Origin of the sequence: Rhizobacter sp., from assembly GCF_046595475.1 — a bacterium.
Taxonomy (GTDB): Bacteria; Pseudomonadota; Gammaproteobacteria; order Burkholderiales; family Burkholderiaceae_C; genus Rhizobacter.
In genome coordinates this window covers 1-56,414 of the sequence record NZ_JBKJOQ010000066.1, presented here as the reverse complement: position 1 = coordinate 56,414, position 56,414 = coordinate 1, and the positions used below count along the sequence as shown (strand labels likewise).

The 56,414-nt window shown below is 64.5% G+C and carries 39 protein-coding genes and 1 pseudogene; 27 read left to right on the top strand and 13 right to left on the bottom strand.

The window, feature by feature from the left end; all coding sequences use genetic code 11:
- Positions 1 to 78: 78 nt before the first annotated feature.
- A pseudogene (locus AC30QB_RS11995) lies at positions 79 to 1,413 on the top strand (S8 family peptidase); the annotation flags it as partial.
- A 706-nt stretch (positions 1,414 to 2,119) separates the two neighbouring features.
- Here the strand turns inward: AC30QB_RS11995 and ppsR are convergent.
- Entirely contained in the window at positions 2,120 to 2,941 is an 822-nt protein-coding gene (gene ppsR, locus AC30QB_RS11990; protein ID WP_489546449.1) for a posphoenolpyruvate synthetase regulatory kinase/phosphorylase PpsR, read from the bottom strand.
- A 237-nt stretch (positions 2,942 to 3,178) separates the two neighbouring features.
- Here ppsR and ppsA point away from each other — a divergent pair, with 237 nt between their 5' ends.
- From ppsA to AC30QB_RS11865, 25 genes are all read left to right on the top strand, one after another.
- The gene (gene ppsA, locus AC30QB_RS11985) at positions 3,179 to 5,578 is read left to right on the top strand and encodes a phosphoenolpyruvate synthase (RefSeq protein WP_489546451.1); all 2,400 of its coding nucleotides are present in this window, start codon (positions 3,179 to 3,181) and stop codon (positions 5,576 to 5,578) included.
- A gap of 64 nt (positions 5,579 to 5,642) precedes the next feature.
- Positions 5,643 to 5,906, top strand: coding sequence for a DUF4212 domain-containing protein (locus AC30QB_RS11980; protein WP_489546448.1), 264 nt, complete (start codon positions 5,643 to 5,645; stop codon positions 5,904 to 5,906).
- A complete protein-coding gene (locus tag AC30QB_RS11975; RefSeq protein WP_489546447.1) occupies positions 5,899 to 7,974 on the top strand; it encodes a sodium:solute symporter family protein in 2,076 nt (691 codons plus the stop codon). The genes AC30QB_RS11980 and AC30QB_RS11975 overlap by 8 nt, the downstream gene beginning before the upstream one ends.
- 158 nt (positions 7,975 to 8,132) lie before the next feature.
- The gene (gene rpsF, locus AC30QB_RS11970; RefSeq protein WP_489546446.1) at positions 8,133 to 8,504 is read left to right on the top strand and encodes a 30S ribosomal protein S6; all 372 of its coding nucleotides are present in this window, start codon (positions 8,133 to 8,135) and stop codon (positions 8,502 to 8,504) included.
- Positions 8,505 to 8,544: 40 nt separating this feature from the next.
- The gene (gene priB, locus AC30QB_RS11965; RefSeq protein ID WP_489546445.1) at positions 8,545 to 8,826 is read left to right on the top strand and encodes a primosomal replication protein N; all 282 of its coding nucleotides are present in this window, start codon (positions 8,545 to 8,547) and stop codon (positions 8,824 to 8,826) included.
- A gap of 63 nt (positions 8,827 to 8,889) precedes the next feature.
- The gene (gene rpsR, locus AC30QB_RS11960) at positions 8,890 to 9,180 is read left to right on the top strand and encodes a 30S ribosomal protein S18 (RefSeq protein ID WP_174325392.1); all 291 of its coding nucleotides are present in this window, start codon (positions 8,890 to 8,892) and stop codon (positions 9,178 to 9,180) included.
- Between the two features lie 11 nt (positions 9,181 to 9,191).
- Complete coding sequence (gene rplI, locus AC30QB_RS11955; RefSeq protein ID WP_489546444.1) at positions 9,192 to 9,644, top strand: 50S ribosomal protein L9; 453 nt, start codon at positions 9,192 to 9,194, stop codon at positions 9,642 to 9,644.
- A 137-nt stretch (positions 9,645 to 9,781) separates the two neighbouring features.
- Positions 9,782 to 11,209 (top strand): replicative DNA helicase, encoded by a 1,428-nt coding sequence (gene dnaB, locus AC30QB_RS11950; protein ID WP_489546443.1) that lies wholly within the window; start codon positions 9,782 to 9,784, stop codon positions 11,207 to 11,209.
- Positions 11,210 to 11,399: 190 nt separating this feature from the next.
- Positions 11,400 to 13,166 carry a carbamoyltransferase family protein gene (locus AC30QB_RS11945; protein ID WP_489546442.1) on the top strand — a complete coding sequence of 589 codons (1,767 nt, stop codon included), beginning with the start codon at positions 11,400 to 11,402 and terminating at the stop codon, positions 13,164 to 13,166.
- A gap of 3 nt (positions 13,167 to 13,169) precedes the next feature.
- Positions 13,170 to 16,901: a MupA/Atu3671 family FMN-dependent luciferase-like monooxygenase gene (locus AC30QB_RS11940; RefSeq protein ID WP_489546441.1), complete on the top strand. Its 3,732-nt coding sequence runs from the start codon at positions 13,170 to 13,172 to the stop codon at positions 16,899 to 16,901.
- A 78-nt stretch (positions 16,902 to 16,979) separates the two neighbouring features.
- Positions 16,980 to 17,429, top strand: a complete 450-nt coding sequence (gene gspG / locus AC30QB_RS11935) for a type II secretion system major pseudopilin GspG (RefSeq protein ID WP_489546440.1) — start codon at positions 16,980 to 16,982, stop codon at positions 17,427 to 17,429.
- Positions 17,430 to 17,446: 17 nt separating this feature from the next.
- On the top strand, positions 17,447 to 18,634 hold the full coding sequence (locus AC30QB_RS11930; protein ID WP_489546439.1) for a type II secretion system F family protein: 1,188 nt from the start codon (positions 17,447 to 17,449) through the stop codon (positions 18,632 to 18,634).
- Positions 18,631 to 20,295 (top strand): GspE/PulE family protein, encoded by a 1,665-nt coding sequence (locus AC30QB_RS11925; protein ID WP_489546438.1) that lies wholly within the window; start codon positions 18,631 to 18,633, stop codon positions 20,293 to 20,295. Before AC30QB_RS11930 ends, AC30QB_RS11925 begins: the two co-directional genes overlap by 4 nt.
- Positions 20,276 to 21,097: a hypothetical protein gene (locus AC30QB_RS11920; RefSeq protein WP_489546437.1), complete on the top strand. Its 822-nt coding sequence runs from the start codon at positions 20,276 to 20,278 to the stop codon at positions 21,095 to 21,097. Before AC30QB_RS11925 ends, AC30QB_RS11920 begins: the two co-directional genes overlap by 20 nt.
- Before the next feature lie 4 nt (positions 21,098 to 21,101).
- Positions 21,102 to 21,668 carry a hypothetical protein gene (locus AC30QB_RS11915; protein WP_489546436.1) on the top strand — a complete coding sequence of 189 codons (567 nt, stop codon included), beginning with the start codon at positions 21,102 to 21,104 and terminating at the stop codon, positions 21,666 to 21,668.
- Positions 21,665 to 22,267, top strand: coding sequence for a hypothetical protein (locus tag AC30QB_RS11910; RefSeq protein ID WP_489546435.1), 603 nt, complete (start codon positions 21,665 to 21,667; stop codon positions 22,265 to 22,267). The genes AC30QB_RS11915 and AC30QB_RS11910 overlap by 4 nt, the downstream gene beginning before the upstream one ends.
- Positions 22,264 to 22,824 carry a hypothetical protein gene (locus tag AC30QB_RS11905; RefSeq protein WP_489546434.1) on the top strand — a complete coding sequence of 187 codons (561 nt, stop codon included), beginning with the start codon at positions 22,264 to 22,266 and terminating at the stop codon, positions 22,822 to 22,824. Before AC30QB_RS11910 ends, AC30QB_RS11905 begins: the two co-directional genes overlap by 4 nt.
- Before the next feature lie 11 nt (positions 22,825 to 22,835).
- A complete protein-coding gene (locus tag AC30QB_RS11900) occupies positions 22,836 to 25,196 on the top strand; it encodes a secretin and TonB N-terminal domain-containing protein (RefSeq protein WP_489546433.1) in 2,361 nt (786 codons plus the stop codon).
- Entirely contained in the window at positions 25,193 to 25,663 is a 471-nt protein-coding gene (locus AC30QB_RS11895) for a prepilin-type N-terminal cleavage/methylation domain-containing protein (RefSeq protein ID WP_489546432.1), read from the top strand. Before AC30QB_RS11900 ends, AC30QB_RS11895 begins: the two co-directional genes overlap by 4 nt.
- A 5-nt stretch (positions 25,664 to 25,668) precedes the next feature.
- Complete coding sequence (locus AC30QB_RS11890) at positions 25,669 to 26,049, top strand: type II secretion system protein (protein ID WP_489546450.1); 381 nt, start codon at positions 25,669 to 25,671, stop codon at positions 26,047 to 26,049.
- Complete coding sequence (locus AC30QB_RS11885) at positions 26,036 to 26,512, top strand: type II secretion system protein (protein WP_489546431.1); 477 nt, start codon at positions 26,036 to 26,038, stop codon at positions 26,510 to 26,512. The genes AC30QB_RS11890 and AC30QB_RS11885 overlap by 14 nt, the downstream gene beginning before the upstream one ends.
- Positions 26,513 to 26,667: 155 nt before the next feature.
- On the top strand, positions 26,668 to 27,279 hold the full coding sequence (locus AC30QB_RS11880; RefSeq protein WP_489546430.1) for a PEP-CTERM sorting domain-containing protein: 612 nt from the start codon (positions 26,668 to 26,670) through the stop codon (positions 27,277 to 27,279).
- 110 nt (positions 27,280 to 27,389) lie between these two features.
- Positions 27,390 to 34,766 carry a PKD domain-containing protein gene (locus tag AC30QB_RS11875; protein WP_489546429.1) on the top strand — a complete coding sequence of 2,459 codons (7,377 nt, stop codon included), beginning with the start codon at positions 27,390 to 27,392 and terminating at the stop codon, positions 34,764 to 34,766.
- On the top strand, positions 34,741 to 35,787 hold the full coding sequence (locus tag AC30QB_RS11870; protein WP_489546428.1) for a hypothetical protein: 1,047 nt from the start codon (positions 34,741 to 34,743) through the stop codon (positions 35,785 to 35,787). The genes AC30QB_RS11875 and AC30QB_RS11870 overlap by 26 nt, the downstream gene beginning before the upstream one ends.
- Positions 35,788 to 35,872: 85 nt before the next feature.
- Positions 35,873 to 36,982, top strand: coding sequence for a PA0069 family radical SAM protein (locus AC30QB_RS11865; RefSeq protein WP_489546427.1), 1,110 nt, complete (start codon positions 35,873 to 35,875; stop codon positions 36,980 to 36,982).
- A gap of 7 nt (positions 36,983 to 36,989) precedes the next feature.
- On the opposite strand, the gene AC30QB_RS11860 is transcribed toward AC30QB_RS11865, so the two are convergent.
- The 10 genes from AC30QB_RS11860 to AC30QB_RS11815 all read right to left on the bottom strand — a co-directional run bounded on the left by AC30QB_RS11860 (position 36,990) and on the right by AC30QB_RS11815 (position 51,867).
- Positions 36,990 to 38,657: a phosphoethanolamine transferase gene (locus tag AC30QB_RS11860; RefSeq protein ID WP_489546426.1), complete on the bottom strand. Its 1,668-nt coding sequence runs from the start codon at positions 38,655 to 38,657 to the stop codon at positions 36,990 to 36,992.
- A 15-nt stretch (positions 38,658 to 38,672) separates the two neighbouring features.
- Entirely contained in the window at positions 38,673 to 39,992 is a 1,320-nt protein-coding gene (locus AC30QB_RS11855; RefSeq protein ID WP_489546425.1) for a sensor histidine kinase, read from the bottom strand.
- Positions 39,989 to 40,669 carry a response regulator transcription factor gene (locus tag AC30QB_RS11850; RefSeq protein WP_489546424.1) on the bottom strand — a complete coding sequence of 227 codons (681 nt, stop codon included), beginning with the start codon at positions 40,667 to 40,669 and terminating at the stop codon, positions 39,989 to 39,991. Before AC30QB_RS11850 ends, AC30QB_RS11855 begins: the two co-directional genes overlap by 4 nt.
- Positions 40,670 to 40,735: 66 nt before the next feature.
- Positions 40,736 to 42,388 carry a tetratricopeptide repeat protein gene (locus AC30QB_RS11845; RefSeq protein ID WP_489546423.1) on the bottom strand — a complete coding sequence of 551 codons (1,653 nt, stop codon included), beginning with the start codon at positions 42,386 to 42,388 and terminating at the stop codon, positions 40,736 to 40,738.
- Between the two features lie 91 nt (positions 42,389 to 42,479).
- Positions 42,480 to 43,649, bottom strand: coding sequence for a molecular chaperone DnaJ (gene dnaJ / locus AC30QB_RS11840; protein WP_489546422.1), 1,170 nt, complete (start codon positions 43,647 to 43,649; stop codon positions 42,480 to 42,482).
- A 120-nt stretch (positions 43,650 to 43,769) separates the two neighbouring features.
- Positions 43,770 to 45,722 (bottom strand): molecular chaperone DnaK, encoded by a 1,953-nt coding sequence (dnaK, locus tag AC30QB_RS11835; RefSeq protein WP_489546421.1) that lies wholly within the window; start codon positions 45,720 to 45,722, stop codon positions 43,770 to 43,772.
- Between the two features lie 90 nt (positions 45,723 to 45,812).
- Complete coding sequence (gene grpE, locus AC30QB_RS11830; RefSeq protein WP_489546420.1) at positions 45,813 to 46,337, bottom strand: nucleotide exchange factor GrpE; 525 nt, start codon at positions 46,335 to 46,337, stop codon at positions 45,813 to 45,815.
- Positions 46,338 to 46,410: 73 nt separating this feature from the next.
- On the bottom strand, positions 46,411 to 46,824 hold the full coding sequence (locus tag AC30QB_RS11825) for an RNA-binding S4 domain-containing protein (RefSeq protein WP_489546419.1): 414 nt from the start codon (positions 46,822 to 46,824) through the stop codon (positions 46,411 to 46,413).
- A 1-nt stretch (position 46,825) separates the two neighbouring features.
- Positions 46,826 to 47,875 (bottom strand): ferrochelatase, encoded by a 1,050-nt coding sequence (gene hemH, locus AC30QB_RS11820; RefSeq protein WP_489546418.1) that lies wholly within the window; start codon positions 47,873 to 47,875, stop codon positions 46,826 to 46,828.
- A gap of 53 nt (positions 47,876 to 47,928) precedes the next feature.
- Positions 47,929 to 51,867, bottom strand: a complete 3,939-nt coding sequence (locus tag AC30QB_RS11815) for a PAS domain S-box protein (protein ID WP_489546417.1) — start codon at positions 51,865 to 51,867, stop codon at positions 47,929 to 47,931.
- Between the two features lie 146 nt (positions 51,868 to 52,013).
- Between AC30QB_RS11815 and AC30QB_RS11810 the strand changes: the two genes are divergently transcribed.
- Positions 52,014 to 52,697, top strand: a complete 684-nt coding sequence (locus AC30QB_RS11810) for an HAD family hydrolase (protein WP_489546416.1) — start codon at positions 52,014 to 52,016, stop codon at positions 52,695 to 52,697.
- Here the strand turns inward: AC30QB_RS11810 and AC30QB_RS11805 are convergent.
- Both AC30QB_RS11805 and rpoD read right to left on the bottom strand, forming a co-directional pair.
- Positions 52,694 to 53,644 carry an FHA domain-containing protein gene (locus AC30QB_RS11805; protein WP_489546415.1) on the bottom strand — a complete coding sequence of 317 codons (951 nt, stop codon included), beginning with the start codon at positions 53,642 to 53,644 and terminating at the stop codon, positions 52,694 to 52,696. The genes AC30QB_RS11810 and AC30QB_RS11805 overlap by 4 nt on opposite strands.
- A 75-nt stretch (positions 53,645 to 53,719) precedes the next feature.
- Positions 53,720 to 56,119: an RNA polymerase sigma factor RpoD gene (rpoD, locus tag AC30QB_RS11800; protein ID WP_489546414.1), complete on the bottom strand. Its 2,400-nt coding sequence runs from the start codon at positions 56,117 to 56,119 to the stop codon at positions 53,720 to 53,722.
- Positions 56,120 to 56,414 lie beyond the last annotated feature (295 nt).

Here is a 56,414-nt window from a genome sequence, read left to right as displayed (position 1 = left end):
CTTGCGGGTTTGCGAGCCCGGTTGCTTCAGAATTCTGGCGCGCTACCAGGCCCCGCTCTCCTCAACCTGATCATCGTGATGCGACACCCCCACCTCCTTGCTGTAGTTTCAGTGGCTCTCCTCGCTCCCCTTGTTGGCCATGCCGGCGTCAATATCGGAACCGGGGCCACGGCGCAGGGCGTTGGGGACGCCGACTTCGTCGACCGGTTCATCGTTCGACTGCGGGATCGCGGGAGCGACCCAAGCCTCCAACTGGCCGCGATCGGCTCCCGGTTCGGCGAGCGGCTCCAGCACGTGCGGGCCATGTCCGGCGGCGCGCATGTGGTCCGCCTCGGTCGCGGCGTGCTGCGACGCGAGGCCCGCTCGGTTGCTAGCCTGCTGGCCAGCGACTCGCGTATCGAATGGATGGAGCCGGACGCCGTGATGCATCCTATGGTGGTGCCGAATGACACGATGTTCGGCCAGCAGTGGCACTATTTCGAGCCGCAGGGCGGCATCAACCTGCCGGCGGCCTGGGACATCACCAAGGGGTCGGTCCAGATCGCGATCGCCGTCATCGATACGGGTATCCTGCCCCATGCGGAACTGGCCGGCCGGTACCTCGGTGGCTATGACTTCATCTCCGATCCCGCAACGGCCAACGACGGCGATGGTCGCGACTCCAATCCTGCGGATCCCGGCGACTTCGGATGCAACGGTTCTGCCAGCAGTTGGCATGGAACCCATGTCGCCGGCACCATCGGTGCCGCCAGCAACAATGGCAATGGCGTCGCCGGCATCAATTGGGTGTCCAAGATCGTACCGGTGCGCGTGCTCGGCAAGTGCGGCGGCTACACCTCCGACATCGTCGACGGCATGCGCTGGGCTGCAGGCATCACCGTCCCCGGCGTGCCCGCCAATCCGAACCCGGTCCGGGTGGAGAACCTGAGCTTGGGTGGCGACGGTGCATGCTCACAGTCATTCCAGAGTGCCGTCAACGACGTCGTGGCCCGGGGGACGGTCGTCGTCGTGGCCGCCGGAAACTCCAATGTCGATGCCGCCGCCTCCCAGCCCGCAAGTTGCGTCAACGTCATCGCCGTCGGCGCCACCACGCGCAATGGCGGCCGAGCGGGGTACAGCAACTTCGGCTCCAAGCTGACGATCTCGGCGCCGGGCGGCGGGGGCAACGACGGAATCCTGTCGACTCTGAACGCCGGCTCCTCTTCGCCGGGTGCGGACAGTTATGCCTGGTTCCAGGGCACCAGCATGGCCGCGCCCCATGTCAGCGGAGTGGTGTCGCTCATGCTGTCCATCGATCCCTCGCTGACGCCCGCACAAGTTTCACAGCGCATCCGCCAGGCGGCTCGCCCGTTTCCGGGCGGAACCGGCGCCGATTGCAACATCACTGCCTGCGGGGCTGGCATCCTCGACGCGGCCGCCAGCCTTGCGGGCTTGTCGGGCGCACCCGCTCCGGCGCCCGCAGGGTGGACCACCGTCGCATCCGAGGGCCAGACCTTCACGCTCAACGGCACCCGCACGGTTCGCTACGGCATAGGCTCCAGCTGGGTCATCAAGGATGTCACCAACGGCGGGTCGTGTACGAACGCCTACTTTGGATCGGATCCGGCAGTCGGCATCGTCAAGCACTGTGATGTTTCCGACGCCGCACCGGCTCCGGCTCCGGCTCCGGCTCCGGCTCCAGGCTGGACCCAGATCGCCACGGAGGGTCAGTCCTTCTCGGTGGTCGGGACCCAGACCGTGCGCTACGGTAGCGGCGCGAGCTGGCTGACTCGCAGCGTGACGACCAGCGGCACTTGCAGCAACGCGTTCTTCGGCGGCGACCCCGCGTATGGCGTCTTCAAGGAGTGCGACGTGGCGGCGACCGCATCCTGGACCCGGATTGCCGGAGAAGGCCAGTCGTTCAGCGTCAGCGGTACTCAGACCGTCCGCTATGGCAGCGGCTCCAGCTGGATCACGCGGAGCGTAACGGGCAGCGGAAGCTGTACCAATGCCTATTTTGGCAGCGATCCCCTCGTCGGAGTTGTCAAGCAATGCGAGGTTGCCGCCTGAGCAGTGTGAGTTCGCCGCTGCCGGCTCGTCGACCACCGACCGAGGGGCGATGGCCGGCCCTGCGTGGCGGTCAGTACATCAGCCGGTCCGGCTGGAGATCGCGCAGGATCGTTGTCGCGATTTCTTCGATCGACTTGTGGGTCGACGACAACCAGGCGATGCCTTCACGCCGCATCATCGCTTCGCCTTCCGCAACTTCGTAGCGGCAGTTCTCGATCGAGGCGTAGCGGCTGTTCGGCCGGCGCTCGTGGCGGATCTGGTTCAGCCGCTCTGGATCGATCGTCAGCCCGAAGCACTTGGCCTTGAAGGGGGCGAGACTCGACGGAATCTGGCCGCGATCGAAGTCCTCCGGGATCAGCGGGTAGTTCGCCGCCTTGATGCCGTGCTGCATCGCCAGGTAGAGCGACGTCGGCGTCTTGCCGCTGCGGCTGACCCCAACGAGGATGACGTCGGCCTGGGCCAGATTCTTGGCCGACTGGCCGTCGTCGTGGGCGAGCGAAAAGTTGATCGCCTCGATGCGGTCGGTGTACTCCTGGCTCTTGGCGACATCGGAAAAGCGCCCGATGCGGTGGTTCGACGTGATACCGAACTCGGCTTCCAGGGGCTCGATGAAGGTGTTGAACATGTCGAGCACCAAGCCCTTGGACTGGCTCTTGACGATGGCCAGGATCTCGGGATCGACGAGTGTCACGAAAACGATCGGTCGCTTGCCCTCGAGCAGCAGCGCGTGATCGATCTCGCGCACGACCTGGTACGCCTTGTCGGGGGAGTCGATGAAGGGTCGCCTCACGTGCCGCGGCTTGGCCGCGAACTGCGACAGGATCGAGTTGCCGAAGGTCTCGGCAGTGATGCCGGTGCCGTCGGAGACGAAGAACACGGTGCGATGCGGCATGGGCGGCTTTCGGGAAGGGCGCACACGATGATAGGCATGTCGGAGAGCGGATCTGTCGGCTCGCTAGAATGACTTCGCATCCTTCCAGCCTCCCGTGAAAGCCGCTCCCCGCTCCTCGTCATGCGCCGCCCGCCGCGGGCTCGCGCGAGCAGGTCGAAGCCGCCCACAGCACGCTGCCGTCAGAGCGGCGGCCAGGGGTCAGGAAGCCCCGGTTTTTTGTCATTACGGAGCTTTCCCATGCCATCCAGCCACTTGGCGACCGCCCTGGTCGTACCCCTCGATCAACTGAGGATGACCGATGTCGAGGCGGTCGGCGGCAAGAACGCCTCCCTCGGCGAGATGATCAGCCAGCTCAGCGGGTCGGGTGTGCGCGTGCCGGGCGGATTTGCCACCACCTCGAACGCCTTTCGCGCGTTCCTGGCTCACGACGGCCTGGCCGCGCGCATCGCCAAGCGGCTGACCGGACTCGACTCGGACGATGTCCGCGCCCTGGCCGAGGCCGGCGCCGAGATCCGCAACTGGATCGAGCAGACGCCGTTCCCGCCCGAAGTCGAAAGCGCCATCCGCGCGGCATTCGAGCAACTCACCCGCGGGGACGCGCCCGGTACCTCCTTTGCCGTGCGTTCGTCGGCCACCGCCGAGGACCTTCCCGACGCGTCGTTCGCTGGCCAGCAGGAGACCTTCCTGAATGTCGTCGGCATCGACGACGTTCTCGCCAAGATGCGCCAGGTCTTTGCCAGCCTCTACAACGACCGGGCCATCAGCTACCGCGTCCACAAGGGCTACGCGCACGGCGACGTCGCGCTCTCGGCCGGAGTCCAGCGGATGGTGCGCTCGGATCTCGGCTCGGCCGGTGTGATGTTCACGATGGACACCGAGAGCGGCTTCACCGGCGTGGTCTTCATCACGTCGAGCTACGGCCTCGGCGAAACCGTGGTCCAGGGCGCGGTGAACCCGGACGAGTTCTACGTCCACAAGCACGCCCTCAAGGTCGGCAAGTTCGGCATCATCCGCCGCAATCTCGGCTCCAAGCTGCTCCGGATGGAATATGCCAGCGCCGCCGAGAAGGGCGCAGGCGGGCACCTGGTCAAGACGGTCGACACCTCGCCCGAGCAGCGCAACCGCTACTCCCTCACCGACGCCGAAGTCACAGAACTCGCCGGCTACGCGGTGACCATCGAGCAGCACTACGGGCGTCCGATGGACATCGAGTGGGGCAAGGACGGGGTCGACGGCAAGCTCTACATCCTGCAGGCCCGGCCCGAGACCGTGAAGAGCCGCAAGGACGGCCCTGGCGAGCAGCGCTACAAGCTCAAGGGCAAAGGCACCGTGCTGGCAGAGGGCCGCGCCATCGGCCAGAAGATCGGCACCGGTCCGGTGCGGCTGGTACACAGCCTGAGCGAGATGGACAAGGTGCAGGCCGGCGACGTGCTGGTGACCGACATGACCGACCCGAACTGGGAGCCGGTGATGAAGCGGGCCTCAGCCATCGTCACCAACCGCGGCGGCCGCACCTGTCACGCCGCCATCATCGCCCGCGAACTCGGCATCCCTGCGGTGGTCGGCTGCGGCGATGCCACCGAACGGCTGAAGGAGGGCGCGCTCGTCACCGTTGCCTGCTCCGAGGGCGACACCGGCTACATCTACGACGGGCTGCTCGAGACCGAGATCACCGACGTGCTGCGGGGCGAGCTGCCGTACTGCCCGGTCAAGATCATGATGAACGTGGGCAATCCGCAACTGGCCTTCGATTTCTGCCAGATGCCCAACAGCGGTGTCGGCCTGGCGCGGCTCGAGTTCATCATCAACAACAACATCGGCGTGCATCCGAAGGCGATCCTCGACTACCCGAACATCGATCTCGACCTGAAGAAGGCGGTGGAGTCGGTGGCGCGCGGGCATGCCTCGCCACGTGCCTTCTATGTCGACAAGCTGGTTGAAGGGGTGGCCACCATTGCCGCGGCCTTCTGGCCCAAGCCGGTGATCGTGCGCTTGAGCGATTTCAAGAGCAATGAATACCGCAAGCTGATCGGTGGCTCGCGCTACGAGCCGGAAGAAGAGAACCCGATGCTGGGCTTTCGTGGGGCGTCGCGCTATGTAAGCGAGGCTTTCGGCGAAGCCTTTGCGATGGAGTGCGAGGCCCTCAAGCGCGTGCGTAACGAGATGGGCCTCAACAACGTCGAGATCATGGTGCCTTTCGTGCGCACGCTGGGCCAGGCCAAGCGCGTTACCGAGATGCTGGCAGAGCGCGGGCTCAAGCGCGGGCAAGAAGGCTTGCGCGTCATCATGATGTGTGAGGTTCCCAGCAACGCCATCCTTGCCGAGCAGTTCCTCGAGTACTTCGACGGCATGTCGATCGGCTCCAACGATCTGACGCAGCTCACCTTGGGCCTCGATCGTGATTCGGGCATGGAGATCTTGGCCAAAGACTTCGACGAGCGTGACCCTGCTGTCAAGGCGATGATCTCGCGCGCCATCGCCGCCTGCCGCGCGGTGGGCAAGTACGTGGGCATCTGCGGGCAGGGCCCCAGCGACTACCCCGACTTCGCCGACTGGCTGGCCGCCGAGGGCATCGTGTCGATCTCGCTCAACCCCGACTCGGTGGTCGACACCTGGCGCAGGCTGGCCCGCAGGTGAGGGGCGGCGCCGCGGGTTGTTGAGGATGGCGCGCGGCGGCTTGCGCGCTTGAGAATCGGCCCCGATGGCTGGGCAAGCAACCGACACACGCGCCGCGTACTGGCGCAAGAACCTGCGAATCACGTCGGCCTTGCTGGTCGCGTGGTTCGTGGTGACCTTCGTGGTGACCTACTTCGCGCGAGAGCTGAGTTTTAGCTTCTTCGGCTGGCCGTTCAGCTTCTGGGTTGCGGCGCAGGGTGCGCTGCTGGTGTACCTGGCGCTGATCGGCGGGTATGCGTGGTTCATGAACCGGCTCGACGGCAGCCTGGAAGGCGAAGGCGATGGCTGAGCTGACGAACCAGGCCGCGTTTACGCGCCAGCTCAATCGCATCTATGGCGCCTATGTTCTCGGGCTGCTGATCTTCATCGCCGCCTTGGCGTGGCTCGAGATGATGGGCTTGTCGCGCCGCTGGATCGGTGTGATCTTCCTGCTGGCAACCGTGCTGCTGTACGCCGGCATCGGCGTTATCAGCCGCACCACCGATGCCGACGAGTACTACGTGGCTGGGCGCCGCGTGCCGGCGGTCTACAACGGCATGGCCACGGCAGCAGACTGGATGTCGGCAGCGTCCTTCATCAGCCTGGCCGGCACCATGTACTTGCAGGGCTACGCTGGCCTGGCCTTCATCATGGGGTGGACCGGCGGCTACTGCCTAGTAGCGCTGCTGCTTGCGCCGTATTTGCGCCGGTTCGGCCAGTACACCATCCCCGACTTCCTGGGCGCTCGTTACGGCAGTCACGGGCCCCGTGTGATGGGTGTGGTGGCGGCGATTCTCTGCTCGTTCACCTATGTGGTGGCACAGGTCTATGCCATCGGCCTCATCGTCAGCCACCTCACCGGCGTGGCCTTCGAGATCGGCATCTTTCTCGGGCTTGGTGGCATCTTGGTCTGCTCCTTCCTCGGCGGCATGCGCGCGGTGACATGGACGCAGATTGCGCAGTACATCGTCATCGTGATCGCCTTTCTGGTGCCGGTGTTCTGGCTGTCAGTGAAGCAGACCGGCGTGCCCTTGCCGCAAGCGATCTATGGCACGCAGCTCGAGAAGGTGACGCAGCGAGAGAAGGTCTTGCGGGCCGACCCGAAAGAGATCGAGGTCATCGCTGCCTACAAGGCCCGCGCCCAAGAGTTCGCCGTAAAACTGAAAGATGTGCCCGCCGCGCTGGCGAGCGAGCAGCGGGCCGCACGACAGCGGGTGGTTGATCTGAGTTCCGCTGACGCGCCGATGGCGCAGATTCAGTCTGCAAAAAAAGCCCTGCTCGCGTTGCCCCGCGATGCAGATGCCGCTCGCGTCGCGTGGAAGCAGGCTCAGGCCAGCAACGAAGCCCGCGCGCAGCCGCTGGCTGGCATGCCTCCGCATGGTCTGCCTTTTGCGGGCGACCCCGCGGGCTCACCCGCTGAGCAACACGCATACGAAGATTCGCGCCGCAACTTTCTGGCCTTGGTGTTCTGCCTGACCATAGGCACCGCTGCCTTGCCGCACCTGCTGATGCGCTGCTACACCACGCCCTCGGTGCGCCAGGCCCGCCAGTCTGTGACGTGGTCGCTGTTCTTCATCTTGCTGCTCTATCTCTCGGCCCCGGCGCTGGCGGTGCTGGTGAAATACGAGGTGTTGAACGTGCTGGTGGGCACGCCCTTCGACAGCCTGCCAGCCTGGATCGCCAACTGGGCCAAGGTCGACCCGGCCTTGCTTTCGGTGACAGATATCAACCACGATGGCGTGCTGCAACTGGGTGAAATCCGCATCGGCACCGACATGATCGTGCTCGCCACACCCGAGATCGGAGGCCTGCCGTTTGTCGTCTCGGGCATGGTGGCAGCCGGGGCGCTGGCGGCGGCCTTGTCTACCGCTGATGGGCTGCTGCTCACCATCTCCAATGCCTTGTCGCACGACATTTACTTCAAAATGCTCGACCCGAGTGCCTCGAACGGGCGTCGCGTCACCATCTCGAAGATGCTGTTGCTGGTGGTGGCGTTGGGCGCAGCGGCGGTGGCAGCGCAGAAGCCGGCCGACATCGTGTTTCTCGTCTCGGCGGCGTTCTCGATTGCGGCATCTGCCTTGTTCCCGGTCTTGGTGCTGGGCGTGTTCTGGAAGCGCGCCAATGCGACGGGTGCCGTGCTCGGCATGGTCAGTGGCTTGCTGCTCACGCTTTACTACATGGTGCACAACGAGCCCTGGATGCGTGACACCTTTGGTATTTCAGCCCCCGTTGACTTGTGGTTTGGCATACAGCCGATTTCCGCAGGCGTCTTCGGTGTGCTGCTGGGCTTTGCCGTGACCGTGGTGGGCAGCCTGATGACCCGCCCCGGTGGCCAGCCCAGTGACGACTGGGTGGACGGCATTCGACACCCGCGCTAGACCGCTGGCCGCCATGGCGGCTTTCAGAGTAGAATCGCGGGCTTACCTTGCCACACCCGGTTGACAGGTCATTCTGACTTGTCACACAGACGCCTACGGGGTGGCTTACCCGAAACCTGCCGATGTTCGGTGGGGGTCGGAAACCAGAAGGAGTCTCAATGCGTCATTACGAAATCATTTTGCTCATCCATCCGGATCAGAGCGAACAGGTTCCGGCCATGCTGGAGCGCTACAAGAGCACGGTCACCGCAGGCGGTGGCAAGGTGCACCGAGTTGAAGATTGGGGCCGTCGCCAGATGGCTTACCTGATCCAGAAGCTCGCCAAGGCTCATTACCTGTGCATCAACATCGAAGCCAGCAAAGAAGTGCTGGCCGAGCTGGAAACGGGTTTCCGTTTCAACGATGCCGTTCTGCGCCACCTGACCGTCGTGAAGACCAAGGCCGAAACCGGCCCGTCCGTCATGATGAAGTCGGTGGAAAAGGAAGATGCCCGCAAGGCACCGCAGCAACAGCAGGAGGCCTCGGCCTGAGATTGATGGTGCCCAACGCGCTCTGCGTTGTTGATGCGGCATGAACCGAGTGGTTCTGTCAGCGCAACTGGTAGAGCGGGGCGCGGTGAGATACACACCTGCCGGCATTCCGGCCTGCGATTTGAGCCTCAAGCACGAATCACAGGTCACCGAAGCCGGCCAGCCTCGCAAAATCTTCATGGAGATGCGTGCGGTGGTCATCGGTGAACTCACACAGCGCTTGGTCGGGCTGGAGATCGGAGCAGCAGGCACCTTTGCCGGCTTTCTGACCAACCAGCGCAACGGCCGCGGCACTGTCCTGCATGTGACCGAATTCGAGTGAGCCCAGAACCTGGTGTTCTCCGCTCAATGTTTGTTCCGGATAGATATTCAAGTGAGGTGAAAAATGCCCCCGCCACGTGGTAAAGGTCGGTTCTCGAAGGACCGCAAACCCAAACGCAACCAACAGTCCCTGCTGTTCCGCCGCAAGCGCTTTTGCCGCTTCACGGTGACCGGTGTCGAGCAAATCGACTACAAGGACATCGACACGCTGCGCGACTTCATCGGTGAAAACGGCAAGATCACGCCCGCCCGCCTGACAGGTACGCGTGCCTTCTTCCAGCGCCAGCTGACCACCTGTATCAAGCGCGCCCGCTTCCTGGCGATGCTGCCGTACAGCGATCAGCACAAGGTCTGAGGAGCAAACACATGCAAATCATCCTGCTGGAAAAAGTCGCCAACCTCGGCGACTTGGGCGACGTCGTCAAAGTCAAAGACGGCTACGCACGCAACTTCCTGATCCCCTCGCGCTCGGCTCGCCGCGCCACCGAGTCGGCCATCAAGGAGTTCGAAGCCAAGCGCGCTGAGCTCGAAAAAGCGGCCGCCGAGAAGCTGGCCGTGGCACAAGCCTTGGGCGAGAAGATGAGCGGTCGCACCGTTCACATCACACAAAAGTCGGGTGTCGATGGTCGTCTGTTCGGTTCGGTGACGAACAACGACATCGCCGAGGCGCTGACGCGCATCGACTTCAAGGTGAGCAAGTCGCAAGTGCGCCTGCCCAATGGTCCGCTGAAGACTGTAGGCGAGCACACGGTGAGCGTGGCTCCGCACACCGATGTGGTGGTCGAGGTCAAGGTCGTTGTGGTCGGCGAAACCACTTAAGGTTTTCCTGCTTCGCACAAAAGGGTCGGCTTGCGCCGGCCCTTTTGCTTTGCTCACACAGATTTCCACTGGCTAGCCCCTGGATTTCCACAGCCTTGTACACACCCTCCGACTGAGGGCGCCCGTATCATTCTTCGATGGCCGTCGTATTCCCCAGCACTGAATTTCCTGCCCATTCGTCACGCAATGACGATGAGGTTTCGCGGCTGCGCATTCCGCCGCACTCCATCGAAGCCGAACAGAGCGTGATCGGCGGTTTGTTGATCGACAACAGCGCCTGGGACCGCGCGGGCGACCTGCTCACCGACAGCGACTTCTATCGCCATGAGCACCGCCTGATCTACGCCGCCATCGGCAATCTCATGAACGGCTCCAAGCCGGCTGACGTGATCACCGTGTTCGAGCGGCTGCAAAGCCTGGGCAAGGCTGAAGACTGCGGCGGCCTGGTCTACCTCAACGCGCTGGCGCAGAGCGTGCCCAGCGCCGCCAACCTGCGTCGCTACGCCGAGATCGTGCGTGAGCGCGCTGTGCTGCGCAAGCTGGTGGCCGCCAGCGATGAGATCGCCACGGCAGCGTTCAACCCGCAGGGCCGTCCGGTGCCGCAGATCCTTGACGAAGCTGAAAGCAAGATCTTCAAGATCGGCGAAGAAGGCTCTCGCTCGCGCCAGGGTTTCATCAGCATGGACACGCTGGTGGTGCAGCTGATCGACCGCGTGAACGAGCTGCACGAAAACGGCGCTGAAGAAGTGACGGGCGTGCGCACGGGCTTCTATGACATGGACAAGATGACGGCGGGTTTGCAGCCGGGCGACTTGATCGTGCTCGCCGCCCGGCCATCGATGGGCAAGACCGCCTTCGCCCTCAACATTGCCGAGCACGTGGCCGTCAACGAAGGCTTGCCCGTGGTGGTGTTCTCGATGGAAATGGGCGCCGCGCAGCTGGCGCTGCGGATGGTGGGTTCGCTCGGCCGCATCGATCAGAGCAACCTGCGCACCGGCAAGCTGCGCGACGACGAATGGGGCCGCCTTTCCGAAGCCGTTGAAAAGCTCGGCAAGACTTCGGTGTTCATTGACGAAGGCTCAGCCCTCACGCCGACCGAGCTGCGCGCCCGTGCCCGCCGCCAGGCCCGCCAATGCGGCCAGTTGGGCTTGATCGTGGTCGATTACCTGCAGCTGATGAGCGGCAGCGGCGGTGGCAGCGAAGAAAACCGCGCGACGGTGATCGGCGAAATCTCGCGCGGCCTCAAGTCGCTGGCCAAGGAACTGAAGTGCCCTGTCATCGCCTTGTCACAGCTCAACCGAAGCGTTGAAACCCGCACCGACAAACGCCCCATGATGAGCGACTTGCGCGAGTCGGGCGCTATTGAGCAAGACGCCGACGTCATCATGTTCATCTACCGCGATGACTACTACACCAAAGAGGCCAGCAAGGAGCCGGGTGTCGCCGAGATCATCATCGGCAAGCAGCGTAACGGCCCCACAGGCACGGTGAAGCTCGCGTTCCTCAAGCCCCTGACAAAGTTCGAGAACATGGCGCCGGGTAGTTCTGGCGCAGACATGTACTAGCGCGACAGTGCGTCCGTCGCTCGATCAGCCGATTGGGTGTGAACTAAATATCGAAAACCACCCGCCTGCGGCCGCTTGAATGAGGGGGCGCGCACGGCAAAGGGAGTCTCGCGAGCCTCAACCTGAGGGATGATTCGGGCTCGCGCGTATTTGCGCTGACAGCTCGGTCGAACTAAGGGAGTAATTTTTCGTGAACATCCTGGGACTCAGCGGCTTCGACAACGCCGTATCTTTCAAGCGCCGCCATTTCTCCGACCTGGAATCGCGGGCCTATCGCATTGCCCAGGGGTTTGATTCGGCCGCGGTGCTGCTGAAAGACGGCGCCGTGCAGTTCGGGATCGCCGAAGAGCGCATCTCGCGCGAGAAGGCCACGGGCGCCTTCCCGGTGCAATCGATCAAGGCCTGCTTGGCGCACTCGCACATCAGCCCAGGTGACATCGACTTTGTCGCCCACGCCTTCGACTACGGCCCCCACAAGGCCGGCATGCAGGAAGAGGCCTACTACCGGGCGCAGTACGACGAGGTGTATGACTCTTCGCTGCAGGTGCGCCGCCTTGAAGACAACTTCCCGGGTGTCGACTGGGCCAGCCGCTTCGTCGCCGTGCCGCACCACTTGGCCCACGCAGCCAGCGCCTTTTACCAAAGCGGTTTCACCGAGTCACTTGTCTTTGTGAGCGACGGCATGGGCGAGACCGACAGCATGACGGTCTACACCGCCCGCGGCGCTGACCTGAAGCTTATTGCCTCAGTGCCGGCCTTCCACTCGTTGGGCGTGCTCTACAGCGTCTTCACGCTGTACCTCGGCTTCGACTTCAACATGGACGAGTACAAGGTCATGGGCCTGGCGCCATTTGGCGACAAGCGCAAGTACTTCAACCAGGTGATGGAGCTGGTGCGCCTGAAAGACGATGGCACTTATGCCATCCCGCTGTTTGCGCAGAACCAGACCGTGCTGCAGCGTGAATCGCATTCCGGTGTGGTGGCTGCCATGGTCGAGCGCTTCGGCCCGGCCCGCACGCCAGAAGGCGAGATGAACCAGCACTACAAGGACCTGGCTGCCGCCATGCAGGCCGTGCTGCAGACGGTGCAGCTGCACGTGTTGCGTCACTTCGCCAACAGCACCGGGCTCGACAGCGTGTGCATGGCCGGTGGCGTGTCGCTTAACTGCACGGCCAACGGCATCATCAAGCGCAGCCGCCTGTTCCGCAATGTGTTCGTGCAGCCCGCAGCAGGCGACGACGGTGCCGCCCTGGGCGCAGCTCTCTACGTGCAACACACCCGCAAGCCCGGCACGCCCGCGCCGCGGATTGACGCGCCGCTGTGGGGGCCAGAGTACAGCCGCGACGAGATCAAGAAGGTGCTCGACGCGCGCACCGACATCGTCGTGCAGCAGTTCGACAACTTCGACGACGTGACTGCCGCCACCGCCGAGCGCCTCGAGCGCGGCGAGATCCTGGGCTGGTTCCAGGGCCGCATGGAATTCGGCCCGCGTGCCCTGGGCTGCCGCAGCATCATTGCCGACCCGCGGCCGGCCGACATGCGCAACCGCGTCAACATGCTGATCAAGAAGCGCGAGGGCTTTCGCCCCTTCGCCCCCGCTGTGGCTGCTGAGAAAGCCACCGAGTACTTCGAGATCGACGCCGGCGACGAAGAGACCTTCAATCACATGCTGTTCGTGCTGCCGGTGCGTCAGGCCTACCGCGACAAGCTGCATGCCATCACCCACATCGACGGCACGGCGCGAGTGCAGACCGTTACGCGCGATACCAACCAGCGCTTCTACGACCTGCTCAAGGCCTTCGAGGTCAAGGCCGGCCTGCCGGTGGTGCTGAACACTTCGTTCAACGTGCGTGGTCAGCCCATCGTATGCAACCCGGTCGAGGCAGTGGACACCTTCCTGTCCGCGGGGCTGGCTGCCCTGGTGATCGACAACTTCATCGTGACTGCGAAGAAATAAATGATGCGTGCTGAGCTTGCCCACCAGATCACCTATTGGCAGCAACAGGTGGCCGCTGCGGCACCTGCGTTCGAGTGGCCGATCGATCGGGCGCGCATGCCAGCACCTTCCTTCCTGCGCGAGAGCGCAACGCACGCCGTCTCGGTGCAACGCTGGAGCGCGGTGAAGCAGCTCAGCTCGGCCACCTCGGTCGATCCCTTCACCTTGGTCTTGGCCGCCACGGCCTTGCTGGCCTACCGCTACAGCGGTCAAGACGATCTCTGGATCGGCAGCGCCGCCACGGCGCGCGATGCCGACGGCAGCGAGCGCGCCAACCTCGTGGGTGTGCGCATCGAAGTGCCTGTCGACGGCAGCGTCGCCGACTTTGTGGCCGGCGTGCAGCGCTCTGTCGCGGTCACAGGCGAGCATCGCGATGCTCCTTTTTCGACCGTGGCTGCCGCGGCCGGCTCACCGCTGTTTCGCACCCTGGTGTTGCCTGAAGGTGTCGCCAGCCCGCTCTGGCAAGGCGCCCAGGCTCCGAACCCGCAGCGCATGGGTGCGCATGCAGCCGATTGCGATTTCGTGCTTTCGGTCGCATCGCAAGGTGAGGGCGCCGAGCTGCGCGTGCAGTACGACCCCGATCTCTTCGACGCCATCACTGTCGAACGCCTGCTCGGCCAGATCGACACCGTACTGGGCGCCATCGCCACCGGCGGCGACCTGCGCCTGCTGGCGGTGCCGCTCGTCACCGAAACGGAGCGTACGCGCCTGGTGGGCGAATGGAATCGCACCGACCGCGAGTACGACCGCCAGACCTCCGTGCACGCGCTGATAGAAGCGCAAGCCCAGAAGACCCCCGATGCGCCGGCCCTTGTGTTCGCGGGTGAGACGCTCAGCTACGCCGAGCTCGACGCCAGTGCCAACCGCCTCGCGCACCTGCTCATCAGCAAAGGCGTGGGCCCCGACGTGCCCGTGGGCGTGTGCATTGAGCGCTCAGCCACGATGGTGATTGCCGTGCTCGCCGTGCTGAAGGCCGGTGGCGCCTACATCCCGATGGACCCGAGCTACCCGGCCCAACGCATTGCGTACATGGCCGAAGACTCGCACGTGCGCCTGGTGCTGGCCGACCACGCCATTGCGGGTGCCGGCGCTGAAGTGCTGCGCGTCGAATCCATTCCCGAAGCCGACTTCCCTGATACCAGCCCCGGCTCGCGCTGCAACTCAAACAACCTCGCCTACATCATCTATACCTCGGGTTCGACCGGCAACCCCAAGGGGGTGATGATCGAGCACCGCAACGTCGTCAACTTCTTCGCGGGCATGGACGACCGCCTGGGCACAGAGCCCGGCATCTGGCTGGCCGTCACCAGCCTGTCGTTCGACATCTCGGTGCTGGAGCTGCTCTGGACACTGAGCCACGGCTTCCAGATCGTGATGCACGCCTCGCGCCCTGCGCCTGCGCGCGGCGCCACGGCCGCAGCCATGGACTTCGGCCTCTTCTACTTCGCAAGCGACGAGGGCGAATACGCCAACGCAAAGGGCCGCGAGAAGTACAAGCTGCTGCTCGACGGTGCCAAATTCGCCGACGACAACGGCTTCCTCGCCGTCTGGACGCCCGAGCGCCACTTTCACACCTTCGGTGGCCTCTACCCCAGCCCGGCGGTCGCGGCGGGTGCGCTGGCCGTGCACACGCAGCGCGTGAAGATTCGCGCCGGCAGCGTGGTGCTGCCCTTGCACAACCCGGTGCGCGTGACCGAAGAATGGTCGCTGGTCGACAACTTGTCCGAAGGCCGCGTCGGCATTTCGTTTGCTTCCGGCTGGCAGCCGCAAGACTTTGCGCTCGCGCCGCAGAACTATGCTGACCGCCACAACTTGATGTTCCAGGGCATCGAGACGATCCGCGCCCTCTGGCGGGGTGAAGAGCGCGTGATGCCGGGCGGCGACGGCAAGCCGGTGAGCGTCAGCACGCGGCCGCGCCCGGTGCAAGCCGAGCTGCCCATCTTTGTGACGGCGGGGGGCTCGCCCGAAACCTTCCGCAAAGCCGGTGAGATCGGTGCCAGCGTGCTCACCCATCTGCTGGGCCAGTCGGTCGAGCAGTTGGCCGACCGCATTGCTGTCTACCGCAAGGCCTGGCGTGACCACGGTCATGCAGGCGAGGGCCGTGTGGCCCTGATGCTGCACACCTTTGTGTCCGACGATCCCGCCATGGTGCGCAAGACGGTGCACCAGCCGCTGAAGAACTACCTCAAGGGCTCGGTGGGTTTGTTCGCGCCGGTCGCGGCCGCCAAGGGCCTGGACGTCAACAACCTCTCGCCCCAAGACCTCGAAGACCTGGCCGAGTTCGCCTTCGAGCGCTACTTCGAAACCAGCGGCCTGTTTGGCACGCCTGAGACCTGCGCTCCTTTCGTGGCCCAGCTCAAGGCGCTCGGTGTGGACGAGTTGGCCTGCCTGATCGACTTCGGCATTCCCGCCGCCACGGTGCTCGCCAACTTCGGCCACCTCAACGTGCTGCGCCAGCTTTGCGGCGGCCTGGGCACGGTGAATGTCGAGCCAAAGTCTGTTGGCGACATGCTGCGCGAGCACGCTGTCACCCACATGCAGTGCACGCCGTCGATGGCCAGCATGCTGGTCGGTGACGCCGAGCAAGCCGCTTCGCTGGCGTCGCTCAAGCGCATGATGGTCGGCGGCGAAGCGCTGTCTGAAACGCTGGCCTCCGAGCTGCGAGCGGCCATGCCGCAAGGTCGGTTGACCAATATGTACGGGCCCACCGAAACCACAGTCTGGTCGACCACGCATGATGTTGATGCAGCGGCAGGTGCGGTGCCCATCGGCAGCCCCATCGCCAACACCCAGGTTTATGTGCTCGATGCCGCGCTCAACCCGGCGCCCGCTGGCGTGGTCGGTGAGCTCTACATTGGTGGCGAGGGCGTGACACGCGGCTACTTCGAGCGCCCCGAGTTGACGGCCGAGCGCTTCGTTGCCGACCCGTTCACAGGCGCGCGCATGTACCGTACCGGCGACCTCGCGCGTTATCGCGCCAATGGCACGCTCGACTTCCTCGGCCGTGTCGACTTTCAGGTGAAGCTGCGTGGCTACCGCATCGAGCTGGGCGAGATCGAATCGGCCCTGCGCCGTGACGCGGCTGTGGCCGAAGCGGCCGTCATGGTCCAGGAAGACACGCCTGACGACAAGCGCCTGGTGGCTTACTTGGTCGCCCGCGCCGGCCAGACGATCGACGTCGATGGCCTGCGCAACCAGCTTCGTGCCCAGTTGGCCGAGTTCATGGTGCCGTCTGCGTTCGTCGTGTTGGCCGAGTTCCCGCGCACGCCGAACAACAAGCTCGATCGCAACGCGCTGGCCAAGGCTTCGCTGGTGGCCGCGGCACCTGCCGAGCAAACGTCGACTCAGGTACCAGGCCGCGTCGTCGCCAGTACCGCGGGTGGCGTCGCCCTGGCCGACCTGCAAGCGCAGATCGCCACCATCTGGCGCGAGGTGCTGAAGGTGACCAACGTGGGCGTGCGTGAAAACTTCTTCGACTTGGGCGGTCACTCGCTGCTTGTCGTCCATGTGCTGAACAAGGTGCGCGCCATCAGCTCGAAGGAAATCGGCATGACTGACATGTTCCGCTTCCCAACGGTGGAGTCGCTCGCCGCCCATTTGCATGTGGAGCCGGGAGATACTGATTCGGCGCAGCAAACTCTGTCGGGCGCGCGACAACGTGCGGCGGCGCGCCGCGGACGCCTGCGCAATGCCTGACCGCCGCTGGCGTTGGCCGGTGGCTGGTTTTGATGTTGCGCGAGTGGCATACACAAAACGTGAAGAGGGAGGGCGGCAATGACTCGACGCCTTAAGCGCGCGCGCGCTGTATCGAGCTACAAATACATGGGTGGCTTCACCTTGCTGGAGCTCTTGGTTGTGGTGGCGATCATTGCGCTGCTCGCGGCTTATGTGGGGCCCAAGTATTTCTCTCAGGTCGGCAAGTCGGAGCAGAGCGTGGCGAAGTCGCAGGTCGGCTCGTTCAGCCGCGCCTTGGGCGCGTACCGGCTCGATGTCGGCAACTTTCCCAGCACGGAAGAGGGGCTCAACGCGCTGTTGGTGAAGCCGCCGACCGCGACCAAGTGGAACGGGCCTTACCTCGAAAATGCCGTGCCCATGGACCCATGGGGCGCTCCCTACGAGTACCGTTCACCGGGTGCGAACGGTGAAGACTTCGACATCGCTTCATACGGCAAGGACAAGCAGCCCGGCGGCGATGGCGATGCTGCCGACGTCAAGAACCACTGATCCGGGTTCGCGCGGCCATGCATTTCGAAGTTCGAGCGCTCGACGAGGCCTCACAGCAGGTCATCACGGCGTCGCTAGACGCGCTGGATGAGCACGACGCCCGCGCCCAACTTCAGGCGCGGCAGCTCACGCCCATCGAGCTGGTGCAGCGCTCCCAGATGCGCTGGTTGCGTCGCACCGAGCCTTTCTCGGTAGGCCTCTTTGCGCAGGAGCTGAATGCGCTGGTGGGGGCGGGTCTTAGCCTGATCGAGAGCCTGGAGGCGTTTGCCGAAAAGGAGCGCAGGCCGGGCACCAAGACGATTCTGGAGCGGCTCATCACCTCGCTGCGCGAAGGCCATCGTTTCTCCTCAGCGCTTCGCGCCCAAGGCGAGTTTTTTCCACCGCTCTTCATCGGCATCGTCGAGGCTGCCGAAGGCACGGGCGAGCTGGCACCGGCGCTCGAGCGCTACATCAGCTATTCGCAGCGCGTGCAGGCGGTGCGCCAACGCATGATCAGCGCGGCCATCTACCCTGGCATCTTGCTGGGGGTGGGCGGGCTGGTGTCACTCTTCCTGATGGGCTGGGTCGTGCCGCGTTTTGCATCGGTGTACCGCAGCGGTGGCAAGTCGCTGCCCTGGGGTTCGGAGCTGTTGCTGAACTGGGGTCAGTTCGTGGGGCAACACTCGGTCGCGCTGCTGGGCGGGCTGGTGGTGGCGGCGCTGCTGCTCGCATGGTGGGTGCGCTCGGTGTCTCAGCGCGAAGCATGGTCTGGCGTGGCGGGGTTGGTGCCCGGTGTGACGCGGTGGCTGGAGCTGCTGACGCTGTCGCGCCTCTTCCTCACGCTGGGGCTGCTGCTGAAAGGTGGTTTGCCCATTCAGCACGCATTGCTCCTGTCGCGCAGTGTTTTGCCGGCGGCCCGTGCGGCGCTCATTGACACCGTCACCCTGCGCGTGACCGAAGGTTGGTCGCTGTCGGCGGCGCTCGACGAAGCGGGCCTGAGCACGCCCATTTCGTCGCGCTTCGTTCGCGCCGGTGAGCGCTCGGGCCAGGTGGCCGAAATGCTGCACCGTGCCGCGCTGTATCACGACGCCGAAACAGAGCGCTGGGTCGACCGTTTCTCGCGTGTGTTCGAGCCGGTGTTGATGGCCGGCATCGGCCTGGTGATCGGTGTCATCGTGTTGCTGCTTTACATGCCCATCTTTGATTTGGCCGGGAGCATTCAGTGAGGATCACGCCCGACCTGTGGGAGCGCTTGCGCCTGAGCCGCGGCGCGGCCACCACCGTGCTGGCGCAGGCCCTGGAGATCTCTGAGCGTGTGGCCGTGGCGAGCCTCGCGCGCGAGTTCGGCATGCCGTGCTTCGAGACGCTGCATCTTCAGCAACGGGAGCCCGCATTCGACCGCTTGCCCCTGGCCCGCGCGCAGCAGCGGCGTGCCGTGCTGTTGCGCGCCTTGCCTGAAGACACCGGCGTTGCTTATGTGGCTGTGTTGCCCGACCCTTTTGACCGCGACCTGCAGGTGCAGCTAGAAGAATGGGCCGGTGCACCGGTGCGCATCGCGCTTGCCACGCCCGATGACATCCATGCTTACCTGAACCAGCAAGAGGCCCGCTCCAAGGCGATGGAAACCCTGGCGCCAGCCTCCGCAGGAGAGCCTGGTGACAAAGACACCACCGAGGTGTTGTCGCTCGCCACCTTGTCCGAAGCGCAAAGCCCTGCGGTGCGTTTGCTGAACTCGACGCTCTACGACGCCTTGCGCGCCGGCGCCAGCGATGTGCACCTCGAATCCACGGCCAATGGCCTGGTGCTGAAGTACCGCATCGACGGTGTGCTCGATGCCGTGGCCCAGCCGCCGGGTCGGCAGCTGGCCGAGCAGGTGATCTCGCGGCTGAAGGTTTTGTCGGACCTGGACATCGGCGAGCGCCGCGTGCCGCAAGACGGCAGCTTCCGCGTGATGGCGCAAGACCGCCCGATCGACCTGCGTGTCTCGGTGATGCCCAGTGTGCACGGTGAAGACGCCGTGATCCGCATCCTCGACAAGCAGGCCGTGATCGAAGCCCACGGGCGGCTCACGCTGGAGGCGCTGGGCTTCGAGGCGAGCACGCTGACGGTGTTGCGCGACCTGATCGAGGCGCCTTACGGCTTGCTGCTGGTGACTGGCCCCACCGGCTCAGGCAAGACCACCACGCTGTACGCCGCGCTGTCAGAGACCCACACCGGGCGCGAGAAGATCATCACCATCGAAGACCCTGTCGAATACCACCTGCCGGGCGTGCTGCAAATCCCGGTGAACGAGAAAAAGGGGCTGACCTTTGCGCGCGGCTTGCGCTCAATCTTGCGGCACGACCCCGACAAAATCATGGTCGGCGAAATTCGCGACCGCGACACCGCCGAGATCGCAGTGCAATCGGCATTGACCGGCCACATGGTGCTGTCGACGGTGCACGCCAACAACGTGTTCGACGTGTTTGGCCGCTTCATGCACATGGGGCTAGACCCCTACGCGCTGGCCTCTGCGCTCAACGGCATCTGGGCGCAGCGCTTGTTGCGCATCAACTGCCAGCATTGCGTGCAGCCCTATGCGCCCGAACCGCATGAGTTGCAGCGTTTTGGTTTCAGCACCGAAGAGGCCTCTGGCTACCGATTCATGCGCGGCCTGGGCTGTGGCGACTGCCGTGGCACAGGCTATCGAGGCCGCAAAGCCGTGGCCGAGGTGCTTCGGCTGGACGACGAGTTGCGCGAGATGGTCGCCGCCAAGGAGCCCATCCGTCGCCTGAAAGAGGCCGCACGGCTGCGCGGCACGCGCAGTTTGGCGGAAGCGGCGTTGAGCCTGGTGCGCCGTGGCGAAACTACGCTGGAGGAGGTGCGACGTGTCACGATGGCAGCGTGAGCACCTGATGCTGGGGCTGGACGGCACAGCCTTGCTGCGTACCGGCGCACCCGCATCTGCATTCGATGCAGGTGAAGCTGTTGTTCCGTGGACGTCCACCCGACTGCGCGAAGCCATGCGCGCCTGCATGCAGTCGGGGCTGAAGTACGGCTCGGTGCAGGTGCTGGTGTGCGCCGATCTCTGCCGCCATTTCGTTCAACAGCCACCCGCGGGCTTGCGCTCGCTGGCCGAGCTGCAGTCGCTGAGTGCAGCGCGTGCAAGCCAACTCTTTGGCAGTAAGCCTGCCGAGTGGTCGGTCGTGGCCGACTGGAGCCTGGTGAGGCCTTTCGTTTGCGCTGCCATGCCCGCCGCGCTGCTGCAGGCTTTGCAGCAGGCTGCAGCAGAGTTGTCGCTGTCGTTGACAGTCGAGTCGGCCGTGCTGGCAGCGCTGGAACGCGTGATGCCTCTGGCACCGGCAGAGGGTTTCATGGGCTGGGTGACGCCGCGAGCTGCCGTTCTCGCTCACGTGGGGCCACTAGGCGTGACGGCGCTGCGCTGCCTGCGCCGCGCCGCCGATCTGGCCACCGCAGACCTCATGGCGTTGCTGGCCCGCGAGGTGGTGCAAGAAGGCCTGCGGGCCAACCTGCAGGGCAGGGCGCTGCATCTGGTGAATGCAGGCTTGTCAGCCGACGTGGGGCAGGGCGCCGAAGCGGTGCAAGTGCGCAGCCTTGATGCCCCTGCTGCGTTGCCAGCGAGTCTTGAGCGCGACACCGAAGCGGCATGGGCCAGCCGGCTCGCGGCCCTTGCCAGTGCGCAGGCATGACACCATGAAACCGCTGCGCTCCCTCAGCTTTGCTTCGCCTTCGTTTGCCTGGTTGTTCGGGCACCGCGCAAATCGGCGCTCACGACAGTTGGCGGTGGTGGGGCTCGCCTTGACGGCGGTGTGCCTGCTCACGGCGGCAGGGGTTTGGCTTGACCTGCGGATGCAGCGGTCGGAGCGGCAAGACTCCCTGGCGGCGACCGAGCAGCGGGCGAGCCGAAACGCACGGCCGCCCACGCGGCCCGCATCGGCGCCCGCCTTTAGCGCCGCCGAGCGGGTGCGCATCAACCGGCTCGTGCGGCGCCTGAACACGCCGTGGCCTTCGATCTTTGCAGCACTGGAGACCCAGGCCTTGCCGGGGGTTGCCGTGTTGTCCGTAGAACCAGACGTGGAGCGCGGCGCCCTGCGCGTGCATACCGAAGGCCCGTCGCTGGACGAGCTTCTGCGCCATGCCGCGCGGGTGCAGGAATCCCCGCAATTCGCAGGCATGCAGTTGCTGCGCATCGACCCCGAAGAAGCGAAGGGCGGCTCCGAGATGTCGCGCTTGAGTTTTGACCTGGTGCTGACCCGATGACCCCCATCGTCCCGAAGCCAATATCTCCGCCGCGTCGCGCCGACCCGCGGGGTTGGCTAGGCCTGGGTTTCTGGCGCCACGGGCTGTGGCTGCCATTGGCGCTGGCCATGCTGCTCGCGGCAGGTCTGTTGGTACGCGAGGCGGTGGCCCTCAGGGCAAGCCTGCGGCCTGTCGAGGGCGCTGCCCTGGCGACGCCGTCGCCGGCATCGCCGTCAACCTCGCCCGCGGCAGCCGAAGAGCCGCACATCAGCGCGTGGCGCCAGGTGCTGGTGCCCTCCAAAGAGTCGACGCAATTGGTGCGTCGCCTGGTGGAGCTGACCCAGCCCGAGCTCGCTTGGCAGCGCGCGCAGTTTCAGCAGACCGAAGACCTTGCGCTGGGCGTGGTGCAGCTGCAAATCACGGTGCCCGTGAGTGGCGAGTACCGGCAGATGCGCAAGTCTCTCGACCGTGCGCTGCTCGAGATGCCCAATCTTTCGCTCGACCAGGTGATGTTCAGGCGCCAGCAGGCGAGCGACTCGCAGTTGGAGTCGCGGCTGCGCTTCTCTTTGTGGCTGGACGCCTCGCGTGGTCCGGCCAATGCACCGGAGCCCAAACCGTGAAGATCACGCTGCCCAAGGGGCGCCTGGTCGTGCTGCTGCCCGTGTTGGCGCTGGCAGCCTACCTGGCCGTGTTCGGCGACAAGACGCCGCAGGGCGCAGCCAAAGCCGCGGTGCCGCTGGCTCGGCCCACCGCAGCGGCGGCAGCCCTGGCCCGCGCGCCACAAGTCGCGACCAACCGCAAACTCGCAGTGCCGCTGGAGCGAATTGAAGCGGTGATGCCGCGGGGTCAGCTGATGAGCGCTGCTTCGGCACCATCGGCAAACTTGTTTGCAAGCCCCACGTGGTCGGCCCGGCCACAGCCCGCTCTTGCACCTGCGCAGCCCCTGGCTGCACAGCCTGTGCCCCCAGCAGTGCCGAGCTACCGCGTGCTCGGCAAGAAGCTGGAAAACGACAGCTGGGAGGTCTATCTCGGGCGCGACGATTCAAGCGTGATCGTTCGCGCCGGTGACACATTGGACGGCACCTGGCGCATCGACGCCATCGACCCACCCAGCATGTTGATGACCCACCTGCCCAGCGGGGCTGCACAGAGCCTGGCCATTGGAGATTCGCGGTGAAAGAAAAGCAGATGAGCAGCTTGTGGAGGGTATGCGCAGCGATGATCGCTTGCGCGGCCCTGTGGGGCTGCGCGGCGCAGACAGCCTACCGAGACGGGCAAGACAAGGTGGCGCAAGGCCAGCTCAACGAGGCGCTGGTGCGCTTCCAAGAGGCTGCTCGCATCGAGCCGGGCTCAGTCGAATACCGAGTGGCTTACTTGCGCACTCGCGACCGGCTCATCGAGGCCAACCTCGCGCGCGCGGGGCAGTCTCGTGACCGTGGTGAGCTCGATGCAGCCGAGCAGCAATACCGCCTGGCGTTGGCGCTCAACGGCACCGAAGAGCGCGCTTTGCAGGGCGTGAGGCAACTTGACCAGCAGCGCCGCTGGGACCGTCTGGTCAGAGAGGCCGAAACGGCCGCGATGAAAAAAGACTGGGATGAGGTGCGTGCACGCCTGACACCGGTCTTGCGAGAGAACCCAGGGCATCGCCGTGCGCAAGACTTGCTAAGGCAGGCGGCCGACGCCACCAGCAAGCTCAACGAAGCCGCAAGCAGCAGCGACAAGACCCTCGCCGCTGCCTACCGCAAACCCGTCACCATCGAGTTTCGCGACACCGCGATCAAGACCGTGTTTGAGGTGCTGGCGCGTTCATCGGGTCTGAACTTCATCTTCGACAAAGACGTGAAGACCGAGCAGAAGGCCTCGATCTTCCTGAAGAACTCGACTGTGGAAGCAGCCGTCAACATGCTGCTGATGTCGAACCAGCTGGACCAGCGCGTGCTCGATGCCAACACGGTGTTCATCTACCCCAGCACAGCGGCCAAGCAGAAGGACTACCAGCAGCTCACGGTGCGCAGCTTCTACCTGGCGTATGCAGATGCCAAGACGGTGGCGGCCACGCTGAAAAACCTGCTGAAGCTGCGCGACCCGATCGTTGATGAGAAGCTCAACATGGTGATGGTTCGCGACTCACCTGAGGCCATTCGCGTGGCGGAGAAAGTGGTGGCGCTGCACGACATACCGGAAGCCGAGGTCATGCTTGAGGTCGAGATTCTCGAAGTCAAGCGAACGCGCCTGCTCGACCTCGGCGTGCGCTGGCCCGACCAGCTGAGCCTGACGCCGCTGCCCTCGGTCACCGGTGCGGCGCTCACGCTCACCGATTTGCGCAACCTCACGAGCAACACCGTCGGTGCGGCTGTGGGGCCGCTGTCTATCAATGCGAAGAAGACCGACACCGACGCCAACATTTTGGCCAACCCGCGCATCCGCGCGCGCAACCGCGAGAAGGCCAAGATCCACATCGGCGAGCGCGTGCCCAACATCACCGCGACATCCACTTCCACCGGCTTCGTTGCCGAGTCGGTGAACTATGTGGATGTGGGCCTCAAGCTCGACGTGGAGCCCACGGTCTATCTCGACAACGAGGTGGCCATCAAAGTGTCTCTGGAGGTCAGCAACATCATCAGCCAGGTGCAAACGAAGTCGGGCACGCTGGCCTACCAGATCGGCACCCGCACCGCGAGCACGACGCTGCGTTTGAAGGATGGCGAGAACCAAGTGCTGGCCGGTTTGATCAATGACGAAGACCGGCGTTCGGCCAACAAGGTGCCCGGCCTGGGAGAGATACCGTTGCTCGGGCGCTTGTTCGGCAACCAGGCCGACGACAACGCCAAGACCGAGATCGTTCTGTCGATCACGCCGCGCGTGCTGCGCAATGTGCAGCGCCCCGATGCGGCGGGGCAGCAGTTCGAGTCGGGTACAGAGACCAACACCGGAAGCCCGGGGTCGTCTGCAGCCCCTGCGCGCATGCCTGCTGCTGCCGGCAGCTCACCGTCGGCTGCGACCTCAGCCACAAATGCAGCGGTGAATGCGGCGGCCACGCCAGCAGCCAACAGTGCAGCGGCGGTCGGCCTGTCAAATCCGATCGTGCCCACCGCGGTCGGTCCCGGCATCCAGACGCCGCCGGTCAACACCGTCACCGCCCGCTGGGATGCGCCCCTCAGCGCGCGCGTGGGCGACGTGATCACCGTCAACTTGGTGACGCAGAGCGATCAGCCCGTCACGGCGATGCAACTGGTGCTCGGGCTCGAGGCAGCTTCAGCGCAGGTCACCGGCGTGACCGAAGGCAACTTCTTGCGCCAGGGGAACGCCACCACCACCTTCAACAGCCAGGTCGACCCGTCGGGGCAGGTGCTGGTCACGGGCGTGCGCAGCGGTGGAACAGGCGCCGCCCTTGAAGCGCCGTTGCTGAGCTTGAGCCTGAGGGTCACGGCACGCCCTGCCAATGGCGAGCTGCGTGTGCAAGTGCTCAACTTGTCGCCAGTCGGGTTGCTCGGGCGGGCAATGGCGGGGCAGTTGCCGGTGCCCCTGGTCATCAGCGTGCTGCCATGAAAGGGCGTGGCTTCACGCTGATCGAGCTGCTGGTGACCTTGGCGATCCTGTCGGTGCTCGCCACTGTGGCGGTGCCCTTGGCCCAGCTCCAGGTTCAACGCGCCAAAGAGCAAGAGCTTCGAATGGCACTGCGCGAGATTCGCATGGCCATCGACACCTACAAGCGCGCAGCCGATGAAGGCCGCATTGCGCGTGAGATCGGGGCGACGGGCTACCCGATGGCGCTCGACATGCTGGTGCAGGGCGTGGAAGACCGGCGAGACCCCAAGCGCCGCAAGCTCTTCTTTCTGCGGCGCCTGCCGCGCGACCCGTTCGCCCCCGATGAAGTGACGAACGATGCCGACACCTGGGGCCAGCGCGCCTACGCCAGCGAGCCCGATGACCCTCAAGCAGGTGACGACGTCTACGACGTTTACTCGCGCAGCGCTCTGGTGGGGCTCAATGGCGCGCCCTATCGCCGGTGGTGAGCAAGATGCAAAAGCAGTGCGCCCTGGGTTTCACGCTGATCGAGCTGTTGGTGGTGCTCGCAATCGTGGCGACGCTGCTCACGCTCACGGTGCCGCGCTACTACGGCAAGGTCGACGCCAGCAAGGAGATCGTGCTCCGCGAGAACCTGCGCACCACGCGCGACGTGCTGGGCAAGTTCTACGGCGACACAGGCCGCTTCCCCGAGACGCTCGACGAGCTGGTGGAGAAGAAGTACCTTGCCGCCGCGCCGCTAGACCCCATCACCGACTCATCGAGCAGCTGGACGCTCGTGCCGGTACCCGAAGGCTATCGCGGCGTGGTGTATGACATCCGCAGCACCGCACCCGGGCTCGGGGCCAACGGCAAGCCCTATGCAGAGTGGTAGCCGCGCCAACGCCTGCCGGGGCTTCAGCTATTTGCTGTTGATGGTGGTGATGGCCGTGCTGGCGGTGACGGCCGGCGCGGTGTCTGCGGGGCAGAACGTGTTTCGCCGCCAGTCGGAGCAGGGGCTGCTCGGTGCGGGCGAGGAGCTTCGGGCGGCGCTCATCAGCTACCGCTCGGTGGGCGGCGGCGGCGTGAGATCGGGGCCGAAGGAGTTGGTCGATCTTTTGCGCGATCCTCGCGAGCCCGGAGTGCGCCGCCATTTGCGCCGTGTTCCGATCGATCCGCTGACGGGCATGGCAACCTGGGGTGTGGTGCGCGACGCCCTCGGTGACATCGCCGCGGTCTACAGCTTGGCGGAGGGGCAACCGATCAAGCGCGAGGGCTTCGAGCCGGTGCAAGTGGGGTTCGACAATGCCGACTCTTATGCGCAATGGCTGTTTGGCGTGGGTCTTGTGGCGCGATAGCGTGCGGGCGAGATTCGCTGACCCATCGCGAGTCAACCCACCGAAGTGAGGGGGGCTCTGGGCATCGCTTCGTCACGCAAAAGACGTGGGCGAGGCGCAATAATCGGATCAACAAATCGACGGGCCTGCAACGGGCCTGTACAAGGGAGGGTGTCATGCAGATAGGTGTTTCAGCAGCCGTGCGCGGCTTGTGCAAGCTGGCTTTTTTTGGGGCCATGCTCGCGGGCGCAGCTGGGCAGGCAAATGCCTACAGCTTGACGGTGAACCCGGCCAGTCAGACGACCAACATCGGCAGTGAGATCGGCATCACCGTCACGGCGGCTGATCTTTTCCCTGGCGGCCTGGGCAGCTACAACCTCGACCTGTCCTTTCAAGACGGCGTGCTCGGTTTTGATCGCGTGGTTGATGGCTTCGGCATGGGCGGTGCATTCGGCCTCAGCTATGCGCTGAGCGGCAGCGTGCTGACGCTCACCGACACCTCTCTGGATGACGTAGACACGCTGCTGGCGCTGCAGAACCCGAGCTTCGCCTTGTTCACCGTTTACTTCAATGCCTTGAGCGAAGGCACCAGCTTCCTGTCGCTGTCGGGCATCACGCTGTCCGATGCGTTCGGTACAGAAGTCGACTACACCGCCACGGGCGGCACGGTCACCGTGCAAGCCGTTTCTGCAGTGCCCGAGCCCAGCACCTTGTCGCTGATGGTGGTGGGCGGCCTGGCGGGCCTGTGGCTGCGCCGGCGCAACGCCACCGCTCGCTCCAGAGGCTAGGCGCACCACGCGCCGGCCCACCGCTCAAAGCTGTACCGCAGGCGGCCTTAGGGCCGCACTGACTCGCGTCAGGCCCACGGCATCGTGGCGCCATAAGAGGGAGAAAAACCATGCGTAGCCTCTATCAATCATTGGCGAAGAGCGTCTTCGCGCTGGCACTGACACTCGTCGGTACCGGCGCATGGGCCTTGAAGTGCGACGTCGACAACAACGGCCGCATCGACCGTGTCGACATCGGCCTGATCCAGCAGGCCATCGTGGCCAAGGCCCCGGTGACCGGGCCAGACGACCCTCGCGACGCAGACGACAACGGCGTAATCAATGCCGTCGACAGCCGCATCTGCGTCTTGCGCTGCCGCTACGCGAGCTGCGCGGTGAACGGCGCACCCGTGGCGAACGCCGGGCCCGACGGCACCGTGCGCGTGGGCGAGCGTGCGACCCTCAGCGGCGCGGCCTCCAGTGACCCCGATGGCAACCCTCTGACCTACGCCTGGGCGTTCACCAGCCGACCCGCTGGCAGCGCCGCCGCCTTGAGCGGCGCGACCAACGTCAACCCCAGCTTCGTTGCAGACCGCGCCGGCAACTACATAGTGCAACTGGTGGTCAACGACGGCACCGTGAGCAGCGTGGCCGCCAGCGTCACCATCAGCACCCGCAACTCTGCCCCGGTGGCCAACGCCGGGACCGACCAGACCGCACGCGTGGGTGACACCGTGGCGCTCGATGGTCGGCTGAGCAGCGACGTCGACGGCGATCCACTCACCTACGCTTGGCGCATCGTCAGTGCGCCGGTCGGAAGCACCGCGGTGTTGAGCAGCACGGCAGCGGTTCAACCCACGCTCAGCATCGGCGCGGCAGGCAGCTACGAAATCGAACTGATCGTGAGCGATGGCAGCATCGCCAGCCCACCCGACACGGTGCTGATCTCCACCACCAACTCTGCGCCGGTCGCCCGCCCGGGCAACAACCGCTCGGTGACGCTCGGCACCCTGGTGCAGCTCGACGGCAGCGTGAGTTCTGACGTCGATGGCAATGCACTGACCTATTCCTGGTCGCTGCTCAGCCGCCCGGCGGGAAGCACCGCGGCCCTCAGCAACCCTGTGGCCGTCAACCCGAGCTTCACCGCCGATCGGGCAGGCAACTATGTGGTCCAGCTGATCGTCAATGACGGCTTGGTCAACAGCGCCCCGGCGAGTCTTACCGTCAGCACAGACAACGCAGCCCCCACCGCCAACGCCGGCCCTGACCAGACCGTGCCACTGAGCGCCAGCGTGCAGCTCAGCGGCAGTGCGTCGACTGATCCAGAAGGCGGCCCGCTCACCTACACATGGGCGCTGACCGCGCGCCCCGCGGGCAGCACCGCCGTGTTGAGCAACCCCGCGTTGGTGAACCCGAGTTTCATCGCCGATCGACCGGGCACCTACGTGGCCCAGCTGATCGTGGGCGACGGCGTGCTCAGCAGCGCACCCGACACGGTGATCATCAGCACCCAGAACTCACGCCCCGTGGCCGATGCCGGCGCGGCGCAAGCCGTTGAAACCGGCAGCGTCGTTCAACTCAATGGCAGCGCCAGCCGCGACGCCGATGGCGATGCACTGACCTACAGCTGGAGTTTCACCTCACGCCCGGCCGGCAGTGCCGCTGTGCTTAGCAGTCCCACCGCGATCAGCCCCAACTTCGTGGCTGACCTGGCAGGCAGCTATGTCGCGCAGCTCATCGTCAGCGACGCCAGCCTGTCCAGCGCGCCAGCCACCGTGCTCGTCACCGTCACCACGACCAACCGTGCCCCGGTGGCCGTGGCCGCCGCCAACCCCACCGGTGTGAACGTGGGCGCCACCGTCAGCCTGAGCGCTGCCGGTTCCAGCGACCCCGATGGCAACCCCATCACCTACGCCTGGAGCGTCGCCCTGCGGCCCGCCGGCAGTGCCGCCAGCGTCAACAACCCGAGCGCGGCCAGTGCCAGCCTGGTGCCTGACGTGGCGGGCAGCTACATCGTGCAGCTGACCGTGTCCGACGGCTCGCTGAGTGCCAGCGCCACGGCCAACTTCACCGCCACTGCGGTGGTGGCCAACCGGCCGCCGGTCATCGTGACCACTGCGCAAACGTCTGCCACGGCAGGCGCGCCTTACGCCTACGACGTCGATGCAACCGACCCGGACGCAGGCGACACGCTGATTTACTCGTTGACCGCCGCACCCGCCGGCATGGCCATCAACCCCGCCACAGGCCTCATCACCTGGACGCCGACGCTGGCGCAGCTGGGCAGCCAGGCCGTGACAGTGCGCGTGGCAGACGCCGCCGGTTTGTTCGCAACGCAAAGCTTCACGGTGACCGTCTCCGATGCGGCCACGGCCTTGCAAGTGGCGGCGAGCTTGACGCCAGCCATCGCGAACGCGGGTGAAACCATCACGCTCACAGTGCTGGTCTCTGGCGGCAATGGTGGCGCCGTCACGCGTAGCGCCACGCTCGACGGCACCTCGCTGGTGCTGAACGGCGCAGGCGTCGCCACCTTTGCTGCGCCCGCCACGGGAGTGCACCGTGTCGTCGTGCGCGCCGAGTCGGCCGCCGTGAACGGCACTGCTCCTGCACCGCAGGTGCGTGAGTTCATCCTGACCGTGCGCGATGCCACCGACACCACAGCGCCAGTCGCCGCTATCACCACACCGGCAGCCAACAGCGAAATCTTGGCGCCGGTGCCTGTCACCGGCACGGCCACCGATGCGCACTTTGCCTATTACCAATTGCTGCTGCGCCCGGCGGGCTCCAGCAGCTCTGCCTGGGTCGAGATTTATCGCGGGCTGAGCGCGGTGAGCAACGGCGTGCTCGGCACGCTCGATCCTTCGCGCGTCAGCAATGGCGTGTACGAGCTAGGCTTGAACGTCGTCGACGTCAACGGGCGGGCCACGAGCGTGGTGGTGCCTATCGAGATTTCGCGCGATCGCAAGATCGGTCAGTTCCGCATGAACTTCACCGACATCCGTGTCGATGCCAGCGGCATGCCGCTGGTGCTCAGTCGCACATATGACAGCTTAAAGAAAGACGTTATGGGCGACTTCGGCTGGGGCTGGAGCGCCGACTCGCAAGACGTGAGCGTGCGCAAGAACATGGTGTTCGGGCAGCAATGGAATGTGACCACCAGTGGCTTCAATATCTGTCTGCGGCCTGCAGGCCAGCGTCGTGTCACCGTCACGCTACCCGACGGTGGTGTGTACCGCTTCAATGCACGCAACCAGCCGGAGTGCGCCTTTGCCCAGGTGCCCGAGCTGAACATCGTGCTCGACCCGCTGCCGCTTCCAGTGGGTGGTGGCGCCGGCGCGGGTGCCGGTGCGGGCCAACTTGAAGTCATCGTTACCGACTCGGTGCTCGTGCAGGGGGGCAACATCTATAACGCCGACACCGGCGAGCCCTGGAACCCCACCGACTTCAGATTCACCGATGCGCAGGGCGTGAAGTACGTGCTGCGAGAAGGCGTGGGTGTCGTGAGTATCACCGACTTGTATGGCAACACCGTCAACTACGGTAGCAACGGCTACCAACACAGTGCCACGCTCGCAGTGCAGCTGACCCGCGATGGGCAGGGCCGCATCACGCGCGCCACCGACCCGCTCGGCCGCAGCCTGAACTACGCTTACAACACCGCCGGTGAGCTGGCGAGCGTCACCGATCGCCTGAGCCAGACCACCTACTTCCAGTACGACACCGCCACTCGGGCGCCCGGTACTGGTGACAGCGGCAGCCAGAATAGCGCACACCTCTTGGCCAACATTACCGACCCGCGCGGCGTGGTGGTCCTGCGCCAGCAGTTCGACGAGTACGGCCGGCTCGCCGGCAACGCCGACGCCAACGGCGCCGGTGCAAGCCAGACCTTTGACGAAGCCAACAACCTGCAGCGTGTGGTCGATCGCCGCGGCAATGCCAGCACCTATGCCTTCGATACCGCCGGTAACGTGACCCGCGTTGTCGACGCACGTGGTGGCATTACCGACCTCACTTACGACGCCAACGGCAATGAGCTGACACGGCGCGATCCACTGGGCAACGTGGTGACCAAGACCTACAACGCTGTCAGCGGCAAGGTCTTGACTCAAACCGACCCGTTGGGCCGCGTAACCACGACGGCTTACCCCACCACAGGCAGAGATTCAGAGCGCCAGAATCCGGTGAGCCTGACCGACCCACTGGGTCGGGTAACCAGCTATGGCTATCGGCCGGGCGACAGCACTTTCCCTGGTGCCACACCCAACAGCATCACCGAACCGCTGGGCCGCAGCACCAGCATTGGTATGGACACTCGAGGCAACCTCACGTCGCTGAATGTGGCCGGCATTGCCATGACCTACGTCTATGACACCAAAGGCCGCCGCACGCGTGAAACCGATGGTCTGGGCAACATCACCAACTACACGTTCGACGATAACGGCAATGAGCTTACGCGCAGTGTCACTCGCACGGTAGCGGGCGTGCCGCGCACCGAAACCACCACGCGTGTCTACGATACCGACAACCGTGCGACCCAGCAAACCGACCCGACGGGCGCGGTCCGTCACAGCACCTACAACGCGGCTGGCAAGGTGGCTACGAGCACCGATGCGCTGGGCCGCGTCACGCGATATGCCTATGATGCCAACGCCCGTCTCGTGCGCACCGACTACCAAGACGGCAGCAATGAGCAGGTCGAGTACGACGCCAATGGCAACCAGATCAGCTCTACCGACCGCCTGGGCCGTGTTACGCGCATGGGCTATGACGAGCTCAACCGCCATGTGCAGACCCAGAATGCCGACGGCACCTTCAGTGCCAAGGAGTACGACGCTGCTGGCCGAATGACGGCCGAGGTAGACGAGCGTGGTGCCCGCAGCAGCTACGAGTACGACGCGGCGGGTCAACTCATCGGCAACACCGACGCCAGCGGCCGACGTACCCAGCACAGCTACGATGCTGCCGGCAATCGCACGCAAACGCGCATGCCCGACGGTCGGATCATCGGCTACGTGTACGACGCGCTGAACCGCATGACGCGCACCGACTTCGCCGATGGCAGCACTCATCTGGCCACCTACCGGCCCGATGGTCGCAAAGACACCGAGACCGATGCGCGTGGCGTGCTCACCACCTACGGCTATGACGCGGCAGGCCGCTTGACCAGCGTGGTGCAGAGTGGCGTGCCCGTCGCCACCAACTACGCATTCGATGAAACCGGCGCTAAGACGATGCAGCGCGATGCCAACGGTCGCCAGGTGCTGTGGCGCTACGACGCAGCCGGCCGGCCGGTCAGCCGCACGCTGCCCGACGGCGCAGTCGAGACTTTTGTGTTCGACTTGCAGAGCCAACTCACCGGCTACACCACCTTCGCTGGTCAGACCATAACCCGCACCTACGACAGCGTAGGCCGCGAAACCAGCCGTAGCATTCCGGCTACGGCCACCACCACGGCACGCGCTCTGAGCTGGACGTACACGGCCGATGGCAAGCGCGCGACACAAACCGAGACTGGTGCCACGTCCGCTCAAGGAACCACGACCTACACCTACGACACGCTTAACCGCATCGTGCAGATGGTCAGCCCGCAAGGCACGTTGGGCTGGGCCTATGACGCGGTCGGGCGTGTCACACAACGCACCACCTCGGAAGGCAGCACGAGTTATGAGTACGACGGCGACGGACGCCTGACACGCATGACAGCGCCGGGTGGGCTGTCCACCATCTACAGCTATGACGTTGCCGGGCGCATCAGCCGCAGCGAGCAATCGCTGAACAGTGCCACCGGCGTGACGCTCGTGACCGACACACGCCACGACGCGCAAGACCGTCCGGTGGTTATCGCACATAGCAGGCGCACCGGAGCGGGCACTACACTGGTTGCCGGCCAGGCCATCACACGCGGAACCGGAGGCGCAGTCACGCGCATCGACACCTTCAACGCGGCTGCTTCGTACGACAGCGCGACGGGTGCTTTCGCTGGCACACCGATCCGTGCACAAACCTTCGGGTATGACGCCAACGCGCGGCTGACCCAAGAGAACAACTACAAGGATGCCCAGCTCTTAGCTTGGCTTTCTAACAACACGAGCCCAGCCACCCAAGCCAACACTTACGGCTATGACGTCGTGGGCAATCGCAGCACGAAAACCGTGGTCACACCGGCGGGTACCGAGAACACGGCTTATGTCTACGATAGCAATGACAGGCTGACCACCGAAACCCTGAGCACTACCACCGGCTCTACGGTCGTGACCTCGTACACCTGGGACGGAAACGGCAACCAGGCCAGCAAGCTGAGCCCGAGCGAGTACACCGGTTACACCTTCGATGCTGACAACCGGCTGATCCAGGTACGACGCGGCGCCTCGCTGGCCCTGGCAACGGTGATTGCCAGCTACGGCTATGACGCTGACGGACAACGCATCAGCAAGACCACACCGACGGGAACGACGAGGTTCCTGATCGACACCACAACGACCTGGCCGCAGGTTGTTCTTGAGAGCTTTGGGGTTCAGCGCGTGGCCTATGTCTGGGGCGACGTCCTTCGCCAGCAGACAAGTGGGACGCAGGGCAGCGTGTACGGGGCACCCACTGACGACCTGATCCCACTTCGTGGTCACCTGGGCACCACCCTGGTGACCGTTGATCGGGCAGGCAACGCAGTCGAGTCAACTGAGGCCGATGCATTTGGTGAGCTTTCCCTCAACAACCCGCGTACGAATCACCAGTTCGACGGCGAGTACTGGGATGCTGATGCTAAGGCAACCTATCTACGCGACCGCTGGTACAGCCCGGGGGCTGGCCGTTTCCTCAGTATTGATCCTGCGCGCGGCGTGTTGAGCAATCCGAGAACTTTGAACCGCTATGCCTTAGCCGGTGCTGACCCCATCAACCGCCGCGACCCATCCGGACGAATGGAAATGTCGCTGGGTGGCCTGGGCGCCGGCTTGAGCATCTCTGCCAACATGGCAACCGCAGCTATCGGTGGTATCAGCTTGGCTGCCATTCTTTACCCTTACGCCGACACGGCGGTGAGATCTACGTTGTGGGACATCATGGTGCTGATGAAGATCACCGCCACCGTTCCGGATGAGGCCGTAGAGAAGATGGCAGCTGCCGCGACCAAGGCAGAAGAGAAGGATCACAAAGGGCCTGAACTGCACCACACGGTTCCGAAGTATCTGTGCGGTGTCGAGGACCAGGTCAAGGCGCTTGTGACCTACAGCGAGCACTCGCAGATTCACGCAGGTCTCTCTGTCGTGCAGTTTTCGATTGAAGCGGCGGGAGATGCAGTGGCCGATACACTCAACATTCCGTTTGGTCGTCGGCGTGCGTCTACAGTTCAGACCTTGGGCAAGAATTTGGTGGGCCGTGCCGCCATCAGCAAGGCGATCGAAGCGTTTTACACCCTTACGCCCGCTGGCAGCTTTGGTGGCGGTTCGGTGATGACCGTCTTCGGCCTTGAAGGGCCCTTGTTCGTTGGCGGAAAGACGTCTTGCTTCTGATGAACTGACTCCTTCCATGGCCTTGTTTTGGACTTGTCACGAACTTGGCCTTGAGCAGCTTCTAGCGCTGAGCTTCGAAGAAGCGACAGCGCGCTACCGAAGCAATGGCCCCGCCATACTGCTCAGCCGCTTGGGCTCGGGCGCGGCTGACGACTACTGCATCGCGAACCTGCTTTCGCCAGCGGGCACAGTCTTCTGGGCAGCTCCGGTTCGGCAGGCCTTGATGGCGCATCGCCTGCCGGCGGATGCCGCGCTGCGAGCGAAGGTCAAGACCCAGCTGAAGCCTTTTCTGCCTGCCAGAGGGCCTGCTTCTAAGAAGGCCGGGCGCACCGAATGGTTGCGAACATTCCTTGAGGACTTGGGTGAGGATCGCGGGCCGGCACGAACACTGTCGGCTCAGCCGCCGAGCTTCAAGGAGCAGTTTCGCCGACTATCGTGTGTGCTGCGAAACGATGCGGTGGCGGCATTCGTGCAAGGGCAAAACAGCGAGCTGGGTGAGTTGGGTGACTTTGCTTTTTTCGGCGCCGACGAGCGAGTGCTCATGCTCGATTCGACGGAACCGGCCAGTCTGCGCGCAGCTTTTTTCTCGGGCATCTCTCCCGTCGCTTTCATCAAGCAGCCCGATGCCTGGGATGCCCTGAACCAACGGCTGCTCGCGGGCATGGTCGCCGAGATCCGCGCGCTCGAGGCGGGTGCGGCCTATTCATTCCAGATCGAGCCCTTGCGTGTTGTCAACCCGGTGCTGAACTTTCATCTGCCGCCGGTGGCGGCGCTCCGGCAGCGGTCGGAGGCCTGTCTCGTGCAGGCGCTGGCTTGTCGAGCGCGCCTGGTGCGATTGCTCGGTTGGCCTTCTCACTTGGCCAGCGTGCTTGCGGCCTTGCCCGTGGAAGACACGGGGCTGCCGACCCTCAGGGACTACCAGGCCACAGCACCCTATGACGCGGTGGCCGAGCTGCAGGCCTATCTGTCGGATATGGCGATGCGATTTCCATCGCTGCTGGATTCCCTGCGCAAACACTGAGAAACGTGCTTGCAACGCGCGTTGAAAACAGCAGGCGCGCAAATGTCATAGTCGGGAGAGTGTGAATACTGTATAAAACAACAGTATGCATAAGAACCCTGTCATCCCCATTGATCTGCAGAAACTCAAGGGCCGTGGCACGGCCTGGGCCATCGAGCACCGCTACACCCGCCAGCCCAGTGAAACATTCGACGACGGCTGGGGCACGCTCGATCAGGCCGCAAGCGAAGAGCACGTGCCCGTCGCCACGCAAATCATCGAAGAGCACGCCAAGTCGATCCTGTCGAGCAACGACTCACCTGACATCTACTTCGACCAATCGATCAACCCCTACCGCGGCTGCGAGCACGGCTGCATCTACTGCTTCGCCCGGCCCACCCACAGCTACCTCAACATGTCGCCGGGCCTCGACTTCGAGACCCGCATCATCGCCAAGGTGAACGCGGCTGAGCGGCTGCGCGAGGCCTTTGCCGGCCGCCATTACGAGCCGTCGTTTCTCAATGTTGGCTCCGCCACCGATGCCTATCAACCCATAGAGCGCAAGCTTGGCATCACGCGCTCGATCATCGCGCTGCTGGCCGAATGCCGGCACCCGTTTTCACTGGTCACCAAGTCTTCGGGCATTGAGCGCGACCTTGACCTCATCACGCCAATGGCCGCAGACAAACTCGTCGCGGTGTATGTGTCGCTCACCTCGCTGGATGCCAATCTCGCGCGCATTCTTGAGCCCAGAGCCGCCGCACCGCATCGTCGGTTGCGCACCATCGAGGCGCTGGCCAGGGCCGGCGTGCCGGTGGGCGTGAGCCTGTCGCCAGTCATCCCTTTCATCAACGAGCCCGAGATCGAGCGCATTCTCGAAGCCGCGGCGGCGGCGGGTGCACGCACTGCATTCAGTGTGGTGCTGCGCCTGCCCTGGGAAGTGAACCCCTTGTTTCAGCAATGGCTGGAGCAGCACTTCCCCGAGCGGGCCGGCCGCGTAATGGCGCGCGTGCGCGAGATGCGTGGTGGCAAAGACTATGACGCCACCTTCGGCAGCCGAATGAAGGGTGAGGGCGTATGGGCCCAGTTGCTGAACCAGCGCTTCACCAAGGCCTGCGCGCGCCTGGGATTGAACAAGACGCGCATTGATCTCGACCTCACGCTGTTCCGCAAGCCACGCTTGCCAGCGGCCAACGGGCAAACCGAGCTGTTCTAGCCCCAGCTCAGCGCAGCCGACAAGCGGCCACGAGGTCCAGCGGCTCGCGATAGACCTCGGTCTGCACGCCCATCAGTCCCAGCACGGTGTGCGACAGGTTGTCATGGCTCAGTGGCGTGTCTCGTTGAGCTTGCATGCAATCAGGTTTCAAGACGTTTGCCGCCGCGGGTGAAAACCACATGAGCCAGGGCACATGCTTCTGCTCTCTCGGCGCGAAGGCGTAGGGAAGGCCATGCAGGTAGAGGTTGTTTTCGCCCAGCGACTCGCCGTGGTCAGAGACGTACAGCATCGACGTCTCGTAGCCGCCAACGTGTTCCCCCAGCCAGGTGATCGCGCCGCCGAGCACGTGGTCGGTGTAGGCAATGGAGTTGTCATAGGTGTTGATCAGCGACTGCTGGTCGCACTGCTGCAAGACGTTGGTTCGGCACTCGGGCTGGAAGGGTTTGCGGTTCTCGGGTGAGCGTTTCCAGTAGGCCGGACCATGGCTGCCCATCTGGTGCAGCACCACCACCACGCCCTGCTCGCGGCGCCCAGCGGGTAGGGCAGCCAGCCGCGCATCAAGGCCGTGCAGCAACGCCTCGTCCAGGCACTCGCCATCGCTGCAAAGCGCGGGTGGCAGGCCTGGGCCATTGCTGGCCTCGGCGTGCGCTACACGGTCGCAAATGCCTTTGCAGCCCGCCTGATTGTCGAGCCACAGCACGGCCAGCCCGGCGCGCTGCAGCACGTCGAGCAAGTTCTCGCGGGGCTGCTTCTCCGACTCGAAACTGGCCTTGCCGTAGACCGAAAACATGCACGGCAAAGACGTCGCCGTGCTGGTGCCGCAAGAACTCACCTCGCGGTAGCTGAGAACGTTGAGCGAGGCCAGACGTGGGTTGGTGGGGCGCGAGTAGCCGTTGAGCGAGAAGTGGTCGGCGCGCGCGGTTTCACCGATCACCAGCAGCAGCAGCACGGGCTTGCGGCCCGCTGGCCGCGCGGCCAGGCGCGCATCAGCGCCCACCACCGCGGGCGGCCCGCTGGGCGTGGCTTGCGAGGCCATGGCTAACGTGGTCAGTGCATAGAAAGAATTGAGCGGGTTTATCAGGTAGCGCACCGATTTGTGGTTTCGCATGGTGGCCGACATGTCGGCAAAGAAGACCATCAGCAAGGCTGCCATCAAGGCCACCGCCAGCAGGGCGCTCAGCAGGTTGCGCTTGATTTGCGGCCATGCGCCCAGGCGCTGCACGCGCAGGCGCAGCAGCCAAACCAAAGGCAGCACGGCCAGCAGCAGCAAGCTGGCGAAGAGACGCAGACTGAGCAGGTCACGCGTTTCGCGTGCATCGGTTTGCAGCACGTTGACCATCATCGTGGCGTCGATCACCACGTTGTAGGTGCCCATGAAATGCGCGCCTGCCGCAGCGGCGAGCAGGAACAGCGCCAGCACAGGCTTGATGCTCCAGCGCCAGCTGGCCAGGGTGAGCACCAGTGCTGTCAGTGCCGTCACCATGCCGTACAAGGCGAGCGTGAACAGATGCCCTCGCGTCGACCCCATCTCGGGCAGTCGGTTGAGCGTGGTCCACAGCGGCCAGTTGGCAAGGCTGGCCATCCAGGCGCTCGCCATCCAGGCAAGCGTCAGCGGGTTCCAGGCGGTGGGCTGTGAGCCTTGCGGCGAGGCGGGCGAACGTCGAAAAATTGGCATCAACGGAGCAGTGCGCTAGGCAGCGGGGGCGATGTTCAGTGTGGCACGGAAGCCTTGCGGTTGGCCCGGAACCGGAGATTGCAGCACCAGCGTGGCATGTTGCTGTTGGGCAATGCGGGCGACGATGGCCAGGCCCAGGCCCGTGCCTTCGGTCCGTGTCGACCCGCGCGAATAAGGCTGCGACAAGGTGGCCAGCACCGCCGCGCCGACGCCAGGCCCATCGTCGCTCACCACCACCCGCCCGGGCGCCTCGACGCGCACTTCCACCTTCGCCTGCGGCGCATGCTTGAGCGCGTTCTCGATCAGGTTGCGCATGGCGATGCCCAGTGCATCGATGTCTCCTTGTACGATCACCGGCTGGTCGGGCAGTTGCACGGCCAGGCGGTAGACGGCATCGGCGTGGTGCCGAAACTCGTCCAGCACCAAGGTGGCCAGCTGGCGCAGGTCGACTGGCTCACGCGCGAGACCAATGCCAGACTCCACGCGCGAGATCTGCAGCAGCTTGGTGGCGGTGTTGCTCAGCCTGTCGAGCGAACGCACCAGCGCCAGCGTGCGCTCTTGTGCATCGCCCTCGGGCAGCTCGGCCACGAGGCGCTGCGCTTGCGCGCGCGCCGCGGCCAAGGGGGTGCGCAACTCATGCGCGCTGCTGGCGGCAAAGGCCCGCTCGGCACGCACCACGCCTTGCAGGCGATCGACGAGTGCGTTGATCGAGCTCATCATCGGCTCGAACTCGGTCGGCAGGTCATCAACCTTCAGCGGCGAGAGATCGCCCTCGGGCCTCGCACGCAGCTCTTCGCTGGCCTGCTGCACGCCCTTGAACGAGCGCCGCAGCAGCAGGTCGATCAGCAGAGCGGCAATGGGCAGCAGCGCCAGCAGGGGCAGCAGCAGGGCAGCGGTGCTTTCAGTCAGCGACTGCCGGCGTTCGTTCAGATGCTCGCCCACCTGCACCACGATCCCGCCATCGAGAGTGCGGCGCGTTGCTACGCGCCAGCCATTGACGGTTTGTAGCCCCGGCTCGGCACTCAGTGGCCACGGAACCGACCGTGTGGGGCCGGTCTGGTGCAGGACCTCGCCCTTTCCGTTGCGCACCAGCACGTGCATCACTTCGTCTTGAGGCACCACCGGCAGCGAAGGCGGCGCTTCTGCTGCCCAGGTGCTTGTCTCAATCGGAATCTGCTCGGCGAGTGAAAGCAAGGCGCTGTCGAGCACGCCGTTCAATTCATGCCGCACGGCGAGGGTTGCGACGATGGCCGCTGCCGTCCACAACAACCCCACCGCGATGAGCAGGCGGCGCCTCAACACACGCGCCAGGCTCCAGCGGCGCGGTGGGGTCATCCCTGCAGTCGCTCCAAGCGATAGCCTAGCTGTCGCGTGGTGCTGATGGCTTCGGGGCCCAGCTTCTTGCGCAGGCGGCTGATCAGCACCTCGAGCGTGTTGCTGTCGCTGCTTTCTCCCTGCGCATACAGGCGCCGCGTGAGCGCCTCTTTGCTCCAGGTCTGGCCAGGGTTGACCGCCAGGCAGCGCAGCAGCGCCCATTCCATGGCGGTCAGGGACAAGGTCGTTCCTTCTCGCCTGACCACCTGCGTTTGAAACTCGACATTCGCACCCCCCGCCAGTACCAGCAGCGGCGTGGGGGCGAGTGCATAGCGGCGCGCAACGGCATCCACGCGCGCGCTCAGCTCTTCCAGGTCGAAAGGCTTGACGAGGTAGTCGTCGGCACCCGAGGCCAAGCCATGGATGCGGTCACGAATCTGGTCGCGTGCGCTCAACAGCAGCACGGGAAAAGGTGTGGGCTGAGCACGCACCTGCGCCAGCAGATCCATGCCATCGCCGTCCGGCAGGCCCAGGTCGAGCAGAGCCATGTCGCTGTCGCGCTGCTCAGCCACACGCGTCATTGCTTCGCGTGCCTGTGCGGCGGTTTTGAGCCACTCGACGGCGTGGCCTTGGGCCACAAGATGATCGGCCACCGCTTGGCCAAGATCGACGTCGTCTTCGATCAGGGTGATGTGCATGGCCCGGATTGTCACCCCGCCTGGGCTGAGTTCAAGCTGAATCGAGCCAGGGCGCACGGCCCTGCGTCAGGCCGTCGCTTGTTCAGCGTCTCGCAGGTTGAGCGCCCCGGCCTGGCGCCCACCAGATTGCCCGAGTGCCCCTGTGCAACTCCCTGCGGCGAAGCGCTCGCGCAGCGAGTCGACTCTGGCCGACAGCTCGGCAGCGTCGTCCACCTTGGCGCCATGTCGCTGCAGCGAATTGCGCGCCAACTCGATCAGCTTTGCGTTCAGCGTGCGTTCGGCGTGCTCCAGCAGCGACAGCACTGCAGCGCGGTGCTTGCCTTGCACCGTGTGGCTAACGGCCTGCTCGGCCATCTCGTTGATGTGGCTGTGGGCCTGACGAATGCGGTCGGCAAACGGTGCATGAGAGATTGCCGCGCCCGCGAGCATCTCGGTCAACCCTTTGCTGCTGGCAAAGCGCAATCCGAGGGTGTCGACCCAGGCGCTGGCCCCGTCGAGTTGCAGCTCGCCTGCCGTGAGCTGAGACAGCAGCGCCAGCAGGTTGCAGGCAGCCTCCACGTCGAGCCCCGGCTCTTGCAAGTCATCGAAGAGCTGGCGCACATCGCTCACCACCGCTCCCATCTGCTTTTGCAGCATCAGGCTGAACACTTTCACCACCGCGACGAAGCGCTGCAGGCGCCGGCTCTGCGGCGCTCGGTCGAGCGCGTGCTGCAGGTTTTCGAGGCAGCGCTGCAGGCCCTTGCTGTCACGCTGGTGAAAACGGCTGAAGGCCAGCAGCACCAACGATTGGTAGTCGAACATCTTCGAGCTGATGCCCAACGTGACGGCGCGCTCCAGCATCTTGGCCGACTCTTCGCGGTCGCCCATGTAGAAGGCCAGCATGCCGTGCTTCTGGAGGCGCGTGATCGAGCCGGGCGTGAGTGCGCTGGCCTTGCGGTAGGTGTCAAGTGCATCGGCCAGGTTGCCTTGGTCGACGTGCACGCGCCCCATTACGTCGTAGGCGTCGACGTGGGTCGGGTGATCGCCGATCAGCGTTTCAAGCGTTCGCATGGCTTGCTTGGGCTGGTTGCCGTCGATCTGTGCACGCGCAATGCCCAGGCGGGCCCAGGGCAGGGCGCCGGTTTCAAGAACGGCCTCGCACAGCGTCTTGGCTTCTGCGTGACGGCCCTGGCGCAGCAGCAGCTCCGAGCCTATGCGCGCGGCATACAGCCAATAGGCCTCACGCTTGGCGAAGCGCAGCAGGCACAGACGGGTGGCGGTGTCGTGGTCTTGTTTTTCGATGGCGGTGAAGATCTCGCCCAGCACTTTCTTGCGCTTGCGGGCTTGCGTGAGCCGCTCACCCAAAGCGGCGGCGGTATGCGGCTTGAGCAAGTAGCTGTCGAGCGCCGATTCCGCCGCGTCGGCGACCATGGTGTACGAGGCTTCGCCCGTCACAACGATGAAGACGGTGGAGAAAGGCAGCAAGCCGCTGCGCCGCAGGTCGTCGAGCAGGTTTTGCGCGGTGTAGCCGGCGTCTTCGTTGTCGAAGCGGTGCTCGCACAGCACCACGTCGAAGGGGCGTACTTCGAGTTGCTTGCGGGCGTCGTGTATGCGCCCGCATTGCACCACCGTGCCCACGCCGAATTCGCGCAGTTGCGCGGTCAGAATGCTGCGCGACGTGGGGTTGCCGTCGACCACGAGGGCACGGCAGTCGGCGATGTCGCGGTCTAGCAATTGCACGATAGCTCCTGGCGCAACGACATGGGCGCAGCGTGTGAAAGCTTGCTGCGGAATGTGTTGGCGCTCTGGGAGTTATCGGCTCGCCCAGGGCTTACTTGAACAGGTCCTTGACGCGGTTGGTCCAGCTCTTGGCATTAGGCGAATGCCGGTCGGCCGATTTGGACAGTGACTCGTCCAGCTCGCGCAGCAGCTTGCGCTGGTGCTCGGTCAGCTTGACGGGTGTTTCCACACTGATGTGGCAGTACAAGTCGCCGGGGTAGCTGGAGCGCACGCCCTTGATGCCCTTGCCACGCAGGCGGAAGGTTTTGCCGTGCTGGGTACCCTCGGGGAGCTCGATCTCGGCCTTGCCGCCCAGCGTGGGAACCTCGATCGAGCTGCCCAGAGCGGCCATGGTCAACCCGATGGGGACGGTGCAATGCAGGTCGTCGCCATCACGCTCGAAGATCTCGTGCTGCTTCATGCGGATCTCGATGTACAGGTCGCCCGCCGGGCCGCCGTTGGTACCCGGCTCGCCATTGCCGGCCGAGCGAATGCGCATGCCTTCGTTGATGCCGGCCGGAATCTTCACCTCCAGCGTCTTGTTCTTCTTGACCTTGCCCTGGCCATGGCAGGTGACACAGGGCTCCGGAATGATGCGGCCCGAGCCGTGGCAGTGCGGGCAGGTCTGCTGGATGCTGAAGAAGCCCTGGCGCATGGTCACGGTGCCGGTGCCGCTGCAGCTTGGGCAGGTTTTGGCGCTGGTGCCTGGCTTGGCGCCGTTGCCCTGGCAGGTGCCGCATTCTTCCCAGCTGGGGATGCGGATCTGCGTTTCCTTGCCGTGCGCGGCTTCTTCGAGGGTGATCTCCATCGCGTAGCTCAGGTCGCTGCCGCGGTAAACCTGTTGGCCACCAGCCCCACCACGGCGCTGACCGCCGCCAGCACCGCCGCCTTGGCCGCCGAAGATGTCGCCGAAGATGTCGCCAAAGGCCTCGGCGAAACCACCGAAGCCCTCGGCACCGGGGCCACCGGGGCGAAAGCCGCCGGCATTCGGGTCGACGCCAGCGTGGCCATATTGGTCATAGGCCGCGCGCTTTTGCGCATCGGAGAGCATTTCGTAGGCTTCCTTCGCCTCCTTGAATTGCTCTTCTGATTTCTTGGCACCGTCACCCTGGTTGCGGTCGGGGTGGTGCTTCATGGCCAGCTTGCGGTAGGCCTTCTTGATGTCGTCCTCGGAGGCGTTTTTCGCCAGACCGAGCACTTCGTAGTAGTCACGCTTTGCCATGTGCTTGTGCTGCTGCCGCTTTGATTGCGACGTTCGTTTAACGCGAAATCCCCCGTGTGCTGACGGTCAGCCCCACGGGGGAAGGTTTGCAGTGGCGCCTCGGGTGAAGCCCCGTTGCGCTTACTTCTTGTCGTTGACTTCCTTGAACTCGGCGTCGACCACGTTGTCGTCTTCCGCCTTGCCCGCTGGCCCAGCTTGCGGGGGGGCTTCGGCTTGGCTGGCTGCGGCGCCTGCAGCGGCCTGAGCCGCCTGCGCGTCGGCGTACACCTTCTCGCCCAGCTTCTGGCTGGCTGTCATCAGCGCTTCGGTCTTCGCCTCGATGGCAGTCTTGTCTTCACCCTTGAGCGCCTCTTCGGCCTCTTTCAGCGCGGTTTCGATTGTTTCCTTCTCGCCAGTGTCGAGCTTGTTTCCATGCTCGCCCAGGGATTTCTTCACGCTGTGCACCAGTGCGTCGGCCTGGTTGCGCGCCTGCACCAGTTCGAGCTTCTTGCGGTCTTCGGCGGCGTTGAGCTCGGCGTCTTTCACCATCTGCTGGATCTCGGCTTCGTTCAAGCCCGAGTTCGCCTTGATGGTGATCTTGTTTTCCTTGCCGGTGCCCTTGTCTTTGGCGCCCACGTGCAAGATGCCATTGGCGTCGATGTCGAAACTCACCTCGATCTGAGGCGTGCCGCGCGGTGATGGCGGGATGCCTTCGAGGTTGAATTCGCCCAGGCTCTTGTTGCCTGCGGCCATCTCGCGCTCGCCCTGGAAGACCTTGATCGTGACCGCCGGCTGGCTGTCTTCGGCGGTGGAGAACACCTGCGCAAACTTGGTCGGGATGGTCGTGTTCTTCTGGATCATCTTGGTCATCACGCCGCCCATGGTCTCGATGCCCAGGCTCAGCGGGGTCACGTCAAGCAGCAGCACGTCCTTGCGGTCCCCGGCCAGCACCTGGCCTTGAATCGCGGCACCCACGGCCACGGCTTCATCGGGGTTGACGTCTTTGCGGGGCTCCTTGCCGAAGGACTCCTTGACCTTGTCTTGCACCTTGGGCATGCGGGTCATGCCGCCGACCAGGATCACGTCGTCGATTGCGGTCACGGCCACGCCAGCGTCCTTGATGGCGGTGCGGCAGGGGGCGATGGTGCGTTCGATCAGCTCTTCGACCAACGCTTCGAGCTTAGCGCGAGTGAGTTTGATGTTCAGGTGCTTGGGGCCTGAGGCGTCGGCCGTCACGTAGGGCAGGTTGATGTCGGTCTGTGCGCTGTTCGACAGCTCGATCTTGGCCTTTTCGGCGGCTTCTTTCAGGCGCTGCAGGGCCAGCACGTCTTTCGACAGGTCAACGCCTTGTTCCTTTTTGAACTCGGTGATGATGTAGTCGATGATGCGTTGATCGAAGTCTTCGCCGCCCAGGAAAGTGTCGCCGTTGGTCGACAGCACTTCGAACTGCTTCTCGCCGTCGACATCGGCGATCTCGATGATCGAGATGTCGAAGGTGCCACCGCCCAGGTCATAGACGGCGATCTTGCGGTCGCCCTTGTCGTTCTTGTCGAGGCCGAAAGCGAGCGCTGCCGCGGTGGGCTCATTGATGATGCGCTTCACGTCGAGACCGGCAATGCGGCCTGCGTCTTTGGTGGCCTGACGCTGAGCGTCGTTGAAGTAGGCCGGCACCGTGATCACGGCTTCAGTCACGGTTTCGCCGAGATAGTCTTCGGCGGTTTTCTTCATCTTGCGCAAGATCTCGGCGCTGACCTGTTGCGCGGCGAGCTTTTGGCCGCGCACTTCGACCCAGGCGTCGCCGTTGTCGGCGGCCACGATCTTGTAGGGCATCAAGTCGATGTCCTTCTGTACTTCTTTCTCGGCGAACTTGCGGCCAATCAGGCGCTTCACGGCATACAGCGTGTTGCGCGGGTTTGTCACGGCCTGGCGCTTGGCCGAGGCGCCGACGAGGATCTCGCCGTCTTCCTGGTAGGCCACGATGGACGGCGTGGTGCGCGCGCCCTCACTGTTCTCGATCACCTTGGTGGTGTTGCCTTCCATGATGGAAACGCACGAGTTGGTGGTACCGAGGTCGATGCCGATGATCTTTGCCATGTTTGTGTGCTCCTGCAGACTTAAAAAACGGGATGTGTTTGAGTTGTGGATAAGTGCGGGCTTTTCAAGGGCCGCAGCTTGTGGATGCCCTTACTTGGGGGCCGCCACGGTGATGAGGGCGGGGCGCAGCACCCGGTCAGCGATGAGGTAGCCCTTTTGCAGAACGGCCACCACGGTGTTGGCTTCCTGGTCGGCCGGCACGACGCTGATGGCCTGGTGCTGATGGGGGTCGAATTTGGTGCCGGCCGTGGGCGCGATTTCGATGACCTTGTTGCGCTCGAGTGCCACCGACAGCTGGCGCAACGTGGCGTGCACGCCTTCCAGCAGCTGCTCGGGCGTGGCGGCCTGGATGGCGATGGCAGCCTCCAGGCTGTCTTTCACTGGCAGCAGGCTGTCGGCAAAGCCTTCGACCGCGAACTTGCGGGCCTTGGACACCTCTTCGTCGGCGCGGCGGCGGACGTTCTCGGTCTCGGCCTTGGCGCGCAGGTAGGCGTCGGACATTTCGGCCAGACGGGCTTCGAGCGACGGCTGGTCGGCCGCAGTGCCGGTCTCTGATGTTGCTTCGGGCTGGCCGTCGAATTCGGGCTTTTGGGTGATGTCTTCTGGGTTCTGCATGAGTCAAATACCTGTCGAAGGCGGGCACATGGGGTTGCCGCCAGAGATTTCAATGGAACGAAACTGAAAATTTTCAGTCCGGATCGACCGCGGCGCTCCAGCGGTTCCAGTCGGCCAGCTGCCGCCGGTCGCGCTTGGTTGGGCGGCCCTGATCGATGGCCAGAGAGGGCTCGGGCGTTTCACGCCGCTGGCGTGCGGCCTCTTCGCGATCGGCCACGCTCTGGGCTGTCTCTTCGTAGAGCGCCTGCGCCACCGGGGCTGGGCCCCTCATGCTGCTCATGCCGCGTACCTGGATGGTTCGCGACAGCGGGCCCTGGCGGATCTCGACCAAATCACCTGGCTTGAGCTCGCGCGAAGGTTTGGCCACCTGGCCGTTGACTTGGATGCGGCCCTTGTCTATGTCTTGCGTGGCCAGACTGCGTGTCTTGTAGAAGCGCGCGGCCCACAGCCATTTGTCTAGCCGCACAGCGTCGGGGGTGTGGCTCATGTCAGGCGGCCGAACGGCTCTCGGGCGCGCGCGTGTCCCAGCCTTGCAGGTGTTGCAATGCGAGCGTGGTCAGGGCAGACATCCATTCGTGCTGGTCGTTGAGGCAGGGCACGTAGTTGAACTCGGTACCGCCTGCTTTCAAGTAGGCCTCTCGTGCTTCCTGGGAAATTTCTTCCAGCGTTTCGAGGTTGTCGGCCACGAAGCCGGGGCACATCACGTCCACCCGCTTGATGCCTTGCTTGGCCAGCTTGACCAGCGTGGGCTCGGTATAGGGCTGCAGCCATTCGGCGCGGCCCAGGCGGCTCTGGAAGGTGACGACCAGGTTCTCGGACTTCACGCTCGCCCGCTCGGCCACAAGACGGGCGGTTTCCATGCATTCGTCGAAGTAGGGGTCGCCCAGCGTCTGGGTGCGTTTGGGCATGCCGTGAAAGCTCATCACCAATTTCTCGCCGCGCCCGTGCGTCATCCAGTGGTCCATCAGCCGCTTGGCGAGTGCGTCGACGTAGCGCGGGTCGTCGTGATAGCGGTTGACGAAGCGCAACTCGGGCAGGCTGCGCACGTTCTTCGCCCATTTGTAGACCGCATCGCTCACGCTGCCGGTGGTGGCGGCGCAGTATTGCGGGTAGAGCGGCAGCACCAGGATTTGCCTCGCGCCGGTGGCCTTGAGCTCGTCCATCACCGAGGCGATCGATGGTTTGCCGTAGCGCATGGCAAAGCGCACGGTGACGCGGTGGCCGCGCTGGCCCAGGTAGCCGGCGAGCAGCTTGGCCTGCTTGTCGGTCCACACCGTGAGAGGCGAGCCTTGTGGCGTCCAGACGCTGGCATAGCGCTTGGCCGATTGGGCTGGGCGTGTGCGCAAGATGATGCCGTGCAGGATGGGGCACCAGATGAGCCGGGGGATCTCGATCACCCGCGGGTCATGCAGGAACTCGGCCAGATAGCGCCTTACGGCCGAGGTGGTGGGTGCCTCGGGCGTGCCGAGGTTGCACAGCAGGATGGCCGTGGTGGGGGCCAACCCGTTGGCAGGCGCGGGTTCACGGGCAAACGGCATGACGTCTCGGGAGAGCGGCGGGGTCGCGATTATCGGTGCCCCTTGGCACCCAGTCAGCCCGGATGGTTGCTTGCCGCTGCGTGGCGTGCCCGTTGCACGCACTGCTCCACGTCGGCCAGCACCGAGCCGATGTTGATCGGCTTGGTCCAGTAGCCGATGAAACCGGCCTCATAAGCGCGCTGCACGTCGTCGGGCATGGCGTCGGCCGAGCACATGTAGGCCGGCACGTTGGCCAGGCCAGGCAGGGTGCGCAACAAGCGCAGCACCTCAAAGCCTGAAATGCCCGGCAGGTGGGCGTCGAGCACCAGCACTTCGGGGTGCCAGTCTTGGGCAAGCGTCAAGGCCTGGTCGCCGTCTTCGGCCACGCGCAGGTCGATCTGGCTGCCGTGCATGCGCATCGCTTCTTCGAACAAGATGGCGTTGATGCGGTTGTCTTCCACATACAGCATCCGCAAGCCTGGGCCGGCAGGCGCCTCGGCGGGGGCCGTCAAGACCAAGGTGCCAGCCGGCGCATCGCTGCGTGCCAGGTCGATGCGCACGCAGGTGCCGCGGCCGGCCTCGCTTGACACCAGCAGCCGCCCGCCTATGGCCTGGGTGAGGCTGCGCGCAATGATCAGGCCGAGGCCGGTGCCTTCGATGGTGGAGGTCTCGCGCCCCAGGCGCTCGAAGGGCTGGAACAGGCGATGCATTTGCTCGGCGCTCATACCGGCGCCGTTGTCTTCCAGGCAAAGCATGACGCGGCCATCGACCGTGTCTTCGAGGCGCCAGCGCACGCTGCCGCCAGGGTGGTTGTACTTGACGGCGTTGGACGCCACGTTGAGCAGCACCTGGCGCAGGCGCTGCATGTCGGCATGCACCCAGGTGCCGGGAGCGACCAGGCTTTCGAAGCGCACTTCGCGGGTTTGGGCCAGGGGCCACAGCAACTCCATGGTGCGCGTGATGGCATCGTGCAGGTCGACCGTGCCCAAACGCAACGAGAGCGCGCCTTCTTCTATCTTTTGCAGGTCGAGCACATCGTCGATCAGTGCGAGCAGGTGTTCGCCAGCGTCGAGCACGTGGCCGGCATATTCGCGCACGGTGCCGGCGTCAATGGCGTTCTGGTTCAGCGCCAGCAGCTGCGAAAAGCCGATCACCGCGTTGAGTGGCGTGCGCATTTCGTGGCTCATGCGCGAAAGGAATTCGCTCTTGGCCTGGCTGGCCAGCTCGGCAGCCTGCTTGTCGCGCAGCGCCTGTTCGGCCTGCTTGCTGCGAGTGATGTCGGATTGCGTGCCCACGATGCGCTCGGCCTTGCCATCGGCGCCGTACTTCACGATCTTGCCGCGGTCGCGTATCCACAGCTCGTGGCCGAGCCGGTGCCGCACACGGTATTCCAGGTCGTAGAAGGGGACCTCGCCCTTCAGATGCTTGACGATCGCGCTCAGCACGCGAGGCAGGTCTTCTGGGTGCACGCGCGAGCGCCATTCTTCGGCGCTGTCGCCGATCTCGTGGTCGGCGTAGCCGCGCATCTCTTTCCAGCGTGGCGAGTAGAAGAGCTTCTGGCCACGAGCGTCCCAGTCCCACACGCCGTCGCCAGAGCCTTCGAGTGCAAATTTCCAGCGCTCCTCGGCAACCGCCAGTGCCTGCTCCGATGCACGCTGCTGGGTGATGTCTCGAAAGGTCAGCACGACCGAGAAGGTGCCGCCCTCGGGGCGCAGCTGCAAGGGATGAGCGTTGAGCGAGACCCAGCGCACCTGCCCATCGGGGCGCCGCAGGGCGTGAATCTGGTTCATCAGTGGTCGATCGCTGGCGACCACCTTCTTCACCGGGTGCTGATCGAGCGGGAAGGGCGTTTCGTCCGGCCCGAGCAGCGTGAAGGGCCAGGCGTCGCCCTTGTTCACCACCTCGACTTGCACCACGCCCAGGATGTCGCAGCCCGCGGGGTTGACGGCGATGATGGTCAGCGAGGGCGTGACGACCAGCAGCCCGTCGCTGATGGCCGAGGCCACCGAGCGGTACAGCTCTTCGCTCAGGCGCAGCTTGTCGGCGGCGCGGCTTTGCTCGGTGACGTCACGCTGCACGCCGATGTAGTGCGTGAGGTGGCCGGCAGCGTCTCGTACCGGTGCGATGTGCAGCGCGTTGCTGAAGACCGTGCCGTCCTTGCGCATGTTGTTGAGCGTGACGCTCAGGGCGCGGCCGTCACGTGCGGCTTCTCGCAAGCTGGTGCTGGCGGGCTGCGTCGGCAGGGTCCCTTGTAGGAAACGACAGTTGCGCCCCAATACCTCTTGCCGGCTGTAGCCGGTGAGGCGCTCGAAGGCCGGGTTGACGTAGATCAGCGGCATGTCGGGCTGGGTCGCGTCGGCCACCGTGATGGGCAGGGAGGCGTCGGCTTCGAGGGCACGCTGCATGATGAGCACGTCGCGTTCGAGGTTTCGCAGCTCGGTCAGGTCGCGGGTGACGTACAGCACCTGCTGGTTCGGCATCGGCGAGATACGCGCCTCGAACGCGCGCAACACACCGTCGGTGGTGGTCAGCTCGTAGTCGATGCGTTGGAGCTCGCCGGTGTCGATGGCGCGCGAGATGGCTGGCAAGGCACGGTCCGCCACAGACTGCGGCACACCGGTGTTGAAGGGTTTGCCGCGCACGCTTTCCCAAGTGTGGAGCAGCATGGGGTGGTCTTGCGTGCTGCAGGCAAGGTAGTGGCCCTGGGCGTCGAGCACGAACCAGAGGTCGGGCACAGCGCCGAGCACAGCGCTCAGCTGGGCCTTCGATTCGGCCAGTTCCAGCTCGGCCAGCTTGCGGTCGGTGATGTCGATCGACAGGTGCAGCACGTTGCCTTCGGCGAGCTCGCGGTCGCTGACCATCAACCAGCGGTCTTGCCAGCGCATCTCGTGCAACTCGCCGCGCGACGAGGCGAGGCCCAGGCGCCACTGCACGAAAGCCTTGCGGTCTGATGCGTCGGGGTAGTCACCTGCGTCGGCAACGCGCTCGACGATGTCGGGCCAGGTGGCATCGTCGCTCGTGTAGCGGCCGATCTTTTCGCGCCAGACCGGGTTGGCCAGCAGCAGCCGGCCTTCGGCATCGCTGATCATTACGCCGGCGGTCAAGCCATCGAGCGCATCGCTGAGCAGGCGCTCAGCCTTCAGCGCTGCCCGCTGCGCCTCCATGCGCTGAGTGATGTTGCTGGTGGTGCCACGGTAGCCAGAGAAGCGGCCGTCTTCGTCGAACACCGGCGTGGCGCTGATGCTGACAGTGATCATGCCGGTGGCTGTCTCGCGGTCGGCAATCACGTCGCGGAAAGGGGCGAGCTGGGCGCGGGCTTCTTGATAGCGCTGCCATGAGTTGCTGCGGTCTCCCACGGCGCGCCGGTTGATCTCGCCCAGGGTGTGGCCGACGACCAAGCTCGCTGGCAGCCCGGTGTGCGACTCGACGCCTGAAGAAACCCAAGTCACGCGGCCGGTGGGGTCGCTTTCCCACAGCCAGTCGCTGCTGGAGAGGCTGGCCACGCGCACGCGCTCGGCTTGCAGCCGCCAGCGTTGCTCCTTCAGGCCCGACTCGAGCAGCGCGCTGGCCATCAGCGCCACGTCGCGCACGGCGCTCTTGTGTGAAACGTTGAATTCGCGGGCCCTCAGGTCCATGGCGCAGACAACGCCGACGGTGTGGCCATCGACCGTGACCCGCGCCGCGGCCATGGACTGAACCGGCCCCACGCTCGCCAGCCAGGCAAGGTCGAACAGGCCCGCGGCACCTGCGAATCCATCGGAGGCCAAGAGGGTATCGAGCAAGTCGGGTGGCGGCAGGGGCAGCTCGACCATGGTCATCCCGACCCGGGCTTTCAGCAGGAGGCTGCTGTCATCGCTGCTTTCCTCGATCAGCCCCAACCAGGCGATGGGGCACTGCAGTTGGCCGGCCAGCAGGCGGGCAAGCGCATCGAAGGTGGCTTGCGGGGGTGTTGCAAGCTTGCCGAGTTCACCCAGCATGAGCTGGCGGGGGGCGTCGTTGAGCAGGCGATTCATGGGCACGCGACCGAGGGTCTCAGAGGCCTCGGGGGCGCTGATCCTTGGCCCAGTCCGACGACCGAATGTGCACCCACAACATGCGGTGACTGTAGCGGAGAGAATGCCCGGGAACGACCCCCGATACCCCGCCACAACGACAACTCATGCACACACTTGCGCAGGCACTGACGCTGGATCTGGACGACACGCTATGGCCGATCTGGCCCACCATCGACAAAGCCGAGTCACTGTTGCATGGCTGGTTGGCCGAGCATGCGCCCGCCACGGCGCAGCGCTTCGACCGCAGGGGGCTCCGATCGATACGAGACGAGGTAGCCAGGGAGAACCCGCATTGGCTGCACGACTTGAGCGCCATCCGCAGCGAAAGCTTGCGCCGTGCGCTACTTCGGGCTGGCGACGACCCGGCGCTTGCGCAGACGGCGTTCGCGGTGTTTTTCGAGGCACGCCAGCAGGTGGTTTTGTTCGACGATGCCCTCGCGGCGCTGGAGCGCTTGTCCGAGCGCTTTCCGATGATGGCCGTGACCAATGGAAATGCGGACCTCGACCGCATCGGGCTCGGCCGGTTCTTCAAGGGCAGCATCACCGCTCGTGGGCTCGGTGTGGCCAAGCCCGATTGCCGCATCTTTCATCACGCCTGCGAGCAACTGGGGTTAGCGCCCGCACATGTCTTGCACATAGGCGATGACTTCGAGCTCGATGTGACCGGCGCTGTCAACGCGGGGCTGCAAGCCGTCTGGCTGCGGCGCGACACCTCGGCTTTCGAGCCGGCTACCGGCTACCGCGTCTTTCACGACCTCACGGCCATGGCCGACGCGCTGCTGGCCTAGAAAGATTCTTGTGGCTGGGTGTCCGAAAACTTCAAGATCTCGAAGCGCACGCAAGGCGCGGTAGGGTCGGTGAGCGTGGCGCCGAGGCCCACCATGCCCGAGCCATGCAGCGTGCACGTGCCGCGGCGAAGCGCCACGATCTCGGAGTCATTGGAGAAGCGCACGTAGGTGCCGTTGTAGCTGAGGTCGGTGAGCTGAAACGCGCCGCCATGCCAATCGATGCGGGCATGTGAGCGCGACACGCGAGAGTCGTCGATGCAGTAGGTGACCTGTGGGCTGCGGCCCAGCACCACGGGCAGGCTGGGGCCGGCGTAGACGCGGTTCATGTCAAGCCAGATCAGGCGTATGCCTTCGGGCTCGAGGTTGGGCAGCAGTTCGCCATAGGCGGTGGCGGCGGTGTCACCGAATCGGCGGCCTTCCAGCAAGTGCACATGCACGGGCTCGACGCGGCCGCGCAGCTGCACCTTGTCCAGGCTGCGAAACCGGGCTTGCAGGTCATTTGCCAGGCCTTCTAGAACGCTGGCAGTGGCTAAAGTTTCGTTGTCGCCTGCGTGGTCCAGCAGGCGCGCCGCCACGTTGACGGCGTCGCCAAAGCAGTCGCCCGACATCTCGATCACTTCACCATGGGCCAGGCCCACTTGCAGCTTGAGTACGGGCGTGAAGCTCATGCCTTGCGGGCTGTTGGCGTGGGGCGGGACGATGCGGTCGAGCGAGTCGTGCATCTCGTCGGCAGCCACGACCGCGCTGGCCGAATCGGCGAACACAGCCATCAGGCCATCGCCCAAAGTCTTGACGACCACGCCGCCCGAGGTGGAGACAATCTGTGCGATCAGCGACACGCTGCGCGTGACCACGGTGGTGGCCTCGGTGTTGCCTAAAGTCTCATACAGCGCTGTACTGCCGCGCAGGTCGGCAAACAAGACAGTGCGCTGAAGAATCTGCGTCATGTCGTGAAGTTTATGGCAACAAGCATGAAAAAAGCCCCGGTGAATTAGACCGGGGCTTGAGGGTTTTTCAGTGGATCAGAGGTTGTCGAGGTAGGTGCGCAGCTTGTCAGAGCGGCTCGGGTGCTTGAGCTTGCGGATCGCCTTGGCCTCGATTTGGCGGATGCGCTCGCGGGTCACGTCGAACTGCTTGCCCACTTCTTCCAGCGTGTGGTCGGTGCTCATCTCGATGCCGAAACGCATGCGCAGCACCTTGGCTTCGCGCGGTGTCAGGCTGTCGAGGATGTCCTTGACCACGTCGCGCAGGCCGGCCTGCATCGCTGCTTCCAGCGGCGCGGTGTTGGCGCTGTCCTCGATGAAGTCGCCGAGGTGTGAGTCGTCGTCGTCCCCGATCGGTGTTTCCATCGAGATCGGCTCTTTGGCGATCTTCATGATCTTGCGGATCTTGTCCTCGGGAATCTCCATCTTCTCGGCCAGGATGCTGGCGTCGGGCTCGAAGCCGAACTCCTGCAAGTGCTGGCGCGACAGGCGGTTCATCTTGTTGATGGTCTCGATCATGTGCACCGGGATGCGGATGGTGCGAGCCTGGTCGGCGATTGAACGCGTGATCGCCTGGCGAATCCACCAGGTGGCGTAGGTCGAAAACTTGTAGCCGCGGCGGTATTCGAACTTGTCGACCGCTTTCATCAAACCGATGTTGCCTTCCTGGATCAGGTCCAGGAACTGCAGGCCGCGGTTGGTGTACTTTTTCGCAATCGAGATCACCAGTCGCAAGTTGGCCTCGATCATCTCTTTCTTGGCATCGCGCGAGTTGGTCTCGCCTTCGTTCATGCGCTTGTTGATGTCCTTGAGCTGGCCCAATGGCACGACCACACGCGCCTGCAGCTCGCCGAGTTTGGTCTGCAGTTCCTGAATAGGCGGGATGTTGCGCGCCATGATGACCGACCAGGGCTTGTTGGCCGCCACCTGTTTTTCAACCCACTTGAGGTTCAGCAGATTCGGCGGGAAGTCCTTGACGAAGGTCTCTTGCGGCATGCCGCACTTTTCGACGATGATGCGGCGCAGCTCTCGCTCTTTTTTGCGCACGTCCAGCACCTGGCCGCGCAGCAAATCGCACAGTTTTTCAATCGTCTTCGCGGTGAAGCGAACCGTCATCAGCTCGTCGCTGAGCGCCTTTTGTGCTTTCACATAAGTCGGCGTGCCCCAGCCTTCCTTGTCGTAAGTCTTGTGGACTTTTTCGAAGAGGCTGGCGATGGTGTCGATACGGGTCAGCGCTTCTTTCTTGAGTTCTTCAAGTTTTTTGGTCAGTGCCTTGGAGCCGCCCTTGCCGTCGTCGTCGTCTTCTTCGTCGAACTCGTCGAAGTCTTCCTCGGCCACGTAGTCGTCGGCCTCGTTGGGGTTGGAGAAGCCGTCCACCACGGTGGAGATGACGATCTTGCCCTCGCGGATGTCTGCGCCCAGGCGCAGGATCTCGGCAATCGTGGCCGGGCTCTCGGAGATGGCTTCCATCATCTTCATGAGGCCGCCTTCGATGCGCTTGGCGATTTCGATCTCGCCTTCACGCGTCAGCAGCTCGACCGTGCCCATCTCGCGCATGTACATGCGGACCGGGTCGGTGGTGCGGCCGAACTCGCTGTCCACGGTGGACAACGCGGCTTCGGCGGCTTCTTCAGCTTCTTCTTCGCTGGCACCTGCCGGTGCGTTGGCGGTGATCAGCAGGGTCTCGGCGTCCGGTGTCTGCTCGTAAACGGCAACGCCCAAGTCGTTCAGGGTCACGATGACGGCTTCAAGCGTTTCTGCGTCGATCAGCTTGTCGGGAAGGTGATCGGAGATTTCGCCGTGGGTCAGGTAACCGCGGGTCTTGCCGAGTTTGATCAGCGCCTTCAGGCGTGCACGGCGCTTGGCCATGTCTTCTTCAGACAGCACGGTCTCGTCCAGGCCAAACTCTTTCATCAAGGCGCGTTCTTTCGCCTTGCTGATTTTCATGCGCAGAGGTTTGACCTTTTCGGTGGTTTCAGCGACGGGTTCACCAACCAGATCGTCCTCAATGTCGGACAGATCCGCGTCGCCTTCACCCTTGAGGGCTTCCTTGGGTTTGCGCCCACGCTTGGCGCCGGTGGCTTCTACCGCAGTGGCGGGGTTTTTGGGCGGACGGCCTGGTTTTTTCTTGACAGGTGCATCGGCGGCGGCTGCGGCCGGTGTGGCCTTCAGTTCGGCATCTTTTTTGGCAGCAGGTTTGGCAGTGGAGACAGGAGACTTGGTCGGCACAGGGGGCACTTTCTTGACGGGCTTTTCGGATTTCAGGGGCGCTTTGGCAGCCGGTACTTTTTTTCCGGGAACTGGTCTGGATATGGCAGCTTTTCGGGGTTTTTCAAGCTTGCTGGCGGTCTTCTTGACGGGCGGTCGGGCTGTAGCTTTGGCTGCGGCTTTGGACTTGGGCACGGCTTTGACGGACTTGCTGGACTTTTGAGCAGGCATGGCGAACTCCCGGGGTGAAAACTTTCCTCAACAGACTGGTTTCCCGGCACCCGACGGGGGTCAGGGCACAGGCGCAAAAAATGCCCGGGCCGGTTGGCTGGGCATTCAGGGGTCTCTTTTTAGGCAGACCCCAGGCAAGGTGTTTGGGCGAACATTTGGTGTGCAGTCCTTGCGGGGAGGTAGCCCTTCAACCTGTGAGGTCCCGTTCTTGCGGGGGGCTGGTACCGGAGGTGCTGCTGTCGCGCTTGCCGTGGCGGAAAATCGGATTATACCCGAATGCCTCATTTTTAGGCAT

Coding starts and splice junctions, on each gene's coding strand:
- AC30QB_RS11940 (WP_489546441.1), top strand. CDS start 13,170: ATGCGTGCTGAGCTTGCCCACCAGATCACCTATTGGCAGCAACAGGTG.
- AC30QB_RS11900 (WP_489546433.1), top strand. CDS start 22,836: ATGAGCAGCTTGTGGAGGGTATGCGCAGCGATGATCGCTTGCGCGGCC.
- AC30QB_RS11865 (WP_489546427.1), top strand. CDS start 35,873: ATGCATAAGAACCCTGTCATCCCCATTGATCTGCAGAAACTCAAGGGC.
- AC30QB_RS11975 (WP_489546447.1), top strand. CDS start 5,899: ATGGCTGAGCTGACGAACCAGGCCGCGTTTACGCGCCAGCTCAATCGC.
- gspG (WP_489546440.1), top strand. CDS start 16,980: ATGACTCGACGCCTTAAGCGCGCGCGCGCTGTATCGAGCTACAAATAC.
- ppsA (WP_489546451.1), top strand. CDS start 3,179: ATGCCATCCAGCCACTTGGCGACCGCCCTGGTCGTACCCCTCGATCAA.
- AC30QB_RS11885 (WP_489546431.1), top strand. CDS start 26,036: ATGCAGAGTGGTAGCCGCGCCAACGCCTGCCGGGGCTTCAGCTATTTG.
- ppsR (WP_489546449.1), bottom strand. CDS start 2,941: ATGCCGCATCGCACCGTGTTCTTCGTCTCCGACGGCACCGGCATCACT.
- rpsR (WP_174325392.1), top strand. CDS start 8,890: ATGCCCCCGCCACGTGGTAAAGGTCGGTTCTCGAAGGACCGCAAACCC.
- AC30QB_RS11805 (WP_489546415.1), bottom strand. CDS start 53,644: ATGACGCAGATTCTTCAGCGCACTGTCTTGTTTGCCGACCTGCGCGGC.
- rpoD (WP_489546414.1), bottom strand. CDS start 56,119: ATGCCTGCTCAAAAGTCCAGCAAGTCCGTCAAAGCCGTGCCCAAGTCC.
- AC30QB_RS11810 (WP_489546416.1), top strand. CDS start 52,014: ATGCACACACTTGCGCAGGCACTGACGCTGGATCTGGACGACACGCTA.
- AC30QB_RS11875 (WP_489546429.1), top strand. CDS start 27,390: ATGCGTAGCCTCTATCAATCATTGGCGAAGAGCGTCTTCGCGCTGGCA.
- AC30QB_RS11890 (WP_489546450.1), top strand. CDS start 25,669: ATGCAAAAGCAGTGCGCCCTGGGTTTCACGCTGATCGAGCTGTTGGTG.
- AC30QB_RS11855 (WP_489546425.1), bottom strand. CDS start 39,992: ATGACCCCACCGCGCCGCTGGAGCCTGGCGCGTGTGTTGAGGCGCCGC.
- AC30QB_RS11895 (WP_489546432.1), top strand. CDS start 25,193: ATGAAAGGGCGTGGCTTCACGCTGATCGAGCTGCTGGTGACCTTGGCG.
- dnaJ (WP_489546422.1), bottom strand. CDS start 43,649: ATGGCAAAGCGTGACTACTACGAAGTGCTCGGTCTGGCGAAAAACGCC.
- rpsF (WP_489546446.1), top strand. CDS start 8,133: ATGCGTCATTACGAAATCATTTTGCTCATCCATCCGGATCAGAGCGAA.
- hemH (WP_489546418.1), bottom strand. CDS start 47,875: ATGCCGTTTGCCCGTGAACCCGCGCCTGCCAACGGGTTGGCCCCCACC.
- AC30QB_RS11850 (WP_489546424.1), bottom strand. CDS start 40,669: ATGCACATCACCCTGATCGAAGACGACGTCGATCTTGGCCAAGCGGTG.
- grpE (WP_489546420.1), bottom strand. CDS start 46,337: ATGCAGAACCCAGAAGACATCACCCAAAAGCCCGAATTCGACGGCCAG.
- AC30QB_RS11880 (WP_489546430.1), top strand. CDS start 26,668: ATGCAGATAGGTGTTTCAGCAGCCGTGCGCGGCTTGTGCAAGCTGGCT.
- dnaK (WP_489546421.1), bottom strand. CDS start 45,722: ATGGCAAAGATCATCGGCATCGACCTCGGTACCACCAACTCGTGCGTT.
- AC30QB_RS11915 (WP_489546436.1), top strand. CDS start 21,102: ATGAAACCGCTGCGCTCCCTCAGCTTTGCTTCGCCTTCGTTTGCCTGG.
- AC30QB_RS11860 (WP_489546426.1), bottom strand. CDS start 38,657: ATGCCAATTTTTCGACGTTCGCCCGCCTCGCCGCAAGGCTCACAGCCC.
- AC30QB_RS11825 (WP_489546419.1), bottom strand. CDS start 46,824: ATGAGCCACACCCCCGACGCTGTGCGGCTAGACAAATGGCTGTGGGCC.
- AC30QB_RS11910 (WP_489546435.1), top strand. CDS start 21,665: ATGACCCCCATCGTCCCGAAGCCAATATCTCCGCCGCGTCGCGCCGAC.
- AC30QB_RS11815 (WP_489546417.1), bottom strand. CDS start 51,867: ATGAATCGCCTGCTCAACGACGCCCCCCGCCAGCTCATGCTGGGTGAA.
- rplI (WP_489546444.1), top strand. CDS start 9,192: ATGCAAATCATCCTGCTGGAAAAAGTCGCCAACCTCGGCGACTTGGGC.
- AC30QB_RS11930 (WP_489546439.1), top strand. CDS start 17,447: ATGCATTTCGAAGTTCGAGCGCTCGACGAGGCCTCACAGCAGGTCATC.
- AC30QB_RS11980 (WP_489546448.1), top strand. CDS start 5,643: ATGGCTGGGCAAGCAACCGACACACGCGCCGCGTACTGGCGCAAGAAC.
- dnaB (WP_489546443.1), top strand. CDS start 9,782: ATGGCCGTCGTATTCCCCAGCACTGAATTTCCTGCCCATTCGTCACGC.
- priB (WP_489546445.1), top strand. CDS start 8,545: ATGAACCGAGTGGTTCTGTCAGCGCAACTGGTAGAGCGGGGCGCGGTG.